The sequence below is a fragment of the Thermochromatium tepidum ATCC 43061 genome, assembly GCF_009664085.1.
GTDB lineage: Bacteria > Pseudomonadota > Gammaproteobacteria > Chromatiales > Chromatiaceae > Thermochromatium > Thermochromatium tepidum.
On sequence record NZ_CP039268.1, the window covers coordinates 1,099,827 to 1,156,401 of the forward strand.

The 56,575-nt window shown below is 63.8% G+C and carries 52 protein-coding genes and 3 pseudogenes (2 of these 55 only partly in view); 16 read left to right on the plus strand and 39 right to left on the minus strand.

The features are described 5' to 3' along the window. The 18 genes and pseudogenes from csm4 to E6P07_RS13880 all read right to left on the minus strand — a co-directional run. Window positions 1-482: the 5' end (the start) of a type III-A CRISPR-associated RAMP protein Csm4 gene (gene csm4 / locus E6P07_RS05090; protein ID WP_153974618.1), read on the minus strand. The gene continues 499 nt to the left of window position 1, outside the view; only the first 482 of its 981 coding nucleotides appear in the window; its start codon is at window positions 480-482; the stop codon falls past the left edge of the window. A 14-nt stretch (window positions 483-496) separates the two neighbouring features. Further along, window positions 497-1,213: a type III-A CRISPR-associated RAMP protein Csm3 gene (gene csm3 / locus E6P07_RS05095; RefSeq protein ID WP_153974619.1), complete on the minus strand. Its 717-nt coding sequence runs from the start codon at window positions 1,211-1,213 to the stop codon at window positions 497-499. 29 nt (window positions 1,214-1,242) lie between these two features. Continuing rightward, window positions 1,243-1,734 (minus strand): Uma2 family endonuclease, encoded by a 492-nt coding sequence (locus E6P07_RS05100; protein ID WP_246172937.1) that lies wholly within the window; start codon window positions 1,732-1,734, stop codon window positions 1,243-1,245. Window positions 1,735-1,776: 42 nt separating this feature from the next. After that, window positions 1,777-2,259 carry a type III-A CRISPR-associated protein Csm2 gene (gene csm2 / locus E6P07_RS05105; RefSeq protein ID WP_211363166.1) on the minus strand — a complete coding sequence of 161 codons (483 nt, stop codon included), beginning with the start codon at window positions 2,257-2,259 and terminating at the stop codon, window positions 1,777-1,779. Between the two features lie 13 nt (window positions 2,260-2,272). Continuing rightward, a complete protein-coding gene (gene cas10 / locus E6P07_RS05110; protein WP_246172938.1) occupies window positions 2,273-4,987 on the minus strand; it encodes a type III-A CRISPR-associated protein Cas10/Csm1 in 2,715 nt (904 codons plus the stop codon). 47 nt (window positions 4,988-5,034) lie between these two features. Continuing rightward, window positions 5,035-6,081, minus strand: coding sequence for a CRISPR system precrRNA processing endoribonuclease RAMP protein Cas6 (gene cas6, locus E6P07_RS05115; protein WP_153974621.1), 1,047 nt, complete (start codon window positions 6,079-6,081; stop codon window positions 5,035-5,037). Between the two features lie 716 nt (window positions 6,082-6,797). Further along, the gene (locus tag E6P07_RS05120) at window positions 6,798-6,935 is read right to left on the minus strand and encodes a type III-B CRISPR module-associated Cmr3 family protein (RefSeq protein ID WP_162008607.1); all 138 of its coding nucleotides are present in this window, start codon (window positions 6,933-6,935) and stop codon (window positions 6,798-6,800) included. A 67-nt stretch (window positions 6,936-7,002) separates the two neighbouring features. Then, the gene (locus tag E6P07_RS05125; RefSeq protein WP_153974622.1) at window positions 7,003-7,500 is read right to left on the minus strand and encodes a DUF29 domain-containing protein; all 498 of its coding nucleotides are present in this window, start codon (window positions 7,498-7,500) and stop codon (window positions 7,003-7,005) included. Further along, window positions 7,497-7,766 (minus strand): hypothetical protein, encoded by a 270-nt coding sequence (locus E6P07_RS05130; RefSeq protein WP_211363195.1) that lies wholly within the window; start codon window positions 7,764-7,766, stop codon window positions 7,497-7,499. Before E6P07_RS05130 ends, E6P07_RS05125 begins: the two co-directional genes overlap by 4 nt. A gap of 35 nt (window positions 7,767-7,801) precedes the next feature. Further along, window positions 7,802-7,966, minus strand: a pseudogene (locus E6P07_RS05135) (type III-B CRISPR module RAMP protein Cmr1); the annotation flags it as partial. Window positions 7,967-8,001: 35 nt separating this feature from the next. Further along, window positions 8,002-9,147 carry a putative CRISPR-associated protein gene (locus tag E6P07_RS05140; RefSeq protein ID WP_153974623.1) on the minus strand — a complete coding sequence of 382 codons (1,146 nt, stop codon included), beginning with the start codon at window positions 9,145-9,147 and terminating at the stop codon, window positions 8,002-8,004. 233 nt (window positions 9,148-9,380) lie between these two features. Further along, a complete protein-coding gene (locus E6P07_RS05145) occupies window positions 9,381-10,034 on the minus strand; it encodes a hypothetical protein (RefSeq protein WP_153974624.1) in 654 nt (217 codons plus the stop codon). Between the two features lie 84 nt (window positions 10,035-10,118). Then, on the minus strand, window positions 10,119-12,002 hold the full coding sequence (locus E6P07_RS05150) for a hypothetical protein (RefSeq protein ID WP_153974625.1): 1,884 nt from the start codon (window positions 12,000-12,002) through the stop codon (window positions 10,119-10,121). Window positions 12,003-12,059: 57 nt separating this feature from the next. Continuing rightward, window positions 12,060-12,332: a hypothetical protein gene (locus tag E6P07_RS05155; RefSeq protein WP_162008608.1), complete on the minus strand. Its 273-nt coding sequence runs from the start codon at window positions 12,330-12,332 to the stop codon at window positions 12,060-12,062. Window positions 12,333-12,800: 468 nt separating this feature from the next. Beyond that, entirely contained in the window at window positions 12,801-13,106 is a 306-nt protein-coding gene (locus E6P07_RS05160) for a type II toxin-antitoxin system RelE/ParE family toxin (RefSeq protein WP_153974626.1), read from the minus strand. Further along, window positions 13,091-13,258, minus strand: coding sequence for a hypothetical protein (locus E6P07_RS13705; protein WP_170286771.1), 168 nt, complete (start codon window positions 13,256-13,258; stop codon window positions 13,091-13,093). Before E6P07_RS13705 ends, E6P07_RS05160 begins: the two co-directional genes overlap by 16 nt. 160 nt (window positions 13,259-13,418) lie before the next feature. Beyond that, window positions 13,419-13,673 (minus strand): molybdopterin converting factor subunit 1, encoded by a 255-nt coding sequence (gene moaD / locus E6P07_RS05170; RefSeq protein ID WP_153974628.1) that lies wholly within the window; start codon window positions 13,671-13,673, stop codon window positions 13,419-13,421. Between the two features lie 26 nt (window positions 13,674-13,699). Further along, the gene (locus E6P07_RS13880; protein WP_153974629.1) at window positions 13,700-14,326 is read right to left on the minus strand and encodes a phage integrase N-terminal SAM-like domain-containing protein; all 627 of its coding nucleotides are present in this window, start codon (window positions 14,324-14,326) and stop codon (window positions 13,700-13,702) included. A gap of 155 nt (window positions 14,327-14,481) precedes the next feature. Here E6P07_RS13880 and E6P07_RS05180 point away from each other — a divergent pair, with 155 nt between their 5' ends. Continuing rightward, a complete protein-coding gene (locus E6P07_RS05180) occupies window positions 14,482-14,697 on the plus strand; it encodes a type II toxin-antitoxin system HicB family antitoxin (RefSeq protein WP_153974630.1) in 216 nt (71 codons plus the stop codon). A 255-nt stretch (window positions 14,698-14,952) separates the two neighbouring features. Here E6P07_RS05180 and E6P07_RS05185 read toward each other — a convergent pair whose 3' ends face one another. The 4 genes and pseudogenes from E6P07_RS05185 to E6P07_RS05200 form a co-directional block, all read right to left on the minus strand. Then, window positions 14,953-16,200, minus strand: coding sequence for a molybdopterin molybdotransferase MoeA (locus E6P07_RS05185; RefSeq protein WP_425505147.1), 1,248 nt, complete (start codon window positions 16,198-16,200; stop codon window positions 14,953-14,955). Further along, a complete protein-coding gene (gene moaB / locus E6P07_RS05190; protein ID WP_153974632.1) occupies window positions 16,200-16,730 on the minus strand; it encodes a molybdenum cofactor biosynthesis protein B in 531 nt (176 codons plus the stop codon). Before moaB ends, E6P07_RS05185 begins: the two co-directional genes overlap by 1 nt. 37 nt (window positions 16,731-16,767) lie before the next feature. Continuing rightward, window positions 16,768-18,618, minus strand: coding sequence for a dihydroxy-acid dehydratase (ilvD, locus tag E6P07_RS05195; RefSeq protein WP_153974633.1), 1,851 nt, complete (start codon window positions 18,616-18,618; stop codon window positions 16,768-16,770). 148 nt (window positions 18,619-18,766) lie between these two features. After that, window positions 18,767-18,911, minus strand: a pseudogene (locus E6P07_RS05200) (IS256 family transposase); the annotation flags it as partial. A gap of 356 nt (window positions 18,912-19,267) precedes the next feature. Between E6P07_RS05200 and mads1 (E6P07_RS05205) the strand changes: the two are divergent. After that, the gene (gene mads1 / locus E6P07_RS05205; protein WP_425505148.1) at window positions 19,268-19,558 is read left to right on the plus strand and encodes a methylation-associated defense system helix-turn-helix domain-containing protein MAD1; all 291 of its coding nucleotides are present in this window, start codon (window positions 19,268-19,270) and stop codon (window positions 19,556-19,558) included. Next, window positions 19,558-20,244, plus strand: a complete 687-nt coding sequence (locus tag E6P07_RS05210; RefSeq protein WP_211363167.1) for an SNF2-related protein — start codon at window positions 19,558-19,560, stop codon at window positions 20,242-20,244. Before mads1 (E6P07_RS05205) ends, E6P07_RS05210 begins: the two co-directional genes overlap by 1 nt. Before the next feature lies 1 nt (window position 20,245). Here E6P07_RS05210 and E6P07_RS05215 read toward each other — a convergent pair. After that, window positions 20,246-21,647, minus strand: a pseudogene (locus E6P07_RS05215) (IS3 family transposase); the annotation flags it as partial. Here E6P07_RS05215 and E6P07_RS05220 point away from each other — a divergent pair. From E6P07_RS05220 to E6P07_RS05230, 3 genes are read left to right on the plus strand one after another with little or no spacing between them, the layout of a single operon-like run. Then, entirely contained in the window at window positions 21,643-22,890 is a 1,248-nt protein-coding gene (locus E6P07_RS05220) for a hypothetical protein (RefSeq protein ID WP_153974635.1), read from the plus strand. The pseudogene E6P07_RS05215 and the gene E6P07_RS05220 overlap by 5 nt on opposite strands. Then, window positions 22,865-24,310: an IS66 family transposase gene (gene tnpC / locus E6P07_RS05225; protein ID WP_153974636.1), complete on the plus strand. Its 1,446-nt coding sequence runs from the start codon at window positions 22,865-22,867 to the stop codon at window positions 24,308-24,310. The genes E6P07_RS05220 and tnpC (E6P07_RS05225) overlap by 26 nt, the downstream gene beginning before the upstream one ends. Further along, window positions 24,297-25,547: a tyrosine-type recombinase/integrase gene (locus E6P07_RS05230; protein ID WP_153974637.1), complete on the plus strand. Its 1,251-nt coding sequence runs from the start codon at window positions 24,297-24,299 to the stop codon at window positions 25,545-25,547. Before tnpC (E6P07_RS05225) ends, E6P07_RS05230 begins: the two co-directional genes overlap by 14 nt. A gap of 9 nt (window positions 25,548-25,556) precedes the next feature. Here E6P07_RS05230 and E6P07_RS05235 read toward each other — a convergent pair whose 3' ends face one another. The 3 genes from E6P07_RS05235 to E6P07_RS05245 are packed head-to-tail and all read right to left on the minus strand — an operon-like array spanning window position 25,557 to window position 29,924. Further along, window positions 25,557-26,651: a DNA methyltransferase gene (locus tag E6P07_RS05235; protein WP_211363169.1), complete on the minus strand. Its 1,095-nt coding sequence runs from the start codon at window positions 26,649-26,651 to the stop codon at window positions 25,557-25,559. Window positions 26,652-26,654: 3 nt separating this feature from the next. Continuing rightward, a complete protein-coding gene (locus E6P07_RS05240; RefSeq protein WP_153974638.1) occupies window positions 26,655-28,769 on the minus strand; it encodes an ATP-binding protein in 2,115 nt (704 codons plus the stop codon). Window positions 28,770-28,781: 12 nt separating this feature from the next. Continuing rightward, window positions 28,782-29,924: a hypothetical protein gene (locus E6P07_RS05245; protein WP_153974639.1), complete on the minus strand. Its 1,143-nt coding sequence runs from the start codon at window positions 29,922-29,924 to the stop codon at window positions 28,782-28,784. Between the two features lie 29 nt (window positions 29,925-29,953). On the opposite strand from E6P07_RS05245, the gene mads1 (E6P07_RS05250) reads away from it, so the two are divergent. The 6 genes from mads1 (E6P07_RS05250) to E6P07_RS05275 all read left to right on the plus strand — a co-directional run bounded on the left by mads1 (E6P07_RS05250) (window position 29,954) and on the right by E6P07_RS05275 (window position 38,593). Next, window positions 29,954-30,232 (plus strand): methylation-associated defense system helix-turn-helix domain-containing protein MAD1, encoded by a 279-nt coding sequence (gene mads1 / locus E6P07_RS05250; protein WP_425505149.1) that lies wholly within the window; start codon window positions 29,954-29,956, stop codon window positions 30,230-30,232. Window positions 30,233-30,276: 44 nt separating this feature from the next. Next, window positions 30,277-32,649 (plus strand): type I restriction-modification system subunit M, encoded by a 2,373-nt coding sequence (locus E6P07_RS05255; protein WP_153974640.1) that lies wholly within the window; start codon window positions 30,277-30,279, stop codon window positions 32,647-32,649. After that, window positions 32,649-34,016, plus strand: a complete 1,368-nt coding sequence (locus tag E6P07_RS05260) for a restriction endonuclease subunit S (protein WP_153974641.1) — start codon at window positions 32,649-32,651, stop codon at window positions 34,014-34,016. Before E6P07_RS05255 ends, E6P07_RS05260 begins: the two co-directional genes overlap by 1 nt. Window positions 34,017-34,124: 108 nt before the next feature. After that, window positions 34,125-34,454, plus strand: coding sequence for a type II toxin-antitoxin system RelE/ParE family toxin (locus tag E6P07_RS05265; protein ID WP_153974642.1), 330 nt, complete (start codon window positions 34,125-34,127; stop codon window positions 34,452-34,454). Beyond that, window positions 34,447-35,601: a HigA family addiction module antitoxin gene (locus E6P07_RS05270; RefSeq protein WP_153974643.1), complete on the plus strand. Its 1,155-nt coding sequence runs from the start codon at window positions 34,447-34,449 to the stop codon at window positions 35,599-35,601. Before E6P07_RS05265 ends, E6P07_RS05270 begins: the two co-directional genes overlap by 8 nt. Beyond that, window positions 35,588-38,593, plus strand: coding sequence for a type I restriction endonuclease subunit R (locus E6P07_RS05275; protein WP_153974644.1), 3,006 nt, complete (start codon window positions 35,588-35,590; stop codon window positions 38,591-38,593). Before E6P07_RS05270 ends, E6P07_RS05275 begins: the two co-directional genes overlap by 14 nt. A 343-nt stretch (window positions 38,594-38,936) precedes the next feature. Here the strand turns inward: E6P07_RS05275 and E6P07_RS05280 are convergent, their stop codons facing one another. Both E6P07_RS05280 and E6P07_RS05285 read right to left on the minus strand, forming a co-directional pair. Further along, the gene (locus tag E6P07_RS05280; RefSeq protein ID WP_153974645.1) at window positions 38,937-39,089 is read right to left on the minus strand and encodes a hypothetical protein; all 153 of its coding nucleotides are present in this window, start codon (window positions 39,087-39,089) and stop codon (window positions 38,937-38,939) included. 7 nt (window positions 39,090-39,096) lie between these two features. Beyond that, entirely contained in the window at window positions 39,097-39,657 is a 561-nt protein-coding gene (locus E6P07_RS05285; protein WP_162008609.1) for an integrase domain-containing protein, read from the minus strand. A gap of 125 nt (window positions 39,658-39,782) precedes the next feature. On the opposite strand from E6P07_RS05285, the gene tnpC (E6P07_RS05290) reads away from it, so the two are divergent. After that, window positions 39,783-41,228, plus strand: a complete 1,446-nt coding sequence (gene tnpC / locus E6P07_RS05290) for an IS66 family transposase (RefSeq protein ID WP_153974647.1) — start codon at window positions 39,783-39,785, stop codon at window positions 41,226-41,228. 587 nt (window positions 41,229-41,815) lie between these two features. On the opposite strand, the gene argF is transcribed toward tnpC (E6P07_RS05290), so the two are convergent. The 3 genes from argF to E6P07_RS05305 form a co-directional block, all read right to left on the minus strand. Continuing rightward, window positions 41,816-42,736, minus strand: coding sequence for an ornithine carbamoyltransferase (gene argF / locus E6P07_RS05295; protein ID WP_153974648.1), 921 nt, complete (start codon window positions 42,734-42,736; stop codon window positions 41,816-41,818). Between the two features lie 26 nt (window positions 42,737-42,762). Then, window positions 42,763-43,941, minus strand: a complete 1,179-nt coding sequence (locus E6P07_RS05300) for an aspartate aminotransferase family protein (RefSeq protein ID WP_153974649.1) — start codon at window positions 43,939-43,941, stop codon at window positions 42,763-42,765. A 144-nt stretch (window positions 43,942-44,085) separates the two neighbouring features. Beyond that, window positions 44,086-44,667, minus strand: a complete 582-nt coding sequence (locus E6P07_RS05305; protein WP_153974650.1) for a superoxide dismutase — start codon at window positions 44,665-44,667, stop codon at window positions 44,086-44,088. Between the two features lie 155 nt (window positions 44,668-44,822). On the opposite strand from E6P07_RS05305, the gene E6P07_RS05310 reads away from it, so the two are divergent. Together E6P07_RS05310 and grxD are read left to right on the plus strand one after the other, a co-directional pair. After that, entirely contained in the window at window positions 44,823-46,598 is a 1,776-nt protein-coding gene (locus E6P07_RS05310) for an N-acetylglutaminylglutamine amidotransferase (protein WP_153974651.1), read from the plus strand. A gap of 96 nt (window positions 46,599-46,694) precedes the next feature. Further along, window positions 46,695-47,030: a Grx4 family monothiol glutaredoxin gene (gene grxD, locus E6P07_RS05315; protein WP_153974652.1), complete on the plus strand. Its 336-nt coding sequence runs from the start codon at window positions 46,695-46,697 to the stop codon at window positions 47,028-47,030. Between the two features lie 84 nt (window positions 47,031-47,114). Here grxD and rnt read toward each other — a convergent pair whose 3' ends face one another. Beyond that, complete coding sequence (gene rnt / locus E6P07_RS05320) at window positions 47,115-47,795, minus strand: ribonuclease T (RefSeq protein ID WP_153974653.1); 681 nt, start codon at window positions 47,793-47,795, stop codon at window positions 47,115-47,117. Between the two features lie 133 nt (window positions 47,796-47,928). On the opposite strand from rnt, the gene E6P07_RS05325 reads away from it, so the two are divergent. Continuing rightward, complete coding sequence (locus E6P07_RS05325; RefSeq protein WP_170286788.1) at window positions 47,929-48,669, plus strand: MlaA family lipoprotein; 741 nt, start codon at window positions 47,929-47,931, stop codon at window positions 48,667-48,669. On the opposite strand, the gene pyrC is transcribed toward E6P07_RS05325, so the two are convergent. From pyrC to E6P07_RS14050, 7 genes are all read right to left on the minus strand, one after another. Then, window positions 48,666-49,721, minus strand: coding sequence for a dihydroorotase (gene pyrC / locus E6P07_RS05330; RefSeq protein WP_153974655.1), 1,056 nt, complete (start codon window positions 49,719-49,721; stop codon window positions 48,666-48,668). The genes E6P07_RS05325 and pyrC overlap by 4 nt on opposite strands. A gap of 87 nt (window positions 49,722-49,808) precedes the next feature. Continuing rightward, window positions 49,809-52,940: an efflux RND transporter permease subunit gene (locus E6P07_RS05335; RefSeq protein ID WP_153974656.1), complete on the minus strand. Its 3,132-nt coding sequence runs from the start codon at window positions 52,938-52,940 to the stop codon at window positions 49,809-49,811. 22 nt (window positions 52,941-52,962) lie between these two features. Then, window positions 52,963-53,748, minus strand: coding sequence for a hypothetical protein (locus E6P07_RS05340; RefSeq protein ID WP_153974657.1), 786 nt, complete (start codon window positions 53,746-53,748; stop codon window positions 52,963-52,965). Between the two features lie 129 nt (window positions 53,749-53,877). Continuing rightward, window positions 53,878-55,029: an efflux RND transporter periplasmic adaptor subunit gene (locus E6P07_RS05345; protein ID WP_153974658.1), complete on the minus strand. Its 1,152-nt coding sequence runs from the start codon at window positions 55,027-55,029 to the stop codon at window positions 53,878-53,880. A gap of 140 nt (window positions 55,030-55,169) precedes the next feature. Continuing rightward, window positions 55,170-56,039, minus strand: coding sequence for a GGDEF domain-containing response regulator (locus tag E6P07_RS05350; RefSeq protein WP_246172939.1), 870 nt, complete (start codon window positions 56,037-56,039; stop codon window positions 55,170-55,172). Window positions 56,040-56,041: 2 nt separating this feature from the next. Next, on the minus strand, window positions 56,042-56,176 hold the full coding sequence (locus E6P07_RS14005; protein ID WP_281346825.1) for a hypothetical protein: 135 nt from the start codon (window positions 56,174-56,176) through the stop codon (window positions 56,042-56,044). A 106-nt stretch (window positions 56,177-56,282) separates the two neighbouring features. Further along, window positions 56,283-56,575 carry the final stretch of an ATP-binding response regulator gene (locus E6P07_RS14050; RefSeq protein ID WP_343031245.1) on the minus strand. The gene runs 478 nt beyond the window's last position, so 293 of the gene's 771 nt are visible here — the last part of the coding sequence; its start codon lies beyond the right edge, outside the window; its stop codon occupies window positions 56,283-56,285.

A 56,575-nucleotide genomic window follows, 5' to 3' on the forward strand; every position in this document is an offset into this window, starting at 1 on the left:
TGCCAGCGCTGCATCTGGGTATAGGGCGCAAACTCACCGCGTCCCGTGGTGCCTGTCAGCCGGTTGAGGCTGTTGTGGGGTTGGGGATGGGTGAGCGACAGCGATCGCGGCGGGTCCGTTTCCGAGCGCTGGGCCGCGAGCAGCTCGCCATCGCTGTGGGCCTGACCGAGCCAGTCGAGCAGCGGCACGGACAGTGCCGTCAGCGGGATCCAGTGCCGACGCTTGGCCTGCTTGCGATCGGCGCCAGGGATCTCACGAAACAGCGACAACGGCAAGGCCGGACGCGGCAGATAGCCCTCGGGTAAGGCATCCGAGACGACCGCGAAGGGGCGTCCTGCCGTATAGCCGGCGAGTAGCGCCGTGAGGCGCTTGACCCCGAACCGATGCCGGGCCGCCCAGCACAGTTGCCCAAATAGCGTGTCACCCAAGAGCAGCGACCCGAACGCGGTCAGCGGGCGCAGACGCAGTGCAAGAGTCTCCATCCAGTGGCCCCCGCTCAGTCGAGCCTCAGTTGATCCAGACGCGCTTGAAGGTTGTCCTGCCCCAGCGTGAGGCCCTTGAAGCGGATCTTGCCGTAACCGCGCGACCCCGAGCCGCCGAGCCCGGTCAGCTCCAGGAGCTTGAGGCCCACCAGCAGCTCATCGAGCAGATCCTCGCCGTCGTGCACCCTGAGGGTGAGTTGAAAGTTGAAGCGTGCACCTGCCGGCACGCGCTCGGTGTTGCGCGGATGCTCGGCCACGCCCCGGATGCGGTCGATCATGTTCTCGGTCTTGTGCTCGGTCAGGAGCAGGTTGTGGTCCCGCATCTCCGCGACCCAGGCCGGATCGAGATTGCAGTCCCAGAACGCCAGCCGCGTGGGGCCGATCTCGCGCACCAGCTCTAGATCGGGATCGCCCTCGGGCGCCCCGCCGAAGAGCTTGAGGATGACCTTGGCCGCATGCTGTTGCGCGGACGACAGCTCGGGCTTGGCGACATCACGGAACCCCACCGGCTTGCCGTCGGTGATCCCGACCAGTCCGGCACGCCATTCGAGCAGACTACGCATCTTGCCCTTGAGGCTGGAGCCAGGGATGTAGGGTTCGCTGGTGACCGGGTTCTTGACCACCGGATTGTCGGTACCGCCGATGTGCATCTCGGTGCTGCTGCCGCCGATGTGCAGTCCGCTGATGAGTTCGATCTGGCCGGTGAGCTTCTGGATCTGGGTGAGTTGCATGGAATGGTCCTGATTCGATAAACGAGGGGTTAGGCATCGACTGTCTGCGGAAAACCAGGGCACAGCACCGATTGCGCGAGCTTGCCGTCAGGCCGGTAGAACAGCATGGCGCCGCTGTCCTCGCAGAGCCAAACCTCTTGCGCGCCCTGTTCGAAATAAAGCAGTCGTTTATCCACGAGTTCCGCCAGGAGATTGTTCGGCGAGGCGACCTCCACCACGATCTCCGGCGCGGCGGGATAGGGCGTGATCGTTCCATGTCGCTGCAAAAAGGCCGTCGAACACCACACCACATCCGCAACCTTGACGTTTTTCGACGTTTGAATGCTGCATTCGACAAAAGCCTTTCCCGACGGCATCTTTTCCTTCAATAAAAAAGCAATCGCGGTTTGCAACATGCCATGCAGGTTACTGGCTGGAGTCATTTCGATTTTGCCCCATTCATTCAATTCGATCTTGAACGGCAGGTCCGCCAGGAGTGGATCGTCAATCACTGAAGACCAATTCACTTTGTTCACCTCCACGACCAGATCTCGGATCGAATGGATAGTTAGGGACCCGCGCCCCTAGTTCTCGCGCGGGCGCTCGGCCTTGTAGAAGCCCAGGAAGGCCTCCAGGAACAGCTTCACCTGGCCCAGTGTCTTGGCATCCTCGGCCTGACGCAGACAGTGATTGAGCAGGGCCACGAAGTTGGCATCGACCAGATCGCGCCCCTTGGCATAGGCGGCCTTGGCGTTGAGCATCAGGATGAAGGGCCGGTACTCCGCAAAGCGCTCGGGGGCCTGCTCCACCTTGGCCACCCACATCAACAGCTCATCGTAGAACCGGCGCAGTTGGCTCGGCTTGTTGCAGCGCTGGTTGCTCTCGCTGATGGTCTTGGCACAGCGCTGGGCTACCTCGTTGAACAACTGGGCCTCCAGGTTGGCGCCAAACCGGACCCGGCTCAGATCGATGCCCGGCACAGGGGGTTCGTCGCGCCGTTGGAAGCGGTTGTCGCCGCCCCGCTGGGGGCCGCGTGGGTTGGAGTAGTTGGAACGTCCTTCGGCCATGGGATGAATCCTCTCAGTCGCGGGTCTGATAGAGATGGGTAAAGAGCGCCAGGCGATAGGCACCGCCGAAACGCTCGATGCCCTGCTGGGCGATGACCTGAGCCAGACGCTGCATCAGGCGCCGACGTTCCGGTTCCAGATCGCGACCACGCAGGCGTTGCTCCAGCATCCGATAGGTGCGATAGGCAAACTGGCTGTGCCAGATGGCATCCTCCGGGCGTGCGGTCTTGGGATTCTGGAACCGCTCCGCCTTGTCGATGAGTTCCAGCAGGCCATAGAGATATCCGGTGCTCAGACCGATCTCGGTCACCAGCCCCTCCAGTTCGGTGCGCGCCTGGTCCAGTTCATCGAAGGTCGTCCAGGGTACGGTCTGGCCAAAGCCGGTCACGCTGTCTTTCGCGGGACGGTGCGTCTTGGCCGCCTCCAGGGCCTGTTCGCCAAGTTCCGCCAGATGGCGCACGGGGAGCCCCGGCTTGGTGGTCGAGAGACCGGCCGAGAAATGGATGCCGGGGTTCTCGGCGACATAGCACCGAAACGCGGCACGCAGTTCACGCGCCAGATCCATCTGCGTCTTCCAGGGGCCGATCAGGAAGAAGTCATCCCCGCCGGCAAACACGGTATAGGCATTCTTGTAGCGGGTGCGGCACAGCCACGGCAGATAAAGGGCGAAGAAGGCGTTCATCTGGCGCGAGAGCGCGGCCATCTTGGCGAAGGTCGGGGCCTTGAGTCCGCGCTGGAAAATGGCACCCAGGTTGTCCACATCGCCCTTGAGCGTGGTCAGGGCGCGAATGCCGACCCAGCGCCCGCGCCCATCGAGGCGCTGATCCTCACAGGCCAGATGGTTGAAGGTCTTGGGTTCGCCGGGACCGGCGTCAAACGGCTCCTCGGGATCGGCGCGACCGTATTTGTCCTCGAACCAGGGATGACCGACCTCATCGCCCAGAAAGCGCGGGATATAGGCGTTGATCGCGCGGCGCGCGTAGCCGTTCCACAGCGGGCAGGTGCCGTCTTCATCCGGCAGACTGAAATCCCAGACCCGTAACAGGTTGTCGCACCAGACCTCGGGACCAAAACGCCCGCTCGCCTCCTCGTCGCCGGTGAAGCCGATGCGATAACCGAACAGGTCGATGGCGAGCGTGTCGCGGACGATCGGGGAGCGACTCACCAACAGCCGTTCGTGGCGGGTCAGCCAGTTGCCCAGGTCGATCTGGTCCTTGGCCAGACGCCCGAGCTGGATGGTGCGACCGGCCTCCGTGAGGTGCGTGACCGCCGGCGACCGTCCGTCGATCTGACAGACGCCACGGGTGTTGTCGAAGCGGTCGAGGAAACCCGTAAAGGCCGCCGTCGGGGCCGACTCGCCACAGAGCCCGAAGCGTTGGGCCTTGGCCTGTTCGAGCTGGGCGAACAGCCGTTTCATCAGTGCGTCGAAGCCCCTCACCCCTGTCCCTCTCCCGTTGTGAGAGGGGTGAGTCGAGGTCAGAAAGTCGTTACACGAGGCCGCCATCCATGCCAGTCCCACCCCGAACTGTCCGTGACTGTGCTCCAGACACCAGGCGTCGATGTCGCGACGCACGCGCTTGAGCGCCTCCAGGGTCTCGGCGGTGTTGGGCGCCACGATCAGGAACTTGCCGGCGGCGTTGATGATCTGGCTGGTTGCGGGCAAGGCCAGCGCATCGAGCACCCGCATGGCGGCGCATTCGGTCAGGAGACCGACGTAGAACGAGCGTCCGCGCAACAGCTTGGCGGCGCGGCGGTTGGTCTCCCCGCCGCTGGCGAAGATAAACTCCTGGATGCCGAACAGATCGCCCTGGATCAAAAGCAACTTCGACTCATCCCAGTCGCGGCGGTCGTGCTGCGCCTGAGCCACGGCCTCGGGATCATCACCGCGCTCGTGATGGTAACGCCACAGCGCTACGGCCAGCGCCGCCACGGCCTTGGAGTGGTCGTAGAGTGAGACCTCCGGCCGGACGCCAAAGGCGGTGGCCGAGGGGATGGCGTGGGTGAAGGTCAGCCACAGGGTCTCGAAGTGGTCGAGCCACAGGTCGAGCCGTGCGCGGTGTGAGGTCGGGATCGCGGTCAGCGCCTCAAGAAAGCCATCCCAGAGCCGGCGATAGTCGGCCTGAGCCTGGCCGACCTGGTTGGTTTCGACCTCCTTGGCCGGCACCGGGAACAGCGTCAAGGGCGCCAAGGGCCGGAGCGGATAGCGTTTGGTCAGTGTCTCCGGCTTGGTGTCTGTCTCATCCAGACAGATCTGCTCAAACAGCGTCAACTGCCGGGACGTGATGTGGTTGAGCTTGGTACTGGTCTGCTCCTCGCTGTCGTTGTAGCGGTCGAAGGTCTCGCGCTCGAAGCCCGAGGCCACGCGGTCGGCGGTGGCGATGATCCACTGCATGAACGTGGTCGGTTTGTGGTGACAGGCGGCGGCATTGATGAGCGAGTCGTCGGCGTCGCGATCCTTCCAGGCCGCAAAGGGCGTCATGTCCTGACCGACGAGGCCCGGCAGGTGCGGTTCCAGTTGGTCGATCGCCAGCGCGGTATAGGCCGCATGGCGATGGCTGTACCAGTGCCGACCGCCTTGCTCCTGACGGCGGGCGTAGAGCTGAAGATGGGTCTCCAGCGCCTCGGGGTCGATCATAAGCCCCGCACGCTCGGCGAACTTGCCGACATCATGCAGCAGGCCCGCGAGTGCGACCCGGCAGGAGGCGGCCAAGCGGTCATCGTGTGTCATCGGTTTCTCCATGCGGCATATTCTCCAACTGTTTTCCGATCTGTCGTCTAGCGCAAGCTTGCAAGCCGATAGCGCCCCAACCCGAAGGCCGTACCCTGCCCGACATGCGTCCACTGCCCGAACCAGAGCGCCGGCCACAGCTCGGCAAGCGCCGGGCCTTCGAGGCTGACTTCACCGATCAGCCCCCCGAGCTGCATCAGCGCCTCCTGACGCGAGGAATAGCGCGTCCAGTCGTGCCAGCGCAGCCAATCGACCTCCAGCCGCAGGGCAGCCGGATCGGTCGGCAGCCGACGATGATCGAAGCGGTCGGGATCACCGCCATGCGCGGCGGCCAGGGTGCGCAGTCGGCGATAGAGGGCATGGGCGATGTCGAGCGCGGTCAGCTCGCGCGCGCCGATGCGCCGCCCGTCGCGCTTGAGCCGCCAGGGGGTGAGCAGGTGTAGATGGGCGCGTGCCGGGACTGGTGGCACCAGGGGCGCGACGGTCTCCAGCGCCTCATAGCGTCCGACGGTGGCGTCATAGACCGTCTGCCAGTCCTCTGCGCCGAGCGTCCCTTCGCGCTCGACGGCGGTCAGGGTGAAGCGTCCGCCTGAGCGCCCGAAACCGCGCGCCCCGGCCAGGCCGAAGGCGTGGATCAGGTAGGGCATCTGCTGGATGCCCGCGCCCAGCAACTGGAGATCGAGGTGAAAGGCGGTGTCCGGCTCCACCACACGCGGGGCGCACGGATCGATGGCGAGGATGAAGGGATGCGGTGATCCGCCCGGTGTGCCCTGGGCGTCTGGGGTCTCGAACAGGGTCGAATAGACGCAGTGGTGGATGAGCAGACAGCCCGTACAGGTCGGCTGACGGGTGACACAGGCGGTGCGGCGCAGTCCGTAGCCGAGCAGTCCCCGCCAGGCCGAGCCGCTGTACTCGGGCAAGCGGATCGACTCCTGAGCCGTGAAATGAACGCGGAAGTGCGCCAGTGGCGGCACAGACTCGACCGTCGGCCCCGTGGCCAAGGGCTTCGGGTCGGGGGCCGACCCATCTGCCATCTCGAAACTGGCTGTCATGGACTGCAACGACTTCAGCTCGACGGGTTCTTTCCAACCCATGTCATCAGCCTCCTCAAGGCTTCGATCCAATGGCCGCTGTGCGCCGTGGCCTCCCTGCCTCCCTGGCCTACCTACCTCCCTGGCTTCAGACGGGCCACCGGCGCGGGGTGCATCGTCTCAGCTTTGGTTGGTCATCGCCGGGGCTGCAAGCTTGCGCCAGTTGGAATTCAGGTTCGCACGCGGGCGTGCACATGGAAGTGTCGCCTTAAGCGCAGTTGACACCAAGTGATCTAGATCAATTTTCGAGCCGAGTGTGGAGGCGGGTTGTAGAGGGCGGCTTTCAATTTGTGGGAGTGGCTTTAGCCGCGATTCGGAGCCGATTTATTTGTCGCGGCCAAAAGCCGCATCCTCCGGGATGCGTGGGTGGGGTAGGAGCGCCTTCAGGCGCGATCGCGGTGCCCATCCCCGCATCAACCGCCAAGATCGCGGCTAAAGCCGCTCCTACCGTTGTGATTTCGGCCAGTCAGCGCACGACGCTCGAGTCTTAATCCCCTCAAAAGCGGGTCTCGATGCGAACAGGCGTGGATGGGCCTGACGCAAGCCGTCGCGCCGGTCCTGTTCCAGGTCACAGAGGCTGGTCAGCCACAACGGGGCCAGCGCCCCGGGTGTGGTCGTGGCGAGCAGGCGGAACCGGTCACAGCCAGTTCGGCCAGCTCTGAGCCGAACGCTTTCTGATTGACCCGCGCCCAGGCTGTGCGCAGACAGCCGGCCAGGGTCTAGGGTGGCGGGAAGCGCGGTGCATCGGCACCGGCCTGATCGTCGAACGGACGTCCCGAGCGCACGATCAGCGGGGCCAGGGGCTCCAGGCTGACCACTGGACTCGGGGGCACCGATTGGACAGGCTGACGTTGCACGGGCGTGGCAGATTTACTGGTCTCATGCTACCCCGCCTTTGCCTGATGCTTATCCCGTTTCTGCTGCTTATCGTAACGAATCGGGCCTTTGTGCTTGGATTTGGCCATCGTTGCGAACCTGTGCGTTTTCGGGCAGCCAATCGGAGTCCAGCATGGTCTCCAGCGGCCAGGGGCAATCGAGCGGCAGATCGGATAGTCCCGTCTCGCGCACGGCCAGATCGCGCCCGTCGCTCCAGGCATCCGCAAACCAATCGGGATCGGAGAGGGTGCGTTTCAGACTGGGCGTGCGCTTCAAGCGGCGCGCGATGGCGGCGCGCTGGGTGCGGATCGTGGATTCCCAACTAGCACCGCGCCGCTCGGGCTGGTAGCACCATTTCAGCAAGTGCCCGATCAGGATCGCCATGCGGCTGATCAGCTCGCGTTGCTCGCTCTTGCCCACATCCTCGATCTCCTCGGCCAGGTGCTCTAGGTCGAGCCGGTCGAAACGGCCGGCGCGCAGTGCTTGTGCCTGCTCGTTGGCCCAGGCGACGATGTCAAGGTCATACAAGCTGGATGATGATTTCATTGATTACGGACTCCCAGATCAGCAATGGTGTGGGCGGAGAGCCAGCGCGCCAGAATCAAGGTATCGGCCAGGGTGGCCAGCGATTGGCGACGAGAGGCCATGAGGATCGCGGTGCGTTGCTCCGTCGTCAGGGCTTCAGACCCGCCCCGGTCCTGGGCGCGGTCGAGCATCTGTGCGACCTCGGCCGCATGCATGCCGTGCGTCGTCGGACTGTTATCCTCACGCATCCAGGCCAGACGCCGGTCGATCCGGCGACGATCCGCCACCAGAAGCGCAGTTGGCCGCGAATGCCCGCCGCCCGGATCGGCATCGCGGTATCGACTTCCGCCGCCCGGACCCCGCCGCCATACAGCGGCGTGACCAGCTTGCAGGTGTAATGGGTCCAGGGATCGGCTTCAGCCGCCTTGGTTTCAGACCACGCACTCAATGCAACGCTGGGATCAAGCTCCAGGGTAGATCGACGCATCTCAAAGGCTCCGTGTGGGTGTCTCGGCGACGGCTTCAGTCTTCGTACAGTTCCATACGAACAAAGGGGGCGTAGTGGGCGCGACGCTCGGCCACCACGCGCGCCCCGGCATCGGTCTTGTGGTTCAGGGTCAGCAGGGCATCGTATTCGACATGATCGACGATGCGCCATACCAGCAGTCGCCAGCCCTCGACCGAGACCAGATAGCGGTCACGGGTATGATCGCCGCGCTTGAGCCAGAACAAACCGTTGCTCCATGACTCGTGTTTGCCGACCGCCAGTTGCTCGGGCGAGCGAGCCACGCGCGCGATGTAGTCATCAGGGTTGCAACCTTCAGTGCCACGAACCTTGAGTAAATCATCGAGCGCCCGCCGCGACAGATAGGGCACCAGCGCCGTGGGCCGCTCCAACTCCTCCCAGATCAGGAAGCCGACCGGCGACAGACTGACCTGCCCCTGACCGACATCCTCGAACAGCGACTCCAGAATCTCGCGCTCCGCGAACGACGGCAGCGCCTTGTCGAGTTCCGCACGCGGGATGGCCGTCTCGTTCTGGATGCGCTCCAGCAGCGGGCGCAGTGGTTCGAGCCGCGAGCGGGCAAACTCCACTGGCATCATCGGTAGCGGAATCAGGGCGCTGGATTGCTCGAAGATGTATTTCGCCTGCACACCCCGGAGCATCCCGATCAGCACCGTGTAGGGCACCAGACTCTTGAAGCCACCGGTGGGGTTGAGCACGCACTGTCCGGCGCCATTGGCGTCGATCTCGCGCAGCACGGCCTTGGTGAAATTGAGCACTCCAGCACTCCGGAAGGTCTGAGCATCCGTCACCTGCAAGCCTGAAATGACCTCGACCCGGCAGAGGATCCCCGGACGGGCCTGCTCCAGATAGCGCTTGACGGCCCAGGCACAGGCCTGTCCGTCGACCGTTTCGGAACTGAACAGCACCACTGTGTCCTTGTCGTTCACACCCATGCGGGCCAGCGAGTGGATCTCGGCGGATAAGTCTCGCGTGAGGGCGGTTTCATCCTCCATGCTGGCGGTGCGGAAGGTGTTGTAGATGACCTTGGACGCGGCCTCGACCCCGCCGTGTTCAGTCACCCAGGCGGCATCGAAACGGGGCGTTTGTCCAAAGAATTTCTTGGCGGCACTGGTGCCGCAGGTGCACAGATAGACGGGCATGATGCAACTGACTCCTGGAGACGATGAGCACTATCCGGCGACGAGCATGCTAAAACAAGACAATGTCCTCCGCACGGCGCTGACAGGCGGCGATCTCCTCGGCATTCATCCAGCCCCGAGCGAGGTTGACAGCCAGAAACGATCCGCCGCCGGTGCACGCCGGACAATGCAGATAAAACCGTGCTGCAACGAAGGGTGCGCATCGCCCAACGATTGCCGACCACGCCAGCCTCTCAACCGCTGGCAGCACGACGATGCCCAGAAGTTAATCGTGAAACAGCCAGTAAACCACACCGCCCACCACTGCCGCCCGCGACCACCGGCGCGGCAATCAGTACGCCCACGCCGGCTGCCATGCCCCCACCGACCACGCTGCCGATCGTCGCCAACCCAGCCGGTCCGGCTCCGGTCAGAAAGACGGTGGCGGCGGAAGCGCCGGTCCCCAGGGCGGCACCGACGTAAGTGCCATAGTGCGCGGCATCACAGGCCACCGGATCTTGGCAATCGGCGTACAGGGTCTGGTTCATGATCTTGGCGGCGCTCAGCCCCGTCGCACCGCCGATCGTCACTGGCCCGCCCGCAGCGGCCAGGGTTTTCATGATCGTCGCGCCCGATCCGCTGGCGATGACAGTCACAACCGTCGTGGTTTCAACCACGGACGCACCCGTAGCGACTGCATCGGCCGTCTTTGCAACCTGCTGCGCCTGCGGATTCTCCATCACACACGCGACGGTATCGGCCAACAGCTCGACACTATCAGCCGCCAAACCGAGCTTGTTCGCCCCATCCAGCACATTCACGCCAAACGCGGGCGCGCTGGCGGTGGTCAGCAAACCCAGGGCCAGCACCGTGCCGACTGCCGTTTGCCGTGCATGAAGATCGCACATCGTTCAAACCTCGCGGTGTGGTGAAGATGGGGCTCATTGTAGAGACCGCGCCGCACACTGCCGACGTCACAAGCTTGCAAAGACTCACAAGCCATCCCGCACCGGAATGAAGACGCCATCGGTCGTGGTCTGGATGTCTGCGAACCCCGCAGCGATCAAGGCGCTGTAACGCGCGATGAGCTCGGCCTTCAGGGCCGCCTTCTCCTCGGCCAGGACGGAAAGGATGTCGGCGCGCATCGCGTCGCGCGAGACCGCCTCGTCGATCTCGATGGCGGCCTTGTCGACGGCCAGCCAGGTGCCGACGCCGGCGGCGATACCGCCGACGAGCCCGCACGCCGGTGCCGCTGGTCCAAAGGGGGCGCAGAGGGCGGTGCCAGTCACGGCTCCGGCCCCGCCGGCGGCCAGTACGCTCACGCCTTTCTTGGCGGCGAACTTGGCCAGCATGGCCGCGGCGGCCTGCACGCTTTTCTTGGCTGCGACCTTGGCCACGATCGTCGCCACCAACTTTTTCGAGATCAGCGCGGCGGTGACCGCGCCAACCGTCGTGCCTGTGATTCCGGCCGCGCTCGCGCGCCAGACATCGCGTTCGAGGCGCCCCAGGTACTCGATATGCAAAGTCGCCTGTGCACAGGGGTTGTCACGGATCCGGGCCTCCAGGTCGTCATGCACCGCCTGCGAGACGTTGGCCAGTTCCTTCAGTGAATCTTCCCGCAGGTCGGTGTCGATGATGCCCAGCCGGCGGTGAAAGTCCGTGGCTTCAAACAGATGGGCTTCGAGCTTCTGGTCCATGAACTGACCAAAGTCGTCGGTCGCCAGGGCAAACAGGCGCTCGTATTCGCCCATCACGGTGAAATACCAGTCCAGATAGTCGTCGACCGCCGATTCCACGGTGGCAAAGAGCAGATCGAGTTCACGCTCCACGCGCGACGCGATCTCGCGCCCGAGTTCCGCTTCACGCGCCTGGATCCGCGCATTCAAGGCGCTGGCGTGCTCGGCGTTCTGCTCGGCCTGCGCTCGACACGGATCGATCCAGTTCAGCGCCTCCGAAGCGGGCGACTGAAGGTCGCTTGGATCGAGATCGCGCAGTTTCAGCATGGGATAGAGCGAGAACAGCGCCAGGACCAGGATGGTCAGCACGAAGGTCTTGCCCAGCGCGCCCTCGCCGGTGAGCGACTCAGCGCGGATTGCCCGCTGTTCGACCAGCGTGAGCACACCGAGCAACAGGTGCGTGAACACGAACGACAGCAGGCCCAGTTGCAGCAGGAACAGCCCCCAGGCCGCCAGCCGCATCTCAGGCGCTGGCAACGTCGGGATGTAACGTTGCGCGAGCGCCCAGATCCCCTGATCGATGGCGCCCAGCACGCCGACCAGCCAGCCGAGCCAGTCACAGGCAATGCCCTGCCGTTCACGCTCAAACGCCTGCTCAGCGACGGCGTGCCAGGTATCGTGACGCAGATCGGGCGCACCGATTACGAAGAAGTCCAGGATGAAGAACGCCAGGGTCAGCAGCCCCAGGTTGGCCAGACGCAGCGGCCAGCCACGGACCACGACACCGAGCCACTCCGGTTTTACTTGGCCGGTGACCCGACGCTGGAAGAACCGATAGACTGCGGTCACCACCGACGCATCCACCATCAGGACCATCCACTGCTGGGCGCTCAGTCGCGTGGCCATGACCAGCAGCAAGGCCGCCAACACCAGGGCGGGAACCACCAGAATCGCGGCACCGAGGTGTCCGCCCCAGAACAGACGGCGCGTCAGCGCCTCCTCGTGCATCGCACCGCTCAGTAACACCCGGCGCTTGAACAGAAAGCTCTCGCGCGTCGTCAGCCACAGCGGATAGGCCAAGAGCACCACCAGCAAGGGCATGACCCAGCAGGGGGCGGAGTGCATGGCGGCGGCGATCAGGAGCAGGCCCAGCGTCGTCAGCAGGGGCCACAGGAACAGTCCCCAGGAACTGGTGGGCAATGCATTGGAAGAAGTGTCCGTGTCCAGTATGCAATTCAACCTCGAAAGGAGTGTAGGTCAGGTGTTCAGTCGCGCGCCGATGCGCCGCCCGTCGCGCTTGAGCCGCCAGGGGGTGAGCAGGTGCAGATGGGCGCATGCCGGGACTGGCGGCACCAGGGGCGCGGTGGTCTCCAGCGCCTCATAGCGTCCGACGGTGGCGTCATAGACCGTCTGCCAGTCCTCTGCGCCGAGCGTCCCTTCGCGCTCGACGGCGGTCAGGGTGAAGCGTCCGCCTGAGCGCCCGAAACCGCGCGCCCCGGCCAGGCCGAAGGCGTGGATCAGGTAGGGCATCTGCTGGATGCCCGCGCCCAGCAAGACGGGCCACCGGCGCGGGGTGCATCGTCTCAGCTTTGGTTGGTCATCGCCGGGGCTGCAGGCTTGCGCCAGTTGGAATTCAGGTTCGCACGCGGGCGTGCACATGGAAGTGTCGCCTTAAGCGCAGTTGACACCAAGTGATCTAGATCAATTTTCGAGCCGAGTGTGGAGGCGGGTTGTAGAGGGGGGCTTTCGATTTGTGGGAGTGGCTTTAGCCGCGATTCGGAGCCGATTTATTTGTCGCGGCCAAAAGCCGCATCCTCCGGGATGCGTGGGTGGGGTAGGAGCGCCTTCAGGCGCGATCGCAGCGCTCGATGCCGGTTTCACCGCCCCAATCGCGGCTAAAACCGCTCCTACCGTTGTGATTTCGGCCAGTCAGCGCACGACGCTCGAGTCTTAATCCCCTCAAAAGCGGGTCTCGATGCGAACCCCTTGTGGATAACTTTAGGGGGCAAGCATGGATTTCGCCTCGGTCGCGTGTGCCCCGATCATGATGCCAAGGAGATGCACGTCATCGCCCTGTCGCTCATAGAGCACGCGCAGACCCTGGACGCTGTAGTCGCGGGTCTCGTCCCTTTGGCCCAGCGCGCGCGGCTGATCCAGCCTGGGCCGGACCAGCAACCGCTCAGCCCCCTGAAAGACCTGCTCGACCAGCCGCCGGGCCTGGATGGCCGAATCCCGGGCGACGAAGGCGGCGATGGCCTCGAGGTCGTCGAGCGCGGCGCGCGACCAGATCAGCTCTCCAGCCATCGATCCAGCCGCTGCCTGGCTTCGTCGTTGAGATAACCGCGCCCCTGGGCGATGTCCTCACGTCCACGTTCGGCCTTCTCCAGCCGATAGAGGTGATACTGGATGTCTTCCAGGGTGCAGTCGTCGGGCAATTGGCGCAGCAGTTCGGTCACGATCTGCTTGGCATGGCGCGCGGTTGGTGTTCGTGCCGTCGTCGCCGCGACAGGCGGAGACAGGGGGGCGCGAACACCAGGGCGAAGGTCGTCGGGAATCTCCATAAGCCAAGGACCCTAGGGTTGTGGATCGTCGTAGGTGTGAGTCAGCCCAATGGTCTCAGCCACCGGTGACCGGCGGGAAGAAGGCGACCTCCTGTCCGTCCAGGATCGGCGTCTCGGGGTGGGCCAGATCCTGTTCCACGGCGGCAAGAACGATCGCATCGGCGCCGAGCATCTCCGCCCAGACGCCACCCCGCGCACACAGCTGCCGGCGCAGTGCGGCGACGGTCGCGGTCTGCGCCGACCAGTCGAGCTGTTCTTCGCTGGTCGCGAGCCGTTCACGCAGCCGGGCAAAATAGCGGATCCGAATCATGGTGTCCTCTTTGAAGCTTGGTGCGATCAATAGAACAGCTCGGCAAAGGGCAGGAACTCGACCGGGTCACCGCGCGCGATGACCTGTCCCGGCTGGAGCTGGACCAGGCCATCGGCCCAGGCGACCGAGGACAGCACCGCCGAGGAGCGGCTGGGATAGACCGCGACCTCCAGCTCGCCATCGGCCCCGCGTTCCAGACGCGCACGCTGGAATTCGAGCCGCCGGTCTGGGCGCGGCCAGTCGAAACCGGCGCGGATCCGAAGCGGTCGCACCTCTAGCTCGCCCGCCACGCCCTGCATCCGGAGGATCAAGGGGCGCGCAAACAGCACGGCGGTGACAAAGAGCGAGACCGGATTGCCAGGACAGCCGAGCAGCGGCCTGCCCTGGACCTCACGATAGAGGAACAGAATCGCCGACAGGGCCTGATTCTGCGTCAAAGCCGCCACCTGGCCATTGACCGCCAGATCGGTCAGAAACGCCTCGACCTCCGCGGCCCCCAGCTCACGCGGGTGACGCTTGCCGTGGAACAGGATGAAGCGCTTGATCCAATGCACATATTGACCTTCCGTGCGGATGGAATAATGCTTCGTCCTGAGCCGTTCGCGCACCTGGTCGAGCAGGCGGGGTGGCTGGGGAGCGTTGGGAGGTGTCATATCTGGGGTCCTGCGGGCAAGGTTCTTTTTTATCAATCTGTTATACAGAATGCCCGCTTGCTAATAGGCATAACGCATCCAGATTATACACCTATATCGGTGTCTACTTTACGTTAGAAGGACGTCAAGACACAGGCACCCACGGGGTAGCAGACATGCACAACGAATTCACCGCAGTACTTGAGCGGGACGGTGAGTGGTACATCGCCTACTGTCCTGAGGTCCCGGGCGCGAACGGTCAGGGACGGAGCAAGGAGGAGGCCCGGAAGAGCCTCTCCGAGGCAATCGCCCTGATTCTCGAGGACCGGCGAGAAGACGCGTTTAGGGGCCTGCCAGCGGACGCCGAGCGTGACGTGGTCGTGGTCGAATGAAGCGAGGGGCTCTGCTACGCCACCTCCGGCGCCACGGGTGCTTTCTGAAGCGCGAAGGGAGTTCGCATTCTCTATGGTGCAATCCGCGTACAGGTGCTGTAGAGGCTGTGCCGAGACACGCCGAGGTTGCAGACCGATTGTGTCAGAAGATTTGCCGTGGCCTCTCGCTTCCAGAGTTGGGTCGCAAGTAGCGCCTTCTAACAAGCGGCTGGAACGGGACCGCTTGCTTCGCTGCGCGGCCCCTCAGCCGCAACGTTAGAAGTCGGCAAAGGGCAGGAACTCGACCGGGTCACCGCGCGCGATGACCTGTCCCGGCTGGAGCTGGACCAGGCCATCGGCCCAGGCGACCGAGGACAGCACCGCCGAGGAGCGGCTGGGATAGACCGCGACCTCCAGCTCGCCATCGGCCCCGCGTTCCAGACGCGCACGCTGGAATTCGAGCCGCCGGTCTGGGCGCGGCCAGTCGAAACCGGCGCGGATCCGAAGCGGTCGCACCTCTAGCTCGCCCGCCACGCCCTGCATCCGGAGGATCAAGGGGCGCGCAAACAGCACGGCGGTGACAAAGAGCGAGACCGGATTGCCAGGACAGCCGAGCAGCGGCCTGCCCTGGACCTCGCCAAAGACGAGCGGCTTGCCGGGGCGGATCTTCACCTGATGGAACTCGATCCGACCGAGTCGCTCGACGGCGGGCTTGAGGTGATCCTCCTCGCCGACCGAGACCCCGCCGCTGGCGATGATCAGATCGGCCTCGCGTGCGCCGCGGGCCATGGCCGCAACGGTCGATTCGAGATCGTCGGCGACGATGCCGAGATCCACCACCTCACAGCCCCAGGTCTGCAATAGCCCCATGAGGACGAAACGGTTGGAGTTATAGATCTGGCCGGGCTTCAGCGGTTCGCCGGGCAACGCCAGCTCGTCGCCGCTGGAGAGCAGCGCCACCCGCAGCCGCCGATGAACGACGAGCCTCGCCACGCCGACCGAAGCCGCCAGACCTAGATGCGCCGGCGTCAACCGCGTGCCGGATGCGATGACCTCGGCGCCAGCCCGGATGTCCTCGCCCGCGCGGCGGATATTGGCGCCGGCCTTGATCTCGAGCGGAATCCGCACCTGTCCGTCGGACGCCTCGCACACCTCCTGTTCGACCACGGTATCCGCGCCCTCAGGCACAGGCGCACCGGTGAAGATCCGTGCCGCCGTGCCGGGGGCCAGCGGTTTGCCGACCGCGCCGGCCGGGATGCGCTGAGCGACCGCAAGACAACCGTCGTGCGCGCTCAGATCGGCGTGCCGGATGGCATAGCCGTCCATGGCGCTGTTGTCCCAGCCGGGCACATCCAGGGTGCTCACCACGGGTTCGGCCAGCACCCGACCAAGCGCCGCTTCGAGCGGCAGGGTCTCGGTGCCGGCGATGGGTGAGACACGCGCCGTCAGAATGGCGACCGCCTGGTCCTTGGTCAGGGTCTTGCCGCCAGTTGCAACCGGTGCACAGTCGTTGGGTCGATCCATCATCGTTCCAATAAACGCGGGATGAGTTGAGCGAAATTGCAAGGCCGGGTGCGGATGTCCAGTTGGGGTTTTAGGATCCGCTCCCAAGCCGTGCGACAGGCCCCGGTCGAACCGGGCAGGCAGAAGACGAAGGTGCCATTGGCGAGACCAGCGAAGGCGCGCGACTGGAGCGCCGCGGCGCCGATCTCCTCGAACGAGACCTGCCGGAACAGCTCACCGAAGCCTTCGACCTGTTTGTCGAGCAGTGGGACAATGGCCTCGGGTGTGCTGTCGCGCCCGGTGATCCCTGTGCCCCCGGTGGTCAGGATCACCTCGATCTCGGGGTCGGCGATCCAGCGCGAGACGACCGCGCGCAACTGATAGACGTCGTCGCGGACGATCTCGCGGGCGACGACCGCGTGGCCGTCCGCCTCGGCGCGTTCGCGTAACAGTTGGCCGGAGGTATCCTGGGCTTCGTCCCGACTGTCCGAGACGGTCAGGATCGCCAGTCGCAGCGGACGAAATGGCTGCTCGATGAAATGTGCGCTCATGATGCGTACCGATGGCGTCGAGTATCCCGGGGGTCCGTCAGACTCGGCGCCACTGGCCGAGGTCGCGCACCGCGCCATGGGCCGCGCTGGTGGTCAGGGCGGCATAGGCCTTGAGTGCGCTCGAAACTACGCGCTGGCGCGCCGCCGGCTGCCAGGCATTCGGCCCCTTGGCCTCCATCGCCTGACGCCGTGCGGCCAGGACCTCCTCGCTGACCGCGAGATGGATGCGTCGATTGGGGATGTCGATCTCGATCCGGTCGCCCTCCTCGACCAGGGCGATGAGTCCGCCTGCGGCGGCCTCGGGCGAGACATGGCCGATCGACAGCCCCGAGGTGCCGCCCGAGAAGCGACCATCGGTGATGAGTGCACAGACCTTGCCGAGCCCCTTGGATTTGAGATAGCTGGTCGGGTAGAGCATCTCCTGCATCCCAGGTCCACCCTTGGGTCCTTCATAGCGGATGACGACGATGTCGCCGGGCTGGAGGCGGTCGGTCAGGATCGCAGAGACGGCGTCCTCCTGGCTCTCGAAGATCCGCGCCGGGCCGCTGAAGGTGAGGATCTCGGCGGCCACACCCGCGGTCTTGACGATACAGCCCTCCTCGGCCAGGTTGCCGAACAGGACCGCAAGCCCACCGTCCTGGCTGTAGGCATGGGCGCAGTCGCGGATGCAGCCGGAGGTGCGATCCAGGTCTAGCTCGGGCCAGCGGGCAGTCTGGTTGAAGGCGACCTGGGTGGGGACCCCGCCGGGTGCGGCGCGGAACAGCTCGTGCGCCTCGCTCGCCTGACTGCGCCCGATGTCCCAGCGCGCCAGGGCCTCGCCCAGGGTCGAGCTATGTACGGTCGGGACCTCGGTGTGGATCAATCCAGTGCGTTCCAGCTCGCCCAGGATGGCCATCACCCCGCCGGCACGGTGCACATCCTCCAGGTGATACTGGCTCGAAGGGGCGACCTTGCAGAGGTTCGGCACCTGGCGACTCAGGCGATCGATGTCGCTCATGCCGAATGCGACCCCAGCCTCGTGCGCCGCGGCCAGCAGATGGAGCACGGTGTTGGTCGAGCCGCCCATGGCGATATCCAGGCTCATGGCGTTCTCGAAGGCAGCGAAGCTGGCGATCGAGCGCGGCAGGACGCGCGTATCGTCCTGTTCGTAATAACGGCGGGTCAGTTCCACGATCAGCCGCCCGGCCTCGAGGAACAGGTCGCGGCGCCTGGCATGGGTGGCCAGCAGCGAGCCATTGCCCGGCAGGGCCAACCCCAGGGCCTCGACCAGACAGTTCATCGAGTTGGCGGTGAACATCCCCGCGCAGGAGCCACAGGTCGGGCAGGCCGAGCGCTCGATCTCAGCGACATCGGCGTCGCTCTCATTGGGATTGGCAGCGGCGACCATGGCATCGATCAGATCCAGATGGACCTCGCCCGCGGCGCGCTGCACCCGCCCGGCCTCCATCGGCCCCCCCGAGACGAACACCGTCGGGATGTTCAGGCGCAGCGTGGCCATCAGCATCCCAGGCGTGATCTTGTCGCAATTGGAGATGCAGACCAGGGCGTCGGCGCAATGGGCATTGACCATATACTCGACCGAGTCGGCGATAAGCTCACGCGAGGGGAGGGAGTAGAGCATCCCGCCGTGACCCATAGCGATGCCGTCGTCGATGGCGATGGTGTTGAACTCCTTGGCCACGCCGCCGGCAGCCTCGATCGCGCGTGCGACCAGTTGGCCCAGATCCTTCAGATGCACATGCCCGGGGACGAACTGGGTGAAGGAGTTGGCAATGGCGATGATGGGCTTGTCGAAATCGGCGTCGGTCATGCCGGTGGCGCGCCACAGGGCGCGCGCGCCGGCCATGTTACGGCCATGGGTGGTGGTTCTGGAGCGGTACTGGGGCATGGGCTGACTGACCTCGGGTCTGAGCGAAGGCGGTCAGTATAGCGCCGCTCGGCGCCATCCTTGAACACCTTGAGGCACTTGCTGGCGCATCGGCGTGGATGGCAAGGCCGCCTCCCCATGACGGCAGACGAAGCGTTTGGTCATCTCGCGGCGAGACGCCGAAGAACTCAGTGCGTTCGATCTTGGCGGCTTCATCGACGCGGATGCGCAGGGTAACGCCTGCACCATCCAGTTTGTTCTCGAGCAACCCGGTATAGGCCGCTTCCAGGGGGTGTTTCGACACGCATCGCCATGATGGGCATACCCCTTTACTCGAAGTCATGGCGTCAGACCTGCCGATGGCGCAAAACGGAATTGACAGAAAGAACGATACACAACTGCCCCCCCTTCAGTTGGGCCTGGCTTGCCGGGTCGATCATCCCCCCTCCTGCTACTGGGTGCAATCAAAAGTGGGGGGAGTAAGCGATCCGCAGATGGACGCAGGACATGGTCTTTGCCAACGAAACATCTGCGTCATCTGCGGATGACAAACATCTGCGGATCAATGATGCGCCGTCGCGATGGCGCTGACTTTCGGCAACTTGGCCCTTCCGGCGCAACCGATGTCTCCCACTTGCAATTGCACCCCCTGCTAGTTGGCTATTCAAAGATGCACAAGTTTGCCGTATCTTTGCCAAGATTACCATCATCACCGGCCGCAGTCTTGTTGCCGGGCGAGGAAGCGATGAAAGACGACGCGGCAGAGATACTCACCCTCGATGAAGTGGCAGCCTACCTCAAGGTGGGCAAACGCACGGTCTATCGCTTGGCGGCGGCGAAGAAGATTCCCGCCTTCAAGGTCGGAGGGACATGGCGCTTTTCGCGCCAGGAAATCGACCGGTGGATCAAACGACAGACGAACGACGACACGTCCGGGGACGGAAGCAAGGGCAACGAATAATGCACGCCGAAGAGCTCAAACCGAACATCACCGTGCACAGGCCTCTGTTTCCGGAGCCGGTACAGGTCATCGTCGCGATTCCGATGGGCGCCTCCGTCAAACTGGTCGGGAAGGGAACCCAATCCAATTCGGTTTATGAACCGATTCTGACCGCCGAGCAACTCGCCCTCCTCACGTCCTCCCCAGCCCACGAGCCCTTCGACGGCGATGCCCGGAAATTCCGCCTCGGAATCGAAGCGATGCGGCTGGGGCTTGCCTACGAGTACGACCCGTATTTTTCGCTCTCCATCGCCCGCGTCGACCCGCTGCCGCACCAGTTGGAGGCAGTCTACGACTACTTCATGAGGTTGCCGCGTATCCGGTTCTTACTGGCCGACGACCCGGGCGCTGGCAAGACGATCATGGCCGGCCTCCTCATCAAGGAGCTCAAGATTCGCGGCCTGGTCAAGCGCGTGCTCATCATCACGCCGGCCAATCTTACATTCCAGTGGCAGCGCGAGCTGAAGGACAAGTTCCGGGAAAACTTCGAGGTCATCCGCAGCGACGTCCTGCGCGCCAACTACGGCATGAATCCCTGGCAGGAAAAGGATCAGGTGGTGACCTCGGTGTCGTGGGTCTCCCGCATCGAGGACGCCAAGGATTCCCTGCTGCGCAGCCCGGCGCATGTCAAGATAGTTGTCGCCTGAATCATGCTGCCAAGACCTGAGCATTGTAGCCGGCCAAATGCGTCTTTATGACGGAGTCGCGTTCCGGGTTGAGCGTGACCGGGCCTATCGGATTCCAGTTGCGAGTAGCGCCCGACCAGCGAGCCGGGTTTTGCTCCCTGGCCCGAAGGTACTCCGCATGGCGAGCGGCGAGAATCGCCCGATCTTCGCCGGCGTGGCACTGTGCTGGAGTGACATAGCGGATGCCGCTATGGCGGTGCGCGTGGTTGTACCAATGCACGAAACTCGCCGCCCAGGTGCGCGCCTGCTCAAGATCGGCAAAGCCCCTCGCGGGAAACTCCGGCCGATACTTGGCATTGCGGAACAAGGACTCGACGAAGGCGTTGTCGTCCGAGACACGCGGGCGGGAATACGACGGCTTGATGCCGAGCCAGTGGAGCATGGCCAGCACCGTCGTCGCCTTCAAGGTCGAGCCATTGTCGCCGTGCAGGACAGGCTTTGCATCCAAAGCAGCAATGCCTTCGGCCAGGGCCGTCTTCTGCACCAGCCGGGTGGCATGGTCGGAATGATCGTCCGCATGCACCTCCCAGCCGACGATCTTGCGGCTATACAGGTCGATGATCAGATACAGGAAGAACCACTGCCCCGCCACCTGGGCCGGCAGATAGGTCATATCCCAGCACCACACCTGGCGCTCTCCGGTGGCGACATGCGTCGTGGGCGGCCGCACGGCCTGGGGCGGCTTGGCGCGGCCGCGATGCGCACTCTGCCCCTGTTCCCTCAATACGCGACTGAAGGTCGATTCGCTGGCGAGATACACCCCTTCATCGGCCAGCATGGGCACGATGCGCGCCGGCGGCACGTCGGCAAAGCGCGGCTCGTTCGCCACCGCCAGCAAGCGGGCGCGTTCTTCTGCGGTGAGCGCGTGAGCAGGAACCGGACGCACTGCACCGGGGCGTCCATCCTGGCGGATTTCGCCGTTAGGGGTCTGCCAGCGTTGCAGCTGCCCTGTTGAAGATCGCCTCGACTTTTTTTGAGAGCACCAAAAGGGCCGCTGCCTCGGCCAGGGCTTTGTCCTTGCGTTGCAACTCCCGTTCGAGTTCCTTGATGCGCTTTTTGTCCGCCCGCGTCTGTTGCGGGCTGGCCCGAGCTTCTTCCGGTTCCGCCAAGGCCGCAGTGGCGCTCGCGCGCCATTGCTCCAGTTCGGCCAGGAATACGCCGTGTTCGCGACACCAGGCGCCCTTGTCGGCTTCGTTGAGGGCGGCCGTCGTGATCACCGCCTCCAGCCGCGCCGCCGCAGACCATGCCCGCCCGCGGGCGGGCATGGTCTGCACATCCTCCCGCCATTTCTCCAACGTCTGCACCGAAACGCCAACCTCTTTCGACAACGCGCCAAGCTCGGCGCTCTCCGGCGGCAACATGCGCGCCACCACCCGTCTCCTGAACGCTTCTCCGTATCGCGCCATCTTCCATCCTCTTCGCCCCCAGGTTCATCGTCGTAAAGAGGCGACAACTATTCTGACATGGGGGGAATGCGGCACGACGGCGCGCACCTTCAAGAGCGCGTTGATCTGGGTGGTGGCGGATTCCGCTCAGCCCATGCGGGAAGAGGCAAGGAAGCTGCTCGCCTGGCAGGCGATTGCCGACGAGGCGGAGGATCTCAAGCTCGATGAGGCGCAGAAGAAGCAGCTCGCCGAAAACATCCACAAGGCCAGACGTGACCTGAAGGAGTCCATCTGGCGCGCCTACAAACACCTGTTCCTGCTGGCCAAGGACAACACGGTAAAGAGGGTCGATCTCGGGCTCGTCCATTCCAGCGCGGCGGATTCCCCCATCTCCAACATCCTCAACCGGCTGTCCGCTGACGGCGACATCGAGAAGGGGGTGAGCCCGAACTTTCTGGTGCGGAACTGGCCCCCCGCTTTCAAGGAGTGGGCGACGAAATCGGTGCGCGATGCATTCTATGCCTCGCCCGTGTTCCCGTGCCTATTGAACGCGGAGACGATCAAGGAAACCATCGCGCGCGGCGTCGAGGCTGGCATCCTGGCCTATGTCGGGAAAGGCCCCGCAGGCGCGTATCAGCCGTTCGCCTTCAAGCAGAGCATCGACCCGGCAGACATCGAATTCTCCGATGACATGTTCATCATCACGGCTGAAGTGGCACGGGCCTACCTGGAGGCTCAAACCACACCACCGCCGGCGGGGGTTCCCGTGCAAAGAGGCGGCACGGGAGTTGGAACAGGGACAGGTGGAGGTGCGGAACCAAGTGGTACACCAATTGAACCTCAACCGGCGCCGACCCCGCCTGTTCCCGGGCCAGCGAAGATTGCCGGCATCCGATGGTCTGGCGAAGTGCCGCCACAGAAATGGATGAACTTCTACACCAAGGTGCTCTCACGCTTTGCGGCCACGCCGGGCTTGAAGCTGACCATCGCGGTCGAGGTGAGCCCCCCGGATGGACTCCCGCAGCAGTCACTGGAGGAGACGCAGAATGCCCTGCGGGAACTGGGACTGGATGACCGGGTGACGGAGAAGTCGTCGCCCGGAAACAATGCCGGTCGGTGGGTAACTGTTCAGGTTCCCCATAAAAGAGTCTCTGATCCGGGTTTAAGAACGGGAAGGACAGCTGACAATAAGCGGCATGGAAAGACTGCCCGATCTTGCTGACCTGACGCACGCGGAGAAAGACGCACTCATTCATCTGCTGTGGGATTGGGTCACCGCGTTGCGCCAGGAAGTCGTCCGGCTGACAGCGGAAGTGACCCGGCTGCAGGGGGAAGTCGCCCATCTGCGCGGGCAGATGGCGAAGAACAGCCGCAACTCGAGCATTCCATCCTCGGCCGAAGGCTTGAAGAAGACGAAGTCGATGCGCAAGCAGGGAAGCCGACCGCCTGGCGGTCAGCCGGGTCATTCCGGTTCGACGCTCAAGCAAGTGGCGCAGCCCGATCACGTGGTGGATCATCCACTGCCCGAGGTATGCGACGTCTGCGGCGAATCGCTCACGGGGCAGGCCACGACCGAAATCCGCCAGGTCTTCGATCTGCCGCCGGTGACAATGGAAGTGACCGAGCACCGGATTCACGCGCTGCGCTGCACCTGCGGCAAACTGCACCGCAGCGAATTCCCGCCCGAGGTCACGGCCCCGGTTCAATATGGCCCCGGCGTCAAGGCGCAGGCGGTCTATCTGACGCAGCACCACATGCTGCCCGTGGCGCGCACCGCCAACGTCCTTGCAGACCTGTATGGTGTGCCGATCTCGACCGGCACGGTTCAGGCCATGATCGGGGAGGCGAGTGAGCGGTTGGCTCCGACGGTCGCGCGGATCGCGGATGCGGTCGCTCAGGCGGATGTCGCGGGCGCCGACGAGTCTGGCTTTCGCGTGGCAGGCAAGCTCAACTGGCTGCACACCGCGGTGACCGACACCCTGACCTGGCTGGGTCTGCATGCCAAGCGCGGCAAGGCGGCGTTTGAGGACTTCGGTCTGCTGTATCGGCTCAAGGGAACGCTGGTTCATGACGGCTGGGCCTCGTATCGGGAACTGACCTGCACCCATGCGCTGTGCAACGCCCATCATCTGCGTGAATTGACCTTCGTCCATGAGGAATGCGGACAAGCGTGGGCCAAGCGCATGATCGATTTGTTGGTCTGTGCCCACCATGAAACGGTGGCCGCCCATGGCCAGCCGCTGACGGCCCAGCGCATCCAGGCGATCCGCACTCACTACGAGGCGATCCTTGCTGAAGCGGCCGCCGCCAATCCAGCCAAACCCGCCAGCGGCAGACGCGGGCGCACGGCGCAAAGCGTGCCGTTCAATCTCTACCGACGATTGCGTGATCATGCCGACGATGTCCTGCGCTTCACGACCGATCCACGCGTTCCGTTCAGTAACAACCTTGCCGAACAAGCGATCCGCATGCCCAAGGTCAAGCACAAGATCGCCGGTTGCTTCCGCACCACCGAAGGCGCTTTAGCCTTCTGCACCATCCGCTCCTACCTCGCCACCCTGCAGAAGCAGCACTTCGACCTCTTCCAATCCCTCATCCAGGTGTTCAAGGGCAACACCCCTCAGCCAAATTTCTCGGGGTAGCTTCCCCGGGGCACCTGAACAGTTACGGGGCCTCAAATACAGGGCCGCGAACCGAAAGCAGGAGACTGTCCGGCTTGGTGACTATCCAGCCTATTCCCTGGCCGAGGCTCGGAGCTGGCGGGACGACTGCAAAGCCTTGGTCAAACGCTGTCTCTCGCCCATGGCCCTCAAGCGAGGCGACCCGATTCCGGCAGAGGTTTCGCCAGCAGTCAAGGAAATGGCCGAGGCATTCGTCTCGAAGTGGTGCCTGAAAGCGAAAGAGGCTGCCAAAGCCAAGGAGGACGCGGCGCACGAGGCCGACACCGTCAGAGCCTTCGCCTGGCGTTGGCACGAGGAAATCGCCGCGCCGGCCAACAGCAACCCACGCAACATCGAGCGCATTCTGAAAAAGGACGTGATCCCGGTCATTGGCGAAAAACGCCTTGCCGAAGTCACGCCCGATGACATTCTGACGGTCACCGACCGCATCAAACGCCGCGGTGCCGACCAGATGGCGCTACAGACCCGCAACGTGTTGAAGCGGATGTTTGCCTACGCCATTGCCCGGCAAAAGACCCAGTTCAACCCGGCCGCCGCCATCGAGGCAAGATTCATCGCCCAGGCGAGAAGTCGGGATGTCGCATTGACGGCGGAGGAAATCGGCAGGCTGATGCGGGCCATTTACCGCTCGAGCATGAAACGCTCACACAAACTGGCCCTGCACCTATTGATTCTCTGCATGGTGCGCAAATCCGAGCTGATCGAAGCGCGCTGGGAGGAAGTCGATTTCGAGCGCGCTGAATGGGCGATTCCCGCCGAGCGCATGAAAAAGGACAGGTCGCATCTGGTGCCCCTTTCGCGTCAGGCGCTGGCGATGTTCGAAGAACTGCGCGATCTGGCCAGCGGTTCGGAATGGGTTTTCCCCAGTCGCGGCGATTTACATCGACCGATCGCCAAGAGCACTTTGAACGTCGCGGTGCGGGCGCTGGACGTCGACGTGCGCGACTTCGTCCTCCACGACTTCCGGCGCACGGCCTCCACCCATCTCCACGAGCAAGGCTTCAATTCCGACTGGATCGAAAAAGCCCTGGCGCACGAGCAAAAAGGGGTGCGGGGCGTCTACAACCGCGCCGAATACCTTGCCCAACGCCGCCAGATGCTGCAATGGTGGGCGGACTACGTCGATGGCCAGATCAGGGAAGACGCTGGCCGCGTCATCATCGGGCCATTTGGAAAGGCGTTCCAGTCGGCGGCTTGAACCTTCGAGTCACTGACGCCTCGCCCAAACATCGTATTCGGTCATTGGCGTCGTCTTGTAGCGCAGAAAGGCGTCCGCTTGGCGCTTACCCATTGTGGCAGATCCTGCCTCTTTGATAGTCTGGATACGCCAACCGCTTTCTCGCAGCGAATCCTTGATGATGCTCAGTGGATCAGCGCGCCTATCCGTGATACCGCCGAACCGGATGACCATTTTGGCATCTTCCGCGCACACGTTCTTAGCGTTGCGCCAGACTTGACGCAGATCGGCCGCAAAGTCCTCAGGGCTGGAATGAACGACCTGATTGCGGTTCGTGTAGTCGACGGCGTCGGGGCCACCCACGAACCAGTTTCGAAGCCACTGGTCGGGGATGTAGGTCCGCATACCGTAGTACGGGGGTGAGGTGATCACCCAGTCGAACCGGACTTCCGGCGTTTCCGGCTGAAGCGCCGTAGGCTCCCTGCTATCAGCCAACCGGACGGCTCCCGTGACGTTGGAAGATATCCCGTAATAGCGTTTTGCCCGCCGTTCAATCACTGCCAGGATATCGACGGCTTCAGGCAGAAGTCTGCGTTCTTGCCAAAAGCGCGTCGCGTAGGCGGGCTTGGGGGCATAGGTACGAGGGCACTGGTTGGAGAAATAGCTCGGAAGTGTCTTCTGCTTCGGGCCATGCAGCGCACCCAGGATGATGCCACGCAGTGCGATGCGTGCGTCCGTGGTGCAGTCCTCCAGGAACGCTTCCCGGAACCGGCACAACGCGTCCAGCACGGTCGGGTGAAACGCCCATTGCCAAAACTCGCTGGCCGGAATTTGGCGTGCCTCACGTTCAGTCAGAATCCTGCGTGCTTCGGCAAGGATGTCATCAACGGTGGTCGTCGCGAGCTTGGCGGCGGTAATGGCTGCGGCAACCGGACTGGAGTCCACCCCTAGGGAACGGAGGCCGACAAGTCGTGCAGCAAAATTGGTGGTGCCCCGGCCGCAGAAGGGATCAAGCACGACATCACCTACCTGTGCTCGCCGCTTCAGAATGTTGAGCGGAAAATCGAGCGGGAACATCGTGAAGTAGGGGCAAATTCCGTTCAGGGCCGTTTGTGCGGTGGACACTGCCTAACTCCTCTTCCTGACGTAGGCAGTGTTGCGGGTCGGATGGGGGTATTGCTCCCACCCCTGGTCCTGCGGGCCATAGAAATGGTCAAGCGCCTTCTTCACAAGCCGGAAGGCTAAGGTATCCCTGTCATCCAGATGCTCCGGCAGTTGCTTGAGGAAGAACGCCTTGATCGAGCCCCATGCGGCTCCATCGGTAGATTCGATTTTTGCGATCAGCTTGGCATCAACTCGCAGGGCTTCGATCGCCTTCTGCTCGATGTTCGCCATGACATCCACCGGCTCAGCTTCTTCGACCTCCGTCTCTTCAGGAAACAAAGCGCCTGCGCCATCAGCTTCAGGAATGCGGGCTGTCGTCGCGATCTGCCTCATCCCGGAGAAGATGCTACGTAGTGTTTGGGCGTAGGTGTGACCGGCTGGCTGGTTATAGTCATGGTCCCGCATCGAGAACATCTTCTCGAACGACAGTGCGCGGAGGCTGACTGGATAAGGCTTGCCTCCCACCGAGCTCCAAAACACACCCTGGCCAGGGATGGGCTCGTTAAGGAGCGAGCTCAACAAGTCGTCACTGAAATGGGCGTTGGCTCGTTTCAGGGACATGAGATCCGCCGCCGACAACAGGTGGAAGATGAACCAGTTGTCGCCCTGACTGAGGATCTCGACAGGAATGCTGCCCGGTTGCTGAGTGATCAGCAGCGCGCCCAGATCGTACTTACGACCTTCCTTCACCCAGGCGATGTAGGGCTCGGCAGCCGGTGCATTTTCGTTCAGCACCGATTGGGCCTCTTCGACGACCGCGATCGTCGGGATCGTCTTTGGATCGGCCGCGGTGAATTCTTGCTGGTTTCGATCGAAGATCCGGCGCAGGATCAGGCCCGAGAGAACCAGCGACTGGCCGCCGCGCATCTGGGAGACATCAATGACGCACAGCTTCCCCTCGGAGAGCGCGTGAACCAGCATGTCCATGAGCTGGCTGCTCTTGTCATGCAGCATCTTCACGATTGTCGTCATATTGCTTCTGGCAGCGACCGCCTCTACCTCTTGCTTTTGCGGATCGAGATCAAGCAAGCGGCAGATGTCGTCAAGCGGTGTGGTGTTGCCGTTGGCGTCGATCAGATTGACCAACGACTCCCACCGGTCTTGCGGAAGCCCGCGCAGCTTCCGAACGTTCTGTTGCTCCTGGCGTTCTGGTCCGAGTGCGATCGAAATTACATCGCCTGGACGTAGGCGGCGAATATCCAGCTTGATGCCGCCGGCCACGAACGACTGGTAGAAAGGACTCGGATTTTTCCTGTCGGTGAAGACGACGACCTTGTCCTCCAGAGCCGGGACATCGCATAGCCCCGGGCGGCCCTTGTCGTCAGGCCAGAAATACTCGCCATCCGGATCAAAGATCACCGTGCCGACGGGAGCCTGCTTGCCGGCGCGCTTGGTGACGAAGGGCGTCGTCTCGTAGAGCTTCGAGAAGAGCAGCTTGTTGAGATTGGATTTACCGAAGCCCGCTCTGGCAAAGATAAAGCTGCGGCGAGACACCAGTGACTCGATCGGGAAGCGGACCAATACCTCGGGACCGACCACCTGCATCCATTCTTGCGCTTGGAGTGATTTGCTGCCCGCGGCGTAGATATACTCGCCGAAGGCCAGATGGCCGATGGGTGCTCCATCGATGTTGTGACCGGCGATCTCTCGCAGCACTTCGTCATTCGGAAAGGCTACCTTGCTGCCAACATGAGGGAGCCGGCGATGCGAGGGGACGAAGGTGAGCCCCTTGCCGTTCTTGCGCAACACACCCAACACACGGATGTTGACCCGGTACTTGAGGTACTGCTCGCGTAGGTCTTCGGGGATGGGCCGATCCTCACGAACGGCACGGAGATTGAACTCCTCGCCGGAGCCGAAAGACAGCTTGCCTTCCGAGGAGAAGGATGCGATCCGGCCTAAGACTGCTTCATCGGGCGTCTCCAGTTGCACGAGGAGGAACTGGCCGTGCATGGGGATGTTCTGGAACTCGTTCCTGTACGGCAACACCAGGTCGGCGTGGAACTCAAGTCCTCCTTGTTGAAAGCCCCGGAAGATGCCGACGACTTTTTCCTTGGGAAAGAGTTGAATCTCTGCCATACCGTATCCCCTTTATTCATACCGGCGCAGCGCCGGGTCGGCGTCCTGTAGCTGGAACGCGTCCAAGATCCCTGCGTCACCACCGAGGCTCGATCGCACGCCTTCGTAAATGAAGTCCTGCAAGATGTCGAAATCGAAATCGACCAGTGCCGCGTTTTCATGTGCTTTCTGCAGGCAACGCGGGTAATGCGGCACCGGAAAACCGTTGATCGCATCGGCGAGCATCGAGCCGAGGATGGTTTGCGCCTCGCCGACTTGCGGAACAAAGATGTCCACCGGCCACACCGGGTCGCGGCGGTGTGAGCCGAACTTCACCAGGAACATCTTGCCGCCGACGAACTTATTGATCTCTCCACCCTCACCGGCGCGGTCATCGCCCCGCGCGAATTCCGACCACTCGTAGGCCTTCTCCTCAACCTCGCGCGGCACCTCCACGTAGGCCGGGTAGTCGGTCTGAAGGACGCCTTCCAGAGCCATCGCCAAGCGGTACCGGGATAGCACTTTGCTGTGCTTGGCCACGCCAGCTAGATACACCCGACGACGGTTCTTGCTCCACTGCGCGTCGATTCGACCCTTCATGCCATGGAGCAGACGCTGGAACAGATCCTTGGCGAAGACCTTGCTTCGCAACAAGCCGTCGCAAACGATCAAGGTATCGGTGCCGAAATCCTTCTTCAGGATCGCGAACAGGATCGCCCACTCGACCAGCTCCCGGTAGACGTGCACCCAGCTGGGTGAAATCGGCTTCCCCTTGTCGGTCGGTCGAATCATGTGGGAGAGCGCTGGCAGGCTGTTCACTCCCAGGAAGGCCATCATCTCGCCGAGCGCCGTGCGAGGACTTCCATCACGTTCGAACTGGCGCTTGTCGAGCTTGTCGATGGGGGTCGTGGGCGAGATGGCCTCCAGGCAGTATTCGTTGTTGCTGCTGTCTACCACCCGCACAAGCTGGATCAGGAAGGGATCAAACCGGAGCTGGTTGTTGCCGCCATCGGTGCCGACTAGCGAGATCGATGTCGTGGCCCGCGGTTGAATACGGCGCGTGACGCTCTTCAGAGGGCGGATCTCTTCCCGCAGCGCGTCCAGCACCCCTTGATCGGTGCCGATGCAGTCCGCGATGGCTTCCTTCAGTTGGGCCTGGCTTACCGGGTCGATCATCCCCTCTCCCGCCGCTTGGCTATTCAATGATGCACAAGTTTGCCGTATCCTTGCCAAGATTACCATCATCACCGGCCGCAGTCTTGTTGCCGGGCGAGGAAGCGATGAAAGACGACGCGGCAGAGATATTCACCCTCGATGAAGTGGCGGCCTACCTCAAGGTGGGCAAACGCACGGTGTATCGCCTGGCGGCGGCGAAGAAGATTCCCGCCTTCAAAGTCGGTGGGACATGGCGATTCCAGCGCCAGGAAATCGACCAGTGGATCACAGAGCAGACCGAGAGGGGAAGGCAGGGCCGAGAGGGCTAACACGGCTCGCCCAGTTCGGTGTCGAGCGAACAGAAGAAGACGATATGAAAAGCGGAAAAGTGCAAGACCAAAGCCAGATCAAGTGGATATCCGACTTCATCTGGAACATCGCGGACGACCGTCTGCGCGATGTCTATGTGCGCGGCAAGTACCGCGATGTCATCTTGCCCTTCACCGTGCTGCGGCGGCTCGACGCTGTGTTGGAGGAGACCAAGCAGAAGGTGTTGGAGCGCAAGCGCTTCCTCGACAAGAACCACGTCGCCGAGCAGGACGGCGCCCTGCGGATGGCCGCGGGGCAGGCGTTCTATAACGTCTCCGAGTTCACGCTGGCCAAGCTCAAGGCCAGCAGCCAGGGCCAACGTCTGCGCGAGGACTTCATCGCCTACCTCGACGGTTTCTCGCCGAACGTGCAGGAGATCCTCACCAAGTTCAAGTTCCGCGATCAGATCCAGACGCTGGTGGATGCGCATGTCCTCGGCTACCTGATCGAGGACTTTCTCGACCCGGAGATCAACCTGTCGCCGCTGCCGGTCAAGGACGCCGACGGCCGCATCAAGCTGCCCGCGCTCGACAACCACGGCATGGGCACCGTGTTCGAGGAGCTGATCCGCCGCTTCAACGAGGAAAACAACGAAGAGGCGGGCGAGCACTTCACGCCGCGCGACGTGGTCAAACTCATGGCCAAGCTGATGTTCCTGCCGGTGGCCGACCAGATCCAGTCCGGAACCTACCTGCTCTACGACGGCGCCTGCGGCACCGGGGGCATGTTGACCGTCGCCGAGGAGACCTTGCGGGAGCTGGCCGAGGAACACGGCAAGGAGGTCTCCATCCACCTGTTCGGGCAGGAGATCAACCCCGAGACCTACGCCATCTGCAAGGCCGACCTGCTGCTCAAGGGCGAAGGCGACGAGGCCGAGCACATCGTGGGCGGCGCGGACAAGTCGACGCTCTCCAACGACCAGTTCCGCAGCCGCGAGTTCGATTTCATGATCTCCAATCCGCCCTACGGCAAGAGCTGGAAGACTGATCTGGAGCGCATGGGCGGCAAGCAGGGGTTCAACGACCCGCGCTTCATCGTCAGTCACGGCGGCGACCCGGAGTTCAAGCTCATCACCCGTTCCAGCGACGGGCAGCTCATGTTCCTGGTGAACAAGCTGCAGAAGATGAAGCACAACACACCGTTGGGCAGCCGCATTGCCATCGTTCACAACGGCTCGGCGCTGTTCACCGGCGATGCCGGTCAGGGCGAAAGCAACATCCGGCGCTGGATACTGGAAAACGACTGGCTGGAAGCCATCATCGCGCTGCCGCTCAACATCTTTTACAACACGGGCATTGCCACCTACATCTGGGTGCTGACCAATCGCAAGGCCGAGCACCGCAAGGGCCGCGTGCAGCTGATCGACGCGAGCCGCTGGTTCCAACCGCTGCGCCGCAACCTGGGCAAAAAGAACTGCGAGCTGTCCGAGGCGGACATCCAGCGCATCGTCGACCTCTACCTCGGGCAACCTCAGGACACGCCGGAGTCCAAGTGGTTCGACAACGCCGACTTTGGGTACTGGAAGATCACCGTCGAACGCCCGCTGCGGCTCAAAAGCCAGCTCAAGCGCAGCGCCATCGAAACCCTGCGCTTCGCCAGCGGCGACGAGGCCCTGCGCGCCGAGATCTGGGGTCGGTATGGCGACAAGCTCTACACCGAGTTCCCGAAGCTCAAACCCGAGATCGAGGCGTGGCTGAAGGGTGACACCGGGGACGACGAAGACGAGCCCGAGAGCGATGAGGACGAGGCCGCGCCTGCCAAGAAGGCCGTGCCCGAGAAGCGCCGCAAGAAGCTGCTCGACGCGGCGACCTGGCAACGCGACAAGACCCTGGTCGAGCTGGCGCTGCTTGCGCAGCAGGCGCTGGGCGACGGCGTGTTCGACGACCACAACGACTTCCGCGCCCGCTTCGATGCAGCGATGGCCAAGCACGGCAAGAAGCTGGCCGCCGCCGAGAAGAAGGCGATCTTCAAGGCCGTGAGCTGGCGTGATGAAACCGCGCCGCCGGTGATTGCCAAGCGTACCAAGCTGAAGAAGGACGAGCCCTTCGAGCCGGGGCTCGACGGCGTGTACCTCGAAGTGGCGGGGAAAGACCGGCTCCTGGTCGAGTACGAGCCCGACACCGACCTGCGCGACACCGAGCAGGTGCCGCTCAAGGAACCCGGCGGCATCGAGGCCTTCTTCCGGCGTGAGGTGCTGCCGCACGCGCCGGATGCCTGGATTGCGCGCGACAAAACCCAGATCGGCTACGAAATTTCCTTCGCCCGCTATTTCTACCAGCCCGCGCCGCTGCGCTCGCTGGAGGAAATCCGCGCCGACATCCTCGCGTTGGAAGCGAAGACCGAAGGTTTGCTGCACAAGATCGTAGGGGGCGCGTGATGGCGGCGGCGAATCCCTATCCGAGCTATCGCGCATCGGGGTTGCCGTGGGTTCCCCAATTGCCGGAGGGCTGGCAGGTACTGCGCAATGGCCGGCTCTTTAGCCATCGCGTGGAAACTGGCTTCCCCGACTTGCCGATTTTGGAGGTATCGCTGCGCACGGGTGTTCGCGTCAGGGACATGGAGAACCTGAAGCGCAAGCAGGTGATGAGCCAGAAGGAGAAGTACAAGCGCGCGGCCAAGGGTGACATCGCCTACAACATGATGCGCATGTGGCAGGGCGCCGTTGGCTCGGCTCCGGTCGATGGGCTGGTCAGCCCGGCCTATGTCGTAGTGAAGCCCTATGACGAGGCCAACAGCCACTACTACAGCTACCTGTTCCGCACGGCGGCGTACATGCAGGAGGTCAACAAGTACTCGCGCGGCATCGTGGCCGACCGCAACCGGCTCTATTGGGAGTCGTTCAAACAGATGCCCTCGCTCGTGCCTCCCCGCGCCGAGCAAGACCAGATCGTCGCCTACCTGCGCGCGCAGGACGCGCACATCGCCCGCTTCATCAAGGCCAAGCGCGAACTCATCAAGCTGCTGACCGAGCAGAAACTGCGCATCATCGACCAGGCCGTCACGCGCGGCCTGGACCCCAACGTCCGGTTCAAGCCGTCCGGTATCGACTGGCTGGGCGAGGTGCCGGAGCATTGGGAGGTTTCTAAAGTCAAGCTGCTGGCCGACTACATCAACGGCTTCCCGTTCAAGCCTGCGGAATGGGGCGCGAAAGGTCGTCCAATTATTCGAATTCAGAATCTCACAAAGGAACACGCGCCGTTCAACTACTATGAGGGTGCGATTCCTGAACGCAACCATGTCAAAAATGGCGATATCCTGCTTTCTTGGTCAGCTTCGCTCGGCGTATTCGTATGGAATCGTGGCGATGCATGGCTGAACCAGCACATTTTCAAGGTCGTTCCAGACCCTACGCGAATTACTCGTGGGTACTTCGTTTGGTTGGCCCGGTGGTTCTTGAACCACATGGAGGCCGAGGCGCACGGCTCTACCATGCAACACATTACTAAACCGAAATTCGGTTCGTTTCCTGTTCCTTTACCCTCGCTCGACGAGCAGGCGGAGATAGAAGCGCACATCCAGCGTGAAACGCAAGATATTGACCTTGTCATCACCCGCACCGAAGACGAAATCAAACTGATCCGCGAATACCGCGACCGCCTGATTGCCGATGTGGTCACGGGCCAAGTGGACGTGCGCGACTGGCAGCCCGGCCATGACGACGTGGTGAGCGACGAAGAACTGGCCGCCCTGGGCGACGACGAGGCTAACCTGAGCGAGGACGAGCCCGGCGATGGCGGTGAGTGAAGCAGGGCTCAGGCGAGCGCTGGCCTTGGTCGAGCGGCCAGCCAGAGGGCGGCCGAGGCGATTAACTTTACCAATTTGGTAAAGACGGTGTTATGATGGAGAACCGCGTTGGAGATCCGCTTCCGGGACAAAAAGGTGCGCCTGCTGTGCGAAAGCCGGGATGCCGCTGTGAAAAAGCTGGGCGATGCCTGCGCCCGCAAGCTGAGGGCCCGGCTGGATGACCTGGAGCACGCCGCAAGTGTGGCCGATCTGGTGGCGGGCAACCCCCATCCCCTGACGGGCGACCGGACTGGCGAGTATGCGGTCAGCCTGGCGGGCGGCTGGCGGTTGACGTTCTCGCCCGCCAATGACCCGGTGCCACGCCATGCCGACGGCGGCATCAACTGGCGGGCTGTGACCATTGTTTGTATCGAATTCATTGGGGACTACCATGACTGATCTGGATGCACCGTTCGCGCCGGACTGGGTTTCCCCACCCGGCGACACCATCGCCGATGTGCTGGAGGAGCGCGGCTGGACGCAAGCCGAGCTTGCGCGGCGGCTGGGGTACACCGAAAAGCATGTGAGCCAGCTCATCAACGGCAAGGCCGCCATCACCGAAGACACGGCCTCGAGGCTGGAGCGTGTCCTCGGCAGCACGGCGGGCTTTTGGTTGCGCAAGGAAGCGACGTATCGCGAGCGGCTGGAACGCCAGCAGTTCGCCCAGCGCTGCGCGGGGTGGGCGGACTGGCTGGATCGGCTGCCCATCAAGGAGCTGATGGCGCAAGGCGCCGTCCCCAAAGTGCGTTTGGTGGAGAAGAACAAGCCGGCGCTGGTCGAGGCCTGTTTGCGCTTTTTCGGTGTGGCTTCTCCTGACGAGTGGGAAAGCGTTTACGTCAGCGACTTGAAGGCGCAGTACCGCCGCAGCCGTGCCGAGCAAAGCGACCTGGCGGCCATTGCAACCTGGCTGCGCCTGGGTGAAAAGCGGGCCGAGGGCTGGGATGCCCCCAAGTTCGACCGCGCGCGTTTCGAAAAGGCCCTGGGGGAGATTCGCGTCCTGACAACGCAGCCGCCAGAGGTGTTCGAACCGCAAATGAAGCGGCTGCTGCGGGATGCGGGGGTGACGCTGGCCTTGGTGCCGGCCATACCCCGGGCGCACGTCTCGGGGGTGGCCCGGTGGTTGTCGCCGTCGCGGCCGCTGATCCAGCTGTCCCTCTACGGCAAAACCAACGACCGCTTCTGGTTCACGTTTTTCCACGAGGCGGCGCACATCCTCTTGCATGGAACGTCGGCGCAAGACCGCAAAGTCGTGTTTCTTGACGATCCCGACGGCGGCGAGAGCGAAAACAGGCTTGAACACGAAGCCAATCGCTGGGCGGCGGATTTTTTGATCCCGCCAGAGCATGCAGGAGGGCTGCCGTTGCTTGAGACAAAAGCGTCGGTGCTCGCTTTCGCAAAGCGGCTCTCCATCCATCCAGGCATCGTCGTCGGTCGGTTGCAACACGATGGCTTGATCCAGCCCGCATGGATGAATGACTTGAAGGTCAGTTTCCGCTGGGCAGACCCACATCCGGATGCGAAGAGGACCACCCATGAGCGCGACTGACACCAGCGAAAAAGGCCTCGAAGCGCTGATCGTGCGCGACCTGGTCGCCAGCGGCTACGTGCAAGGCTATGCCACGGACTACCACCGCGACGTGGCGCTGGACGTGACGCAGTTGCTCGCCTTCCTCCGGGCAACGCAGCCGAAGGTTGTCGAGACGCTGAACCTGGACGCCGACGGCATCCCGCGCACCCAGTTTCTACACAGGCTGCAAGGTGAAATCACCAAGCGCGGCGTGGTGGACTGTTTGCGCCGTGGCGTGAGCCACGGGCCGGTGCACGTGGACCTCTACAAGCTACTGCCCACGCCGGGCAATGCCGCCGCAGCGGAGGTCTTCGGCAAGAACATCTTCAGCGTCACCCGGCAGGTTCGCTACAGCAACGACGAGTCGCAGCGCGCGCTGGACATGGTGATCTTCATCAACGGCCTGCCGGTGCTCACCTTCGAGCTGAAGAACTCGCTGACCAAGCAGACCGTGGCGGACGCCGTGGTGCAATACCAGACCGACCGCAACCCGGGCGAGCTGCTGTTCCAGCTTGGCCGCTGCATCGCCCACATGGCGGCGGACGACGCCGAGGTGCGCTTTTGCACCCACCTGACCGGCAAGACCTCCTGGTTCCTGCCGTTCAACCAGGGCTGGAACAGCGGGGCCGGCAATCCGCCGAATCCGCATGGCCTGAAGACCGACTACCTGTGGAAGCAGGTGCTGGTGAAGGAGTCGCTGGCCAACATCATCGAGAACTACGCACAGGTCGTCGAGGAGGAAGCGGAAGATGCCAACGGCCGCAGGCGCAAGACACGCAAGCAGATCTTCCCCCGCTACCACCAGCTTCGCACGGTGCGCGCCCTGCTGCGCCGCAGCCGCGCCGATGGCGTCGGCAAGCGCTACCTGATCCAGCATTCGGCCGGCAGCGGCAAGAGCAACACCATTGCCTGGCTGGCCCACCAGTTGGTGGAACTGAAGACGGAGGCGGGGCAGGCGCAGTTCGATTCGGTCATCGTCATCACCGACCGCCGCGCGCTGGACACGCAGATCGCCCGCACGATCAAGGCCTACGACCATGTGGCGTCGATCTACGGTCATTCGGAGAGCGCCGAGGAGCTGCGCACCTTCCTGCGCCGGGGCAAGAAGATCATCGTCACGACGGTGCAGAAGTTCCCGTTCATCCTGGACGAGTTGGGCGACCTCGGCGACAAGAAGTTCGCCCTGCTGATCGACGAGGCGCACTCCAGCCAGGGCGGCAAGACGACCGCCAAGATGCATCTGGCGCTGTCCGGGCACGCTGCCGAAGGCGGCGAGGAGGAAGAGGAGGAGTCGGTCGAGGACAAGGTCAACGCCCTGATCGAGTCGCGCAAGATGCTGGCCAACGCCAGCTACTACGCTTTCACGGCCACGCCCAAGACTCGGACGCTCGAGCTTTTCGGCGAGCGCCAGGTCGTTGGCGACACGGTTCAGTTCCGCTCGCCCGAGGAGCTGACCTACACGACCAAGCAAGCGATCCAGGAGGGCTTCATTCTTGACGTGATTGCCAACTACACGCCGGTGTCGAGGTTTTATCACGTCGCCAAGACGGTCGAGCACGACCCGGAGGTGGACAAGGCCAAGGCGCTGAAGAAGATCCGGCGCTATGTGGAGTCCCACGACAAGGCGATCCGCCGCAAGGCCGAGATCATGGTCGATCACTTTGTCGAGCAGGTGATCGACGCCAAGAAGATCGGCGGCCAAGCGCGCGCGATGATCGTCTGCAACGGCATCGCACGGGCCATCGACTACTTCCGCGAGGTGTCGGACTACCTCGCGGAGATCAAAAGCCCGTATAAGGCCATCGTGGCGTACTCCGGCGACTTCGAGATCGGCGGATCGAAGAAGACCGAGGCCGATCTCAACGGATTCCCGAGCAAGGACATCCCAGCCAAGCTCAAGCAGGAGCCGTATCGCTTCCTGATCGTTGCCAACAAGTTCGTCACGGGCTTCGACGAGCCGCTGCTACACACGATGTACGTGGACAAGCCGCTGGCGGGCGTGCTGGCGGTGCAGACGCTCTCACGGCTGAACCGGGCGCACCCGAAGAAGGCCGACACGTTCGTGCTCGACTTCGCCGACAACGCGCAGGCCGTGAAGGCGGCGTTCCAGGAGTACTACCGCGCCACCATCCAGGAGGGGGAGACTGACCCTAACAAGCTCCACGACCTGAAGAGCGATCTGGACGCACAGCAGGTCTACAGCTGGCAGCAGGTGGAAGACCTCGTCGCGCAGTACCTTGGCGGCGCTGAGCGTGACCAGCTCGACCCGATCCTCGACGCATGCGTCGCCGAGTACGTCGAGAAGCTCTCTGAGGATGACCAAGTGAAGTTCAAGGGCAAGGCCAAGGCCTTCGTCCGCAGCTACGGCTTCCTTGCAGCCATCCTCCCCTACGGTCACCCGGCATGGGAGAAGCTGTCGATCTTCCTGAACTTCCTGATTCCGAAGCTGCCCGCCCCCAAGGAAGAGGATCTGTCCAAAGGCGTGCTGGAGGCCATCGACATGGACAGCTACCGGGCGCAGGCCCAGGCCTCCATGCGGATGGCGATGGACGACGCCGATGCGTTCGTCGAGCCGCCGCCTCCCGGAGGGGGTGGCGGCGCTGGCGAGCCGGAGCTGGACAGGCTGTCGAACATCATCAAGCAGTTCAACGACCTGTTCGGCAACATCAAGTGGCATGACGCCGACAAGATTCGCAAGGTCGTCACCGAAGAGATTCCGGCGCGCGTCGCACAGGACAAGGCCTACCAGAACGCGCAGGCCAACTCGGGCAAGCAGAACGCGAGGCTGGAGCACGACAAGGCGCTCAACCGCGTGGTGCTCGAGCTGTTGGACGATCACACGGAGCTGTTCAAGCAGTTTTCCGACAACCCGAGCTTCCGGCGCTGGCTTACGGATACGGTATTCGAAGTGACCTACCGTCCGGGCGCGATGCCGCCGAAGGCGCAACCGCAGCTTGGCGCTCGTGTTTGAGTCAGTAGCGCCCATAGTGCGCTGACGGTATTCCCGGATGACACCTTCCGCTTTCTCAGCTGCACGGCAAACACAGTCGGTACGCTGGAAGGACACAGCCTGTCGGACTGCGTCCTTTCCGTCAAGATCCGGCGCAGCCGCGGTCTGGATTTGCACCCGATGCGCGCGTTTTCGTCCTCGCCAGCTTCGCCGGCCGCCCGCCCTTGCCCTGACGCTGCCAAGGGCCGCGAAGATGCGGCTCCCAGTCCGGCCAGCGGCCCAGCGCGGAAGCGAGGGCGCGCGCCGTGCGCCAGTAGTCATAGCGGCTGCTCGGCGAAAGATTACTCGCCCAACGTTCCAGCGCTTAGCGCAAATGCTTGACTCGCCATTGGGGAGGCTCCCGGATGCCGAAGCGCGCCTCGATCGCCCGGGCAATGCGCCCGGCGCGCTCGATGTGACCGCGCAGCGAGGCCTTCGCGCCGGGCAGGGCGCGCTCGAGAAGAATCGCAACGCCCATGCCCGCCTCAGCCGCGATAGTGACTGCCGATATAGGCCGCCAGCACGTCGAGCCGGTTGTGGCCCAGCTCCTGGGCAAGCTCCAGCCCCAGCTCCTTACTCAGGGTCTCGACGGCCTCGGCCTCCTCCTCGGTGAGATCGTCGGACGGCAGACACTGCGCGACCACGGGCGCGGGGCGGTCGGCGAGCTCCTGGTAGCGGTCGCACGCCCATGCGGCACGCAGGTCGTGGTAGCCCTCGATGCCATGGCGGTGCAGGATGGCGCGTGCCTTGTGGATCTCCCCGTCATTGACGAAATCGTCGTAGGTTTCACTCGGCTTGAGCAGGTTGTTCCCGCAGCCCAGCTCGCGGCGGATGGTATCGGCATTTTCGAGCGCGCAGTCGGCCGCGCCATCGACCGGCACCCAGCGGGCCACCTCCTTGCCGCGTCCGCCCTTCGTGCCTTCGCGTACGTCGATGGCGCCTCTTTCGTCCCGTTCGCGCAGCCAGCGCGGGATGTCGCCAAGCACGGCCTCGCGCAGGCGCAGACCCAGACTGCGCGCGAGCTGCGCGACGGCAGACGCGCGCAACAGGCCGGCGTCTTCGAGCGCCTGGATCGCTGACTGGAAGTGATCCCAGGTAACTGTTCAGGTTCCCCATAAAAGAGTCTCTGATCCGGGTTTAAGAACGGGAAGGACAGCTGACAATAGGCGGCATGGAAAGACTGCCCGATCTTGCTGACCTGACGCACGCGGAGAAAGACGCACTCATTCATCTGCTGTGGGATTGGGTCACCGCGTTGCGCCAGGAAGTCGTCCGGCTGACAGCGGAAGTGACCCGGCTGCAGGGGGAAGTCGCCCATCTGCGCGGGCAGATGGCGAAGAACAGCCGCAACTCGAGCATTCCATCCTCGGCCGAAGGCTTGAAGAAGACGAAGTCGATGCGCAAGCAGGGAAGCCGACCGCCTGGCGGTCAGCCGGGTCATTCCGGTTCGACGCTCAAGCAAGTGGCGCAGCCCGATCACGTGGTGGATCATCCACTGCCCGAGGTATGCGACGTCTGCGGCGAATCGCTCACGGGGCAGGCCACGACCGAAATCCGCCAGGTCTTCGATCTGCCGCCGGTGACAATGGAAGTGACCGAGCACCGGATTCACGCGCTGCGCTGCACCTGCGGCAAACTGCACCGCAGCGAATTCCCGCCCGAGGTCACGGCCCCGGTTCAATATGGCCCCGGCGTCAAGGCGCAGGCGGTCTATCTGACGCAGCACCACATGCTGCCCGTGGCGCGCACCGCCAACGTCCTTGCAGACCTGTATGGTGTGCCGATCTCGACCGGCACGGTTCAGGCCATGATCGGGGAGGCGAGTGAGCGGTTGGCTCCGACGGTCGCGCGGATCGCGGATGCGGTCGCTCAGGCGGATGTCGCGGGCGCCGACGAGTCTGGCTTTCGCGTGGCAGGCAAGCTCAACTGGCTGCACACCGCGGTGACCGACACCCTGACCTGGCTGGGTCTGCATGCCAAGCGCGGCAAGGCGGCGTTTGAGGACTTCGGTCTGCTGTATCGGCTCAAGGGAACGCTGGTTCATGACGGCTGGGCCTCGTATCGGGAACTGACCTGCACCCATGCGCTGTGCAACGCCCATCATCTGCGTGAATTGACCTTCGTCCATGAGGAATGCGGACAAGCGTGGGCCAAGCGCATGATCGATTTGTTGGTCTCTGCCCACCATGAAACGGTGGCCGCCCATGGCCAGCCGCTGACGGCTCTGCGCATCCAGGCGATCCGCACTCACTACGAGGCGATCCTTGCTGAAGCGGCCGCCGCCAATCCAGAGAAACCCGCCAGCGGCAGACGCGGGCGCACGGCGCAAAGCGTGCCGTTCAATCTCTACCGACGATTGCGTGATCATGCCGACGATGTCCTGCGCTTCACGACCGATCCACGCGTTCCGTTCAGTAACAACCTTGCCGAACAAGCGATCCGCATGCCCAAGGTCAAGCACAAGATCGCCGGTTGCTTCCGCACCACCGAAGGCGCACAGGCCTTCTGCATCATCCGCTCCTACCTCGCCACCCTGCAGAAGCAGCACTTCGACCTCTTCCAATCCCTCATCCAAGTGTTCAAGGGCAACACCCCTCAGCCGAATTTCTCGGGGTAGCTTCCCCGGGGGCGCCTGAACAGTTACGTCGGTGGACAAATCACGGTTGACGCGGATCGGCACAACTTCGGGGGCGTATGGACTTTGAGCCTCCCCCAAAACTTCGTCGCCCTGGCCCTATCAAGGTAGATCTCGGAGGAGCGGGTCGGTGGGTTTGTTAGGGGCGCCGTGAGGCGCGATCGCGGCGCCCATCCCCGCATCAACTGCCAAGATCGCGGCTAAAGCCGCTCCTACCGCCGCTCTACGGCACGCGCCATAGTGGCAAGAGTGCCGTAAGGCGCGATCCACATCTTTTTTGAGGGCCGGGTTGATAACAAAACACCTTTCTTACCAAGGTAGTGTGTTCGGGCTATTTCTTCGCGCTCACCGGGCTGGAATCGCTTGGCTTCGCTGGAGGACAACGCGCTTTGCGCAGTTGGCAAAATTCACACCACCCGCGAAACCCCGCCATGTCCGGCCCCTCGCGGGGAAACCCAAGGTTTGGAAGCGGCTCAACTGGATGAGGCCGGGTGCAAATCTATACGGCAGAGCGGAGGCGTCGCGATGCCGGCTGATGCCAGGATCGCGCGCAGATTCGAGAGGCGGTCTCAGTGCGGAATCAGGAACTCAAGCAGCGCCTTCTGGATGTGGAGCCGGTTCTCGGCCTCGTCCCAGACTACGGAGCGCGGGCCATCGATGACCGAGGCGGCGACCTCTTCGCCGCGATGGGCAGGCAGACAGTGCATGAAGAGGGCGTCTGGGCTGGCCTGATCCATGATGGCGTCTGTGACCTGATAGGCCGCGAACGCGGTCCGGCGCCGTTCTAGCTCTTCCTCCTGGCCCATGCTGGCCCAGACATCGGTGGCGATCAGGTGCGCGCCCGCGGCGGCCTCGCGCGGGTCGCGCAGGATGGTGCAGCGACCGCCGCAGGCGGCCAGGAGATCGGCGTCTGGCTCGAAGCCCTCGGGACAGGCCACGCGCAGCTCGAAGTCGAACAACTGCGCCGCTTCCAGGAAAGAGTTGCACATGTTGTTGCCGTCGCCGATCCAGGCCACGCGCTTGCCCTGGATGTCACCACGATGCTCATGGAAGGTCTGGAGATCGGCGAGGATCTGGCAGGGGTGACAGCGATCGGTCAGGCCATTGATGACCGGGACGCGCGAATGGGCGGCGAACACCTCGACCGTCTCCTGCTTGAAGGTGCGGATCATCACGGCATCGACCATGCGCGAGATAACCCGCGCACTGTCTGCGATCGGCTCGCCACGCCCGAGTTGGGTGTCGCGCGGCGAGAGGAAGAGCGCATGCCCACCGAGCTGCACCATACCGGCCTCGAAAGAGACGCGGGTGCGGGTCGAGGCCTTCTCGAAGATCATGGCCAGCGTGCGACCGACGAACGGTCTGAATACCTGACCGGCGGCCTGCATCCGCTTGAGTTCGGTGGCGCGCGCAATCAGTGCTCGGGCCTCGTCGCGGCTCAGATCGAGCAATGAGAGATAGTGCCGGCAGTCTGTGTGTTGATTGGCCATCGGAGGCTGTCTCTCGCGGGTCGTCTTCAGGCGTCGCCCAAAAAGCCATGGATGAGGCCGGTCAGTGTGGCGACCAGTTCCTCGACCTGGGCGCGGTCGATGATCAGTGGCGGCAGCAGCCGGATCACGCGCTCGGCGGTGACGTTGATCAGGAGTCCGGCGTCGAGCGCCCGACCCACGAGCGCTCCACAGGGTCGGTCGAGTTCGATCCCAACCATGAGACCACGCCCCCGGATCTCGACCACGCCCCGAGTCTTGGCCAGCGCCGCGCGCAATGAATCGAGCAGATAGGCGCCCTGGACCTCGGCGTTTGCGATCAGATTCCCCTCGATCAGGGTCTCGAGCACCGCGCGCCCGACACGACAGACGAGCGGATTGCCGCCAAAGGTCGAGCCGTGCGAACCAGGCGTGAAGACCTCGGCCGCCGCGCCGCGTGCCAGACAGGCCCCGATTGGCACGCCATTCCCCAGGCCCTTGGCGAGCGTCATCACATCGGGCTGGATGCCCGCGTGCTGGAAGGCAAACAAGCGTCCGGTGCGCCCGATGCCGGTCTGGACCTCGTCGAGCATGAGCAGCCAGCCCGAACGGTCGCAGAGTTCGCGTAATCGGATGAGGTAATCGTCGGATGGGACACGGATGCCGCCCTCGCCCTGGATTGGCTCGATCAGGATGGCAACGATGTTGGGTCGATTGGCCGCTGCCGTCTCGATCGCGTCCAGATCGTCATAGGGCACGCGCACGAAGCCCTGCACCAGCGGCTCGAACCCGGCCTGGACCTTGCGGTTGCCGGTGGCCGAGAGCGTGGCCAGGGTGCGTCCGTGGAAGCTGTGCTCGGCGACCAGGATCGCCGGGGCCTCGATGCCACGCCGATGGGCGTGGAGTCGGGCCAGCTTGATCGCCGCCTCGTTGGCCTCCGCGCCCGAGTTGGCGAAGAAGACGCGATCCATCCCGGCCTGGGCGGTCAGGAGCGCGCCAAAACGCTCTTGCTCGGCGACACCATAGAGGTTGGAGGTATGGATCAGGCGTGCGGCCTGTTCACAGAGTGCCTCGCGCACGGCCGGATGGGCATGGCCGAGTCCGCAGACGGCGATCCCGGACAGGGCATCCAGATAACGCCGGCCATTCGTGTCCCAGAGCCAGACGCCCTCACCTCGGTCGAAGGTGACAGGCAGGCGATTGTAGGTGGCCATCAAGGGTTCGCTCATGGCGCACAGACCCCGATCGAGCTTGAATGAAAATAAAAAAGGCGGTCGCCCCGCCTGGGAAACCGCCTCTGTATAAGGCGAAGTTAGGAAATATAACGCGGTATTTAGAGGCTTGACAAGGATCTCCGCCTCGATTCGCCTGGATCAGCCTGCATAGTTGGCAGCGACGAACGCCCAGTTGATCTTGTCCCAGATGCTCTCCAGATACTTGGGACGGGCGTTGCGATAGTCGATGTAGTAGGCGTGTTCCCAGACGTCGACGGTCAGGAGCGCGGTCTTGCCCGAGGTCATGGGGGTGCCGGCATTGGAGGTGTTGAAGATCTCCAGCGAGCCGTCGGCGTTCTTGACCAGCCAGGTCCAGCCCGAGCCGAAGTTGCCGGCGGCCGACTGGGTGAATTGCTTTTTGAACTCATCGAACGAACCAAAGGTGGCGTCGATCACAGCGGCCAGCGCCCCGCTCGGGGCGCCGCCGCCGTTGGGGCTGAGACAGTTCCAGTAGAAGGTATGGTTCCAGACCTGTGCGGCGTTGTTGAAGATGCCGCCCGAGGACTTAAGGATGATGTCCTCCAGGCTCATGTCGGCGAACTCGGTGTCCTGGATCAGGTTGTTGAGGTTGGTGACATAGGTCTGATGATGCTTGCCGTAGTGGTACTCGATGGTCTCGGACGAGAGCACGGGTTCCAGGGCGTTCTTCTCATAGGGGAGGGCAGGCAGTTCGTGCATCATGGTGGTCAGGTCTCCTGGGTGTGGCCTGGGATCTCAGGATCGAATGCAGCTCCACCATATAGTCGCGTGCTGGTTTTTACAACCGTCCCCGGTCTGGGATTCGGCTATCCTCTTGGCGAGAGTCATCGAAATCACTGGGCGGGAGAAGCTCTGAAATGTGCGGGATCTGTGGCGAGCTGCGGCTCGATGGTGTGCCGGCCGATCTGGACGCGATCGGGCGGATGATGGCCGCGCTGACGCGGCGCGGCCCGGATCATGGCGGCAGCTACAGCGACGGGGCACTGGCCTTTGGGCATCGGCGGCTGGCGGTCATCGATCTGTCGGTTCGCTCCAATCAACCCATGGTCGATGCCGAGCTGGGGCTGGCCCTGGTCTTCAACGGCACCATCTATAACTACCGTGCCCTGCGGGCAGAGCTCGAAGGCAAGGGGTATCGCTTCTTCTCTGCCGGCGACAGCGAGGTCATCCTCAAGGCCTGGCACGCCTGGGGGACCGACTGCGTCGAGCGGCTGCACGGCATGTTTGCCTTCGCGGTCTGGGACGCCAACCGGCGTTCGCTGTTTTTGGCGCGCGACCGCTTTGGGATCAAGCCGTTATATTGGTCCGAACAGGGTCAAGTGCTCCGTTTCGCCTCGACCCCCCAGGCACTCTTGGCCGCCGGCGGTCTGGATACGCGGATCGATCCGGTCGCGCTGCACAATCTCTTTACGCTCCATGCCGTGGTTCCGGCCCCACGCACCATCCTCCAGGGTGTGCGTAAGCTCGCGCCCGGGCATTGGAGGCTGATCGAGGCCGATGGTCGTCAGACCGAGCAATCCTATTGGCGTCTCGTCGCCCGGCGTCCCGAGTCGCCGCTGTCCGAGGGTGAATGGCTGGAGTCCATCCACGCCGCCTTGCGTCAGGCGGTCAGGATCCACAGCGAGGTCGCGGATGTCCCGGTCGGGGTGCTGCTCTCGGGTGGACTGGACTCCAGTCTGCTGGTGGCCCTGCTCGCCGAGGCGGGGGTCTCGGATCTGCGCACCTTCTCGGTCGGCTTCGAGGACACGCCCGAGGAGTCCGGCAGCGAGTTCGAATACTCGGATCTCGTCGTCGAGCGCTATGGCACGCACCACCACAGGTTTCTGATCCCCAACGACCAGGTGTTGACTCGGCTCCCCGAGGCGATCGATGCCATGGCCGAGCCCATGTTCGGTCAGGACGCGGTCGCCTTTTATCTCCTTGCCGAACAGGTCGCGCGCGAGATCAAGGTGGTCCAGTCGGGGCAGGGCGCCGACGAGGTGTTCGGCGGTTATTTCTGGTATCCACGCATGCTGGCCGAGACGACCGGCTCACCGCTGGAGCGCTTCGCCAAGCACTATTTCGACCGCGATCACGCCGAATATCTGCGCATGATCGGCCCGGACTACGCCGGCGAAGACTACACCTCGGCGTTCATCACCGAGCGTCTGGCCGAGCCGGATGCCGACACCTTCATGGACGCGGTGCTGCGTCTGGACGTGACCACGCTCATCGTCGATGACCCCGTCAAGCGGGTCGACAACATGACCATGGCCTGGGGTCTAGAGGCGCGCGTGCCCTTCCTCGATCACCAGCTCGTGGAAGTGGCGGCGCGCTGTCCACCCGAGCTCAGGCTGCGCGCCGGCGGCAAATATCCGCTCAAGGTGCTTGCCCGCGGGCGGCTGCCGGATGCGGTGATCGACCGCCCCAAGGGCTATTTCCCCATGCCGGCGCTCAAATACGTGCGCGGGCCCTTCCTCGACATGATGCGCGACGTCCTGACCTCGCGCGCCAGCCGCGCACGCGGTCTCTATCGTCAGTCCTATCTCGACCAGCTCCTGGCCGCACCCGACCTGCACCACACCCGCATCCAGGGCAACAAGCTCTGGCACCTGGCACTCTTGGAGCTCTGGTTCCAGCGGCACGTCGATTGAGTCGCGTCGCCGCACCGAGCGGTAGGCTTGATAATGGCCGCGACGGCCTGATTTCGTGTGGGTCAGTAATCTCCAACACGCAAAAGGGTGATTGAGATGGATGTTTTGGAACGTATCGCCGAGCAGGTCAGGAGCAACCCAGTCGTAATCTACATGAAGGGTACGCCTAAATTCCCTCAATGCGGCTTTTCCATGCGCGCCGCCCAGGCCCTGCAGGAGTGCGGGGTGCCCTTCGCCTATGTCAATGTCCTGCAAGACCCCGAGATCTTCGAGAACCTACCGCGTTTCGCCGACTGGCCGACCTTTCCCCAGATCTACATCGACGGCGAGCTGGTGGGCGGCTGCGATATCACGCTCGAGTTGCACGCCCGCGGCGAGCTGAAGGCGATGATGGAGCGAGCGGTCGCCAAGGCGCAGGCCGGAAACGCCTGAGATTGACTATGCAAGCCCTCAACGCCGCTTGCCACGCCCGAGTCGGACTGGGTTCGCTCTCTGCAATCCACCAGGTGCCCGTGCTCAATCCAGACGCTGGTCTGATCCGTCCGACGCCTCGGTATGGCGCTCCCAGTAACGATCGGGGTCGAGTTCGTGCCAGCGGTTGACGACCGCGCAAAACAGCCGCGCGGTCTGCTCGGCGTCGTAGATGGCCGAATGTGCCTCGCTGTTCTTCCAACCCAACCCCGCCGCCTTGGCCGCCTTGGCCAGCACGGTCTGGCCGAACATCAGTCCGCCGAGCGTGACGGTGTCGAAGACGCTGAAGGCATGGAAGGGATTGCGTTTGTAGCCGGTCCGTTCGACGGCGGCCTTGATGAATCCCAGATCGAAGTGCGCGTTGTGTCCGACCAGGATGGCACGGTTGCAGCCGGCTGACTTGACGGCCTTGCGGATCGGCGTCAGGAGACGTTCGAGCGCATCCCGTTCCGATACGGCATCCCGAAACGGATGGTGCGGATCGATGCCGTTGAAGGCCAGCGCGCGCGGATCGATCTCCGAGCCGACAAAGGGCAGCACATGGCAGGCGAGCGTCGGCGTGGGTTCGAGCAGACCGTCGGGCCGCTGCCGGATGATGACGGCCGCGATCTCCAGCAGGGCGTGGCGCTGGGCATCGAAACCGGCGGTCTCGACGTCCACCACAACGGGTAGGAAGCCACGAAAGCGCCGCGCGATGCCGTTGCGGATGGATGGCTGTTCTCTCATCGTTACAGCATAAGTGCGCGCGCCATGAATGCCAATGCTCGAGGTCACCGCGAATCTCCGACGGCGCTTCGCGCTGTGGTAGGATCTTGATCCGGTTCATCGAGGAGGTTTGCCGGGTGTCATGGGTAGGGTGATGCTGAGATCATGGGTACGCGCGCTGGCTTGGCTGGTGGCGCCGACGCTCTTGCTTGGGTGCGCCTCTACGTCTGATCGCGAGTTCGATCCGCGTGATCCGCTGGAGCCCTTCAACCGAGCCACCTTCCGTTTCAACATGGATTTCGACAAGGCGTTCGTGCGCCCGATCGCCGCGGGCTATCGGAAGGTGACGCCCGAGCCGGTCGATCGCAGCATCACCAATTTCTTCAATAACCTGGCCGATGTCACCTCGGCGGTCAACAATGTCTTGCAATTCAAGATGTCGCGCGCCGGCAGCGACGTCGGGCGTCTCTTCATCAACTCAACGATCGGTGTGCTGGGTTTCATCGACGTGGCCAGCAACGTCGGTCTGCCGAGCTACAAGGAGGACTTTGGACAGACGCTCGGGTATTGGGGGCTGGAGCCGGGCGCCTATCTGGTTGCGCCCTTGCTGGGGCCGACCAGCATGCGCGACGCCATCGGCAGGGGGGGCGACCTGTTCACGGATCCGCTGCTTGGTCTCAGACCGCATCAGGTGCGCTGGGGATTGGTCGGGGTCCGGGCGATCGACCAGCGCGCGGACCTGCTGAAGGCGACCGAGATCCTCGAAGGGTCCACCCTGGATCCCTACAGCTTTGTGCGCGATGCCTATCTCCAGCGTCGCCAAGCCCTGGTGTACGATGGCCATCCACCGCAAGACCAGTCCCCACAGGACTTCTGGGACGAGGTCAAGTTCTAGCCGGTTTGCACCGGCTCGACCTGCCAGCCGAGGGTCGCGCCGGCGCACAGCGGGACCACCCGGCTGTCTTTGAACCTGTAGTATTCGGGGACGGTCCAGGGCCGGCGGACCAATCGGATCCGCCCCTGGTTCATGGGGAGGCCGTAGAACTCCGCCCCATGCCGGCTCGCGAAGCCCTCCAGCCGGTCGAGTGCACCGGCCCGGTCAAAGACCTCGGCATAAAGCTCCAGTGCCGCATGGGCGCTGAAGATGCCCGCACAGCCACAGCCGCATTCCTTGGTTCCGAGCGCATGGGGCGCGCTGTCGGTCCCCAGAAAAAAACGCGGATGACCGCTGGTGGCGGCCTCGACCAGGGCCAGGCGGTGACGCTCGCGCTTGAGCACCGGCAGGCAATAGAGATGCGGCCGGATCCCGCCGGCCAAGAGGGCATTGCGGTTGTAGAGCAGATGATGGGGGGTGATGGTCGCCCCCAGGGTCTCGGGGCCGGAGCGCACGAAGTTCACCGCCTCGGCGGTGGTCACATGTTCAAGGACGACCCTGAGCCCGGGGTGCTGCTCGATGAGCGGATGCAGCACCCGCTCGATGAAGACCGACTCGCGGTCGAAGATGTCGATCGACTCATCCGTGACCTCGCCGTGCACCAGGAGCGGCATCCCAACCTCACGCATCGCCTCCAAGACCGGCTTGAGCCGGGTGATGTCGGTCACGCCGTTCTCGGAGTTGGTGGTCGCCCCGGCCGGATAGAGCTTGCAGGCGACCACCAGGCCGCTTGCCTTGGCACGTTCGATCTCGGATGGGTTGGTGTGATCGGTGAGATAGAGCGTCATCAGCGGCTGAAAGTCGCTCCCCTCGGGCAGTGCGGCGAGGATGCGCGCGCGATAGGCGCGCGCCTGCTCGGTCGTCACCACCGGTGGCTTGAGGTTCGGCATGACGATAGCGCGCGCGAACCGGCGCGCACTGAAGCCCACCACATCGGCCATGGCCGCGCCATCGCGCAGATGCAGGTGCCAGTCGTCCGGTTGGGTGAGTTCGATCGAGTCGTGGTGCTCCATGGCTCAAGCGACCTGAGTGTGCCAGGCGTACTGCTATCGATTAAAGTGCGCAAAGATTCACATGATACGCTTCCTGCCCTGAGTGCCCTAGGGCTGACTCAGGTCTGGCAGGCGTGACTGTCCCGACTGTATTGAGGACCCTCCTCGCACAGTTGATCTTTTCGACCCTCCTCTCACCAGCCGCCGCGCCCACTCGACCCCATCATCGACCAGGGTATAGACCACGGGCACCACCAGCAGACTCAGAAAGGTCGAGGTGATGAGCCCACCGATGACCACGATCGCCATGGGGGCGCGAAAACTGGGGTCCACACCGATGCCGAGCGCGATCGGCAGCATCCCGGCCCCCATGGCGACTGTGGTCATGATGATCGGGCGCGCCCGCTTGCGACAGGCATCCAGCAGCGCCTCCCAGCGGTTGAGGCCATGCGTGCGCCGCGCCAGGAGGATGTAATCGACCAACAGGATCGAGTTCTTGGTGGCGATACCCATCAGCATGATGAGCCCGATCAGCGAGGGCATCGACAGGGCGCTGCCGGTCACAAACAGGGCAAGAAAGGCGCCGGGGATCGACAGCACCAGGGCCGCCAGGGTGGTGACGGGCTGCACGAAGTCGCGAAACAGCAACACCAGCACCGCATAGATGCAGAGCACCCCGGTCAGCATCGCCACCCCAAAGCTGGCGAAGAGCTCGCCCATGACCTCGGCATCACCGACCTGGGTCTGGGAGATGCCCGGTGGCAGTTGGCGCAGACTCGGCAACGCCAGCGCCTGTTTCTCCACCAAGCCCAGCGGTTGCTGATTGAGTTCGATCTCGAAGTTGACGTTGCGCCGCCGGTCGTAGCGATCGATCTCGGCCGGTCCGCTGTCGAGCCTCAGGTCGGTGATGGCACCGATCTGCACTGGCCCGTCCCGCCCGGGCACGCTCAGGCTGCGCAGCAGATCGAGGTCCTGGCGCGCCTCGGGCGGCAGCCTGACTACGATCGGCACCTGACGCTGAGAGAGATTGAGCTTGGGCAGCAACTGAGCATAGTCACCACTGGTGGCGATGCGTAGGGTCTCGGCGATGGCCGCCGTGGTCACGCCCAGCTCGGCGGCGCGGGCAGAATCGGGCCGGACCACCAGTTCGGGACGCGCCAGTCCAGCGGTATTGGTGACGGTGCCGATCCCGGGGAGGGTGCGCAACTCGCGCTCGACCCGGCGCGCGTGTTCGACCAGTCGCTCACCGTCCTCGCCGGTCAACACCAGGATGTATTTCTCGTTGGCACCGGCCAGTCCCACGGTGAAGCGGATACCAGGGATGGCGGTCAGGGCCTCACGCAGCTCGCGCTCGATCGCCTGCTTGCTGACCCCCCGCCGCTCACCGCGCGGGCTGAGACGGATGGTCAGGGTCGCCTTGCGCACCTCCTGAACGCCTGTGCTCATGAGGGGATCGCTCCCGGCCGCGCCGCCCCCGATGGTGGTATAGACCAGTTGCACCTGGGGATGGCGCGCGATCAGGACCCGGGCCCGCTCGGCGGCCTCCAGGGTCTCATCGAGCCGGCTGCCAGGGGGGAGTTCCAGGTAGACCTGGGTCTGGGACATGTCGTCGGGCGGCAGGAAGCCGGTCGGCAGGAATGGCGCGAGTGCAAAGGCACCGACGAAGAAGACCGCAGCCCCCAGCAGCGTCAGCCAACGATGGCGCACACAGACCCCGCTCAGGCGCACCACGGCATCGAGCCAGCGCGGATGATCGTGGAGCCGGCGCGGTGGGCGCAGCAGATAGGCCGCCATCATGGGTGTGAGCAGACGCGCCACCACCAGCGAGAAAAAGACCGCGATGGCCGCCGTCCAGCCGAATTGGACAAAGAACTTGCCCGCCACCCCGCTCATGAAGGCCGTCGGCAGGAACACGGCGATCAGGGTGAAGCTGGTGGCGATCACCGCCAGCCCGATCTCATCCGCCGCCTCCAGCGCCGCCTGATAGGGCGTCTTGCCCTGGCGCAGATGGCGCAGGATGTTCTCGATCTCGACGATGGCATCATCGACCAGGACGCCGATCACCAGCGACAGGGCCAGCAGGGTCACGACATTGAGTGTGAACCCGAGCAGATGCATGGCGGCAAAGGTCGGCAGGATCGAGAGCGGCAAGGCCGTGGCCGAGATCAGGGTCGCGCGCCAGTCGCGCAGAAAGACCCAGACCACCAACACCGCCAGCAGCGCGCCCTCCAGCAGCAGCGACATCGAGCCTTCGAAGTTCTCCAGCACTGGATCGACGAAGTTGAATGACTCGACGATCTCAAGGTCCGGGCGCTCGGACTGAAGCCGCGCCAGTTCGGCCCGCACCCCCTGGGCGACCTGGACCTCGCCCGCGCCGCGACTGCGCACCACCTCGAAGCCGACCACCGGGCGCCCATCGAGCAGGGCGGCCGAGCGGCGTTCGGCGACGGTATCGATCAGGGTCGCGACCTGACCGAGCCGGATGCGCCGACCATCAGACAGGCTGATGTCCAGCTCGGCCAACTCGGCGGCGGTCTGGACGGTCGCCAGGGTGCGGATCGACTGCTCGGCCCCGCCCAGATCGGCGCGCCCGCCCGCGTCCTCGCGCTGGATCAGGCGCAGCTGGCGCGAGATCTCGGCGGCTGTGACCCGCAGCGCGAGCAACCGGTCCGGGTCCAGCTCGACGCGCACCTCCCGCTCGACCCCGCCGACGCGGTTCACCGCCCCGACCCCAGGCACGCTGAGCAGACGCCGTGCCAGGTCGTTGTCGACGAACCAAGACAGGGCCTCCTCGTCCAGACGCGGCGAGGCGACGGTGTAGCTTAGGATCGGGAGCCCGGTCAGGTTGATCTTGGCGACGATCGGCTCTTCCAAGTCGCCGGGCAGCTCGGGGCGGACGCGCGCGACCGCGTCGCGCACATCATCGACGGCCTCCTGGGTTGGTTTCTCCAGCCGGAACTCGGCGGTGATGGTGGCGGTGCCGTCCTGGATCTTGGTGTAGAGATGCTTGATGCCCTGGAGGGTCGCGAGGGCGTTCTCGATCTTGCGCGCCACCTCGGTCTCCAGCAGGGCGGGGGCCGCACCGGGCAGACTGGCCACCACTCGTACACTCGGCAGGTCGATGTCCATGAACTGCTGGACCTTCATGGTCATGAACGACAGCGTGCCCATGAAGGCCAGCAGGGCGAACAGCAGGATCGCCGGGATCGGGCTGCGGATCGACCAGGCGGAGAGGTTCATCAGTCGATGCAGGTTGGCGGAACTAGAGTCCCTGCGCGCGACGATAATCGCGCATCGCCTGATCGGCTATATCGAGCTGGCGGTCGTTACAGTTCGGACGCGCCTCCGTGCGTCGTCCGAGCCGGTCGTAATAGACGACGCAGTCGTTCCTGAAGACTGCCTCGGCCTCGCCATTGCGGTCCATCATAATCTCCGGCGGGGGACCGCCTCGGTCGGGTCTAGGTTCGTATCTACCGCTGCGCTCATCGCCAGACTGGTCACGTCCATCGCGTCCGTATCCGTCTTCATTGCCGCGTCCACCACCCTGGCCGCGCCCCTGTTGGAGCAGATAGGCATCGACGGCATCCTCGGCACGGCGGCGGTCGCTCGAGTTGCAGTTGCTGCTACGGGTGATCAGCGTGCCCTCGCGGTCATAGAGCGCGGTGCAGCCGCTCGGCAGCCGCACCTCCAGCTCGCCGGAGCGACGCGGTACGACCTCGGGCGCACCGCTGCCACCCGAACCGCCGCCGCTGGGTGGGCGGCGTCCTTCGTACTGGACCTCGACGACGCGCCGCCGCTGGATCTCGCAGGTCCAGGGATATTTGCGTCCGTCGATCTTGGTCTTGCCCTCGACCCTGTAGTTCTTGTCGCCCGGCAGTTGGACGACCTGCTCATCGCGTAGATCGATGAGTCCGTAGTCGCTGCGCAATCGGGCCTCGCAGTCGCGGATGGCGTCCCTGGTGTTATAGGCAAGGGCGGTTGTGGGGACCGCAAGTATCAGGGCGAGCAGGAGTCGGGTCTGGGCGGTTGTTCTGGGAGGTTGACGCATGATCTTTGAGTTCCATGGAAGGTTCGGATCAAACGGAATACTGTTGCGCGTCCGAGCCAGTCGAATACGGATCGGGCAGTGCGCATGATAGCGAAGTCCCAGGCGGAGCGGCGGGAGAAAGACGCCTCCTTATCGAACACTGCCATCCGGCGGTCCAGACTCCGAGATCCGCACCAGATCGCCGTCGGCGAGGAAGCCGACCCCAGTGTCGACCACCGTATCCGTGACCTCAAGCCCGGCGCTGATCTCGACCCGATCGCCCAGACGCCGGTCGATCCAGACCTTGGTCTGAGCGACTGTACCCTGGGGTTGCAGCCGAAAGACATAGGCGAAGCCCTCGCGCATCAGCACCGCCGACTGCGGCAGGGTCAGGGCAGGCGTGGTACCGAGATCCAGCTCGCCGCGAACGAACATCCCGGCACGCAGTGATTGGCCAGTCATCTCAGTGGGTAGATCGACATAGACCAGTCCGGTGAGCGTGCCCCTGTCGACGGTCGGGGCAATGAGCCGGATCCGCCCGTTCACCCAGGTTCCGTCCGGCGCCTTGATTCGGGCCGATCCGCCCGCTTGCAGCCGTGCCAGTTCGGTCGCCAGCACCTCGGCGCGCCATTCCAGCCGAGCGTCGCGGATAAGGCGCAGCAGCTCGGTCCCGGGCTGGACGAGTGCGCCCTGGGTCGCGCTGATCGCGGCGACGATCCCGGCGACCGGCGCGCGCACCTCGGTTCGCGATAGGCGCAGCTCCTCGGCGCGCACCCGCGCCCGGGCGGCCTCGAGCCGGGCCAGCGCGGTCTGTTCGGCACTCAGGTACTGGTCGGACTGCTGGGGGCTGAGCGCCGCCGTGCCCTGAGAGCGGCGGGCGCGCTCGGCGTCGGCGCGGGCCTCGGCGAGCTGCGCCTCGGCCTCGGCCAAGGCGGCCCGCGCCTGTTCGAGGGCCACCCTTGCGCTGTCGCTATCGATCCGGACGAGCAATTGGCCGCGCTCGACCCGGTCGCCGATCTCGACCGGCACCTCGACCAGCCGTTCGCCCCCGATCTCGGCGCCGACCACCACCTCGCGCCAGGCGGCGATATTCCCGGTGGCGGCAAGGGTGCGTGGCCAGATCCGGACCTCGGGGTGGGTGACGGTGACGGTCAGGGCAGGTTTGGTCGTCTTGGGGGGCGCGTCATTGGCCGCCTGGGTCCAGCCTGACTGTTGGGCTAGGCCGAATATCAACATCAGCCCCAAGCCGAGGTGCTTGAACCAGTCGGGTCGTCGCGGATGTGTGTTGTCGGGCCTGTGCATGTCGGTATCGCTTGGTGACGGCGGATGACGCTGAGTCAGGGGGCTGGGCCAGAATGTTCCGGACGGCGCCTTGTGTGGCCGATGGATTTCGGAAGGTCGCGCACTCGAGTGGGTTTCAAGCGGTTGCGTCATCGCGGTCGTCACGGCTGGCGATTGGTCTGAGCGATCAGGATGCGATTGCGTCCAGCGCGCTTGGCGCGATAGAGCGGGGCATCGGCCGCCTCGATCAGGGTCGAGGGATCCTTGTATTCGGGAAAGGCTGCTAGTCCGCCACTGAAGGTGCAATTGAACTCCGTGTCGTTGGCGATGAAGGTTACGGCTGCGAAGTTCTCGCGCACTGAATCCATCACGGCCTTGGCCTGATCGGCGTCCAGTCCGGTCATGATGACGGCGAACTCCTCACCGCCATAACGCCCGACGATGTCAGACTCGCGCAGACGCAGTCGCAGGGTGCGCCCGAGTGCCATCAGCACCTGATCGCCGGTCGGGTGCCCGTGGGTGTCGTTGACGGCCTTGAAGTGATCGAGGTCTCTCATGGCGAGACAGAGCCTCTGTCCACTGCGCTGACAATTGGCCAGGGTCACCCTGAGTAGCTGCAGGAGGGTGTTGTGGTTGAAGAGCCCGGTGAGGCTGTCGCGGATCATCAGCGAGCGCAGGGTGCGCATGCGCTCGGCGCACAGCCGGACCTCGGTCACCAGGCGCGCAGGCGCGATCGGTTTGGTGAGAAAGCCATCGGCGCCGACCTCAAGCGCCTTGAACTGGCGCTTGGAGTCGGTTTCAGACGATACATAGACGATCGGCAGACCCAGATAGCCGGGGATCTGGCGCAGCACCCGCGCCAGCTCGGGTCCGGAGCACTGGGGCATATAGAGATCCATCAGTACCAGGTCGGTCTCGAAGTCCGCGAGGATCTCGAGTACGTGCTCGGGTTCGCTGACGACCCGGGTGATCATGCCGTCCGCCTCCAGGTTCAGGGCGTAGATCTCGCCGAGCAGCGGGTCGTCGTCCACGATCAGGATGTGATAGGGATTGGGGGGGCGCGATTGGTGAGCTGATCGAGCCACTCGGCCAGCTCCACGGCCCTGACCGGCTTGCGGTAATAGGCCTGAGCGCCGGCCCTAACCGCCTGCAGGCGGGCCTGGAACATGGGGGTCTGGGTCCTTGCCTCAGGGGTGGTGAAGGGGTTGGGCTAACCTAACAGATTCATCAGGGTATCAACCAGACTCGATTGATTGAAGTCGCCCTTGACGATATTAGGCGTCGGCCCCGACCTGGATGCCGCGCTGCTTGTCTTCAGGCTTCTGGCGCGAGGTAACGATCAGGATCGGCGTGGAGCGGTATTGATCGTGTTCGCGCAGACGCGCCGTCAGCGCGAAGCCGTCCATGCCCGGCATGTCGATGTCTGTAATCACGGCATCGAAGTGTCCGCCGAGCGCCTTCTGCCAGCCATCGAGCCCATCCTCGGCCAGGGTGACGTGGTAGCCATGGGCCTCCAGGATCTCACGCTCGATCTCACGGGTGTTGAGCGAATCGTCGACGACCAGCA

Excerpts from the sequence above, each read along its gene's own strand:
- csm3 (WP_153974619.1), bottom strand. The coding sequence starts at position 1,213 with ATGCAACTCACCCAGATCCAGAAGCTCACCGGCCAGATCGAACTCATC.
- csm2 (WP_211363166.1), bottom strand. The coding sequence starts at position 2,259 with ATGGCCGAAGGACGTTCCAACTACTCCAACCCACGCGGCCCCCAGCGG.
- cas10 (WP_246172938.1), bottom strand. The coding sequence starts at position 4,987 with ATGACACACGATGACCGCTTGGCCGCCTCCTGCCGGGTCGCACTCGCG.
- cas6 (WP_153974621.1), bottom strand. The coding sequence starts at position 6,081 with ATGGGTTGGAAAGAACCCGTCGAGCTGAAGTCGTTGCAGTCCATGACA.
- E6P07_RS05125 (WP_153974622.1), bottom strand. The coding sequence starts at position 7,500 with ATGAAATCATCATCCAGCTTGTATGACCTTGACATCGTCGCCTGGGCC.
- E6P07_RS05140 (WP_153974623.1), bottom strand. The coding sequence starts at position 9,147 with ATGCCCGTCTATCTGTGCACCTGCGGCACCAGTGCCGCCAAGAAATTC.
- E6P07_RS05145 (WP_153974624.1), bottom strand. The coding sequence starts at position 10,034 with ATGTGCGATCTTCATGCACGGCAAACGGCAGTCGGCACGGTGCTGGCC.
- E6P07_RS05155 (WP_162008608.1), bottom strand. The coding sequence starts at position 12,332 with ATGCCCTACCTGATCCACGCCTTCGGCCTGGCCGGGGCGCGCGGTTTC.
- E6P07_RS05160 (WP_153974626.1), bottom strand. The coding sequence starts at position 13,106 with ATGGCTGGAGAGCTGATCTGGTCGCGCGCCGCGCTCGACGACCTCGAG.
- moaD (WP_153974628.1), bottom strand. The coding sequence starts at position 13,673 with ATGATTCGGATCCGCTATTTTGCCCGGCTGCGTGAACGGCTCGCGACC.
- E6P07_RS13880 (WP_153974629.1), bottom strand. The coding sequence starts at position 14,326 with ATGACACCTCCCAACGCTCCCCAGCCACCCCGCCTGCTCGACCAGGTG.
- E6P07_RS05180 (WP_153974630.1), top strand. The coding sequence starts at position 14,482 with ATGCACAACGAATTCACCGCAGTACTTGAGCGGGACGGTGAGTGGTAC.
- E6P07_RS05185 (WP_425505147.1), bottom strand. The coding sequence starts at position 16,200 with ATGGATCGACCCAACGACTGTGCACCGGTTGCAACTGGCGGCAAGACC.
- moaB (WP_153974632.1), bottom strand. The coding sequence starts at position 16,730 with ATGAGCGCACATTTCATCGAGCAGCCATTTCGTCCGCTGCGACTGGCG.
- ilvD (WP_153974633.1), bottom strand. The coding sequence starts at position 18,618 with ATGCCCCAGTACCGCTCCAGAACCACCACCCATGGCCGTAACATGGCC.
- mads1 (WP_425505148.1), top strand. The coding sequence starts at position 19,268 with ATGCACAAGTTTGCCGTATCTTTGCCAAGATTACCATCATCACCGGCC.
- E6P07_RS05210 (WP_211363167.1), top strand. The coding sequence starts at position 19,558 with ATGCACGCCGAAGAGCTCAAACCGAACATCACCGTGCACAGGCCTCTG.
- E6P07_RS05220 (WP_153974635.1), top strand. The coding sequence starts at position 21,643 with ATGCGCGCCACCACCCGTCTCCTGAACGCTTCTCCGTATCGCGCCATC.
- tnpC (WP_153974636.1), top strand. The coding sequence starts at position 22,865 with ATGGAAAGACTGCCCGATCTTGCTGACCTGACGCACGCGGAGAAAGAC.
- E6P07_RS05240 (WP_153974638.1), bottom strand. The coding sequence starts at position 28,769 with ATGGCAGAGATTCAACTCTTTCCCAAGGAAAAAGTCGTCGGCATCTTC.
- E6P07_RS05245 (WP_153974639.1), bottom strand. The coding sequence starts at position 29,924 with ATGATCGACCCGGTAAGCCAGGCCCAACTGAAGGAAGCCATCGCGGAC.
- mads1 (WP_425505149.1), top strand. The coding sequence starts at position 29,954 with ATGCACAAGTTTGCCGTATCCTTGCCAAGATTACCATCATCACCGGCC.
- E6P07_RS05255 (WP_153974640.1), top strand. The coding sequence starts at position 30,277 with ATGAAAAGCGGAAAAGTGCAAGACCAAAGCCAGATCAAGTGGATATCC.
- E6P07_RS05260 (WP_153974641.1), top strand. The coding sequence starts at position 32,649 with ATGGCGGCGGCGAATCCCTATCCGAGCTATCGCGCATCGGGGTTGCCG.
- E6P07_RS05270 (WP_153974643.1), top strand. The coding sequence starts at position 34,447 with ATGACTGATCTGGATGCACCGTTCGCGCCGGACTGGGTTTCCCCACCC.
- E6P07_RS05275 (WP_153974644.1), top strand. The coding sequence starts at position 35,588 with ATGAGCGCGACTGACACCAGCGAAAAAGGCCTCGAAGCGCTGATCGTG.
- E6P07_RS05280 (WP_153974645.1), bottom strand. The coding sequence starts at position 39,089 with ATGGGCGTTGCGATTCTTCTCGAGCGCGCCCTGCCCGGCGCGAAGGCC.
- tnpC (WP_153974647.1), top strand. The coding sequence starts at position 39,783 with ATGGAAAGACTGCCCGATCTTGCTGACCTGACGCACGCGGAGAAAGAC.
- argF (WP_153974648.1), bottom strand. The coding sequence starts at position 42,736 with ATGGCCAATCAACACACAGACTGCCGGCACTATCTCTCATTGCTCGAT.
- E6P07_RS05300 (WP_153974649.1), bottom strand. The coding sequence starts at position 43,941 with ATGAGCGAACCCTTGATGGCCACCTACAATCGCCTGCCTGTCACCTTC.
- E6P07_RS05305 (WP_153974650.1), bottom strand. The coding sequence starts at position 44,667 with ATGATGCACGAACTGCCTGCCCTCCCCTATGAGAAGAACGCCCTGGAA.
- E6P07_RS05310 (WP_153974651.1), top strand. The coding sequence starts at position 44,823 with ATGTGCGGGATCTGTGGCGAGCTGCGGCTCGATGGTGTGCCGGCCGAT.
- grxD (WP_153974652.1), top strand. The coding sequence starts at position 46,695 with ATGGATGTTTTGGAACGTATCGCCGAGCAGGTCAGGAGCAACCCAGTC.
- rnt (WP_153974653.1), bottom strand. The coding sequence starts at position 47,795 with ATGAGAGAACAGCCATCCATCCGCAACGGCATCGCGCGGCGCTTTCGT.
- E6P07_RS05325 (WP_170286788.1), top strand. The coding sequence starts at position 47,929 with ATGCTGAGATCATGGGTACGCGCGCTGGCTTGGCTGGTGGCGCCGACG.
- pyrC (WP_153974655.1), bottom strand. The coding sequence starts at position 49,721 with ATGGAGCACCACGACTCGATCGAACTCACCCAACCGGACGACTGGCAC.
- E6P07_RS05335 (WP_153974656.1), bottom strand. The coding sequence starts at position 52,940 with ATGAACCTCTCCGCCTGGTCGATCCGCAGCCCGATCCCGGCGATCCTG.
- E6P07_RS05340 (WP_153974657.1), bottom strand. The coding sequence starts at position 53,748 with ATGCGTCAACCTCCCAGAACAACCGCCCAGACCCGACTCCTGCTCGCC.
- E6P07_RS05345 (WP_153974658.1), bottom strand. The coding sequence starts at position 55,029 with ATGCACAGGCCCGACAACACACATCCGCGACGACCCGACTGGTTCAAG.
- E6P07_RS14005 (WP_281346825.1), bottom strand. The coding sequence starts at position 56,176 with ATGTTCCAGGCCCGCCTGCAGGCGGTTAGGGCCGGCGCTCAGGCCTAT.